Here is a 56121-nt window from a genome sequence, read left to right as displayed (position 1 = left end):
TCCGGGCCGCGGCACCTCCTTCAGGGGGAGGTGCATCGCCGTGTTGGCGACCGGGGGAGAAGGTCAGGTCGCGGGCCCGGGACCTCATGATCATGTCGAAGCCCCAGAACGTGAAGAACAGGTGCGTCTCCACGCCCTCGCCCAGGGCGGCGTTGCCGAGGATCAGGCCCGGGTAGGCCATGTCCAGGTTGCCCTTGGAGCAGATGATGGCGAGCTTGCGGCCGGTGTCCTCGTCGTCGAAGGTCGGGACGATCAGCGGTCGGGTCTCGGTGGTCATGGCGGTCCCTCTCAGACGCAGCCGTGCGGCTTGGGGAGGCCGGCGATGTAGGACATCTTCCGGCCGGGCTTCTTGGGGAAGAGATCGAACTGCTCCTTGACGGGGATGCCGCCGACGGTGTTCACCCGGCGGGTCGTCGGGGTCTCGCCCTGGGCGCGGAAGTCCTCGCGCAGGAACCGGATGACCTTCCAGTGGGCGTCGGTCATCTCGATGCCGATCTGCTCGGCGAGGACGCGGGCGACGTCCTCGTCCCACTCGTCGTACTCGGTGAGGAATCCCTCGTCGTTGACGTGGACCGGCTTGGTGCCGATCTCGATGACGGGCATGGTGGTCACCTTCCGCTCGTGCCGGCGGTCTCCTTGCCGGCCATGGACATGTGGGACGGGACAGGCATCGGCAGGCCGCGCAGGAGCACGTTCCAGTACACGTGGCGGAAGCCGAGCTTCCCCCAGTGGTTGGCGCGGGTCTCCTTGAGCAGGCTCAGCGGCCCGACCTTGGGGTAGGGATAGACGCCGGGCAGCGGCTCGGTGTCGTAGTTGAAGTCGATGAGCAGGCCCTTGCCGTGCCCCGACTCGATGAAGCAGTTGGCGTGTCCGTCGAACAGGTCCGTCATGGGCCGGCCGTGGACGTGGTCCACGAAGTTCCGCACGAAGCCGTCCGCCTCGAAGTGCGCCACGGATCCGGCCTTGGAGGCGGGGATGTCGTTGGCGTCACCGACCGCGAAGATGTTGTCGTGGGCGCGCGAGAGCAGCGTGCCGCGGTCGACCGGCACATAGCCCAGCTCGTCGCCCAGGCCGGAGCGGGCCACGTAGTCGGCGCCCATGTTGAGCGGGACGGTCACGAGCAGGTCGAACGGCACCTCGCGCTCGTCCATCGACACGAGCGTCCTCGTGCCCGGGTCGATGTGCTCGACGTAGAAGTCGGGCTCGACGGCGATGTCACGGTCGGCGAGCATCGAGCCGAGGTGGGCGGAGGCGACGGGTTTGGTGAAGGCCCCCTCGAGCGGGGTGACGTAGACGATCTCGACCCTCTCACGCATCTTCCTCTCCTCGAAGAAGGCGTCGGCGAGGAACGTGAACTCCAGGGGCGCGACCGGGCACTTGATGGGCATCTCGGTGACGTGGACGACGAGCCGGCCACCCTCCCAGGAGGCGAGCCTGTCGCGGAGGGCGACGGCGCCGTCGAGGGTGAAGAAGTCGAAGATGCTGCGCCGCCACTCCCCGTCCGCCATGCCCGGGGTCTCCTCCGGCCGCGGCGAGGTACCGGTGGCGACGACGAGCTGGTCGTAGTCGAGGACGCGGCCGTCGGCGAGCAGCACGCGGTTCTCGCCGGGCTCCACCCTGTCGATCTCCGCCAGCACAAGGTCGACGCCGCCGGCGAGGTACCGGTCACGGGGCCTGATGAGGTCCTTGGGCTCGTAGACGCCGAAGGGCAGCAGGAGCAGACCCGGCTGGTAGAGGTGCACGTCGTCACGGTCGACCACCGTGATCCGCCACTCCTGGCGTGGCAGCCGACGGCGCAGCTTGTTCGCCACCATCGTGCCGGCCGTGCCCGCCCCGAGAATCACCAGACGCTTCATCGCTCTCTCCGCTCCGTCGCAGCTACCCCGATCGTGTCGCCGGGAACGGCAAGGATCGAGGGTCCTACGTCCTACCCCGGGGGGGTATTCAGCGCGCGAGCGCGTGCGCGCGGCCCTACGCTGCCGGAGACCGCTGTCCAGGTGAGGAGGGCACCATGGAGGAGCTCGACCGGGTCCGGGCACACACCGCACCCGAGATCAACCACCAGCTGGACGCCAGGCGGCTGGAGGACGTCACTTCTCTCGTGGGCGCCACGCCGGCCGAGTTCGCGCGACGCCTGCGCAGGCTCGACAAGGAGTGGGACGTCGAACGGACGCTCGAGGTGAACGCGGCGGCGCTGACGCTGCTGAGCCTGCTGCTCGGCTCCACGCGCTCGCGAGCGTGGTTCGCACTCAGCGCGGCCGTGCCGGCGTTCCTGCTCCAGCACGGCCTGCAGGGCTGGTGCCCGCCGCTCGCGCTGCTGCGCCGGGTGAACGTGCGCACCCGGCGGGAGATCGACGCCGAGCGCACCGCCCTCAAGGCGCTGCGCGGCGACTTCGGGGGGGCTCGCCGCGACGGCGGACGACTCTGTCGGATCGGCGGAGCGGGCGCTCGAGGCCGCGGGCCGCCGCGCCGGCTAAGGACCGGCCGAGGCAGGCACGCGGAGCGTGAACGCCGCCCCGCGACCGGGACCGCCCGAGGCCGCGCCGAGCGTGCCGCCGTGCGCCTCCGCGATCTTCCGGGAGATGGTCAGGCCGATGCCCGACCCGGCGCGGGGTCCCACCCGGTAGAAGCGCTCGAACACGCGCTCGAGGTCGGCCTCGGCGAGCCCGACCCCGGTGTCGGTGACCTCGACCTCCGCCGAGCCGTCGTGCAGTGCCGCCCGGACCACGATCCGCCCGCCCGCGGGCGTCGCCGCCAGCGCGTTGCCCACCAGGTTGGTGACCACCTGGGCGAGCCGGTCGGGATCGCCCCGGAGCGGGAGGGGCGACGCCGTCTCCACGGCCAGCTCGACGCCCGCGTCCTCGATCTGCGGCCGCAGCCGTTCGGCCGCGCCCGCCGCGACCTGCGCAAGGTCGGTGCTGACCGGCCGGAGGTCGAGGCGTCCCTCCTCCGCACGGGACAGAGCGCTGAGGTCCTCGGCGAGCCTGCGGAGGCGGCGCACCTCGCCCGCCATCTCGTCGAGCACCTCGGGGCCGGCGGTGAAGACCCCGTCCACCAGGCCCTCCACGTAGCCGTCGAGCACGGTCAGGGGCGTGCGCATCTCGTGCGCGACCTCACCGATCAGCCGCACCCGCCGGGTCTCGGTCTCGGCCAGCCGCGCAGCCAGGGTGTTGACGTCCTCGGCAACCGTCGCCAGCTCGCGCTCGCGCGGCAGCGCCACCCGCTGCTCGTAGCGCCCGGCCGCCAGCTGGTGGGTCGCATGACTGACGGCCTCCAGCGGCCGCATGATGCGGCGCGAGCCGTACGCGCCGGCGACGAGCGCGGCGACGACACCGGCGAGCACACCGACCAGGAGCGCGTTGTTCATGGCAGCGACGGCGACGGCGCGCATGCCCTGGCCCGCGCCCATCCCATGGCCGGGCATCATCCGGGCCTCGTGGTCGTAGACCTGCGGGGCCACCGCGCGCACCACCAGGTAGGCGGTCAGCCCGGCGACCACCGCGACCACGGCGTGGCTGAGCAGCAGCCGCACCCAGAGGCGGTTCACCGGGGCTCCAGCAGGCACTTGTAGCCGACCCCGCGCACGGTGCCGACGATGCGCGGCGCCGCCGCGTCGTCCCCGAGCTGCTTGCGCAGGCTGCGGACGTGGACGTCGACCACCCGCTCGTCGCCGTAGAAGTCGTACCCCCAGACCTGCTCGAGCAGCTGGCGCCGGGAGAAGACCCGGCCCGGGGACCGGGCGAGTGCCGTGAGCAGGTCGAACTCGAGGGCGGAGAGCGTGACGGCCCGGCCGGCGACGTCGACCTCCCGCCCGGCCAGGTCGACCGTCAGCCCGTCCAGCACGATGCGGTCCGACGGCGTGCCCGGGGTGCGCCCCCGCCGCAGCACCGCCTTGACCCGGGCGACGACCTCCCGGGGGCTGAACGGCTTGGTCACGTAGTCGTCGGCGCCGACGGCGAGTCCGACGAGCTTGTCCGTCTCCTCGGCCCGCGCGGTGACGAGAACGACGTAGACGTCCGAGAGCGTCCGGATGCGGCGCAGCACCTCGATGCCGTCGAGGTCGGGCAGCATGACGTCGAGCAGGACGAGGTCCGGGGTCGCGGTGCGCACCTGCGCCACGGCGCTCTCCCCGGTCGCCGCCTCGAACACCTCGAGGCCGTCGGCCTCGAGGTAGCCGCGGAGCACCCGTCGGATGCCCGCCTCGTCGTCGACGACGAGGACCCGCCGTGCCATCCCAGCCCCCTCATGCCGGGGCCGGGCCGCCCGCAGGGGCGACCCGGCCGGACCTCCCACCAGACTCAGGCACCATCCCACATGTGACCTGCTCGCGGGCCGTCACCTGCACCGTGACGGTGCATACCGCCGGCGCCCTGCTGCTCGTGGTGCTCCTGCATCTCCGCGCGGTGCTCCTCACGCCACGCCTGCATCTCCGGGGAGTCCCACATCTCCTGGCACTCCTCGGGGGCCCAGGACGGGGGTCCCGGGTCCTCCACCGACGGCTGCGGGTCCGCAGCGACCTCGGTGGTGCCTGCGAACGCCACCCCGGGAACCCCGACGACAGCCACGAGGGCGGCCGCACCGAGGGCCCGCCTCACCGGCTTCCTCATCCTGATCACCTCACTCGACCCCGGGTTCCTCCCGGCTGACTCCAGCGTCGCGCCGGGATGTGGCGCCCGTACGCGGGGGTCCGTGAAGATCGTGTGAAGATACCGCCGGCCTGAAGTCAGGTGCGCCGGGCCACGACCACGGCGTCGAGCGCAGCGGCGCCGTCGTCGCCGACGGGTCGGGAGACTCGCTCCGCCCGCACGATCCGCAGTCCCGGCACGGCCAGGTCCCGGGCGACGTCGTCCGCGGTGAAGAGGACGGCGGGGTCCTGCGGACCGCCCACACCCTCGCTCAGGTTGGCGGTGTCGTGCCCCACCACGAGGAGGGTCCCTCCCGGCGCGAGCGCGGCCGCAGCCCCATGGAGCGCCCAACGGCGCTGCGCGGCCGGGAGGTGCAGGTACATCACCGCGACCGCGTCGTACGCGTCCTGTCTCGGCGGCTCGGCGACGACGTCCGCATGCACCCACTCGATGCGGCCGGCCGTTCCCGGTGCGTGGGCCGCCTGCAGCTCACGAGCCTTGCGGATCGCCTCGGCGGAGAAGTCGACCGCCGTCACCTTCCATCCCCGCGAGGCGAACCACGTGGCGTGCCTCCCCTCCCCGGTCCCGACGTCCAGCGCGGTGCCCGCCCGGAGGCCGGAGAAGGTCTCGACGACCACAGGGTTGGGCTCGACGGACCAGACCCGTCCTCGCTCGGCGTACCGGGCGTCCCAGGATGCGGCGTCCACGTCAGGCCAGGGAGAGGAACAGCTTCTCGAGCCTCTTGACGTCGAGGGTCTCCTCGCCGTCGGAGTCCACCAGGCACTGACGCATGCCGGAGGCGATGATGGCGAAGCCGGCGCGGTCGAGCGCCTTGCTGACGGCGGAGAGCTGAGTGACGACGTCGGCGCAGTCCTTGCCCTCCTCCAGCATGCGCAGCACGCCGGAGAGCTGACCCTGCGCGCGCTTGAGACGGTTGACGACCTTGCCCATGTCGGCCGGTTCGAGCTCCATGCCACCTCCTTCGTCGTTCTTCGCACCACGATACCCGGCCGGGTACCGCGGCAGCTGGCCGTGAGACTCGGCGGTCACGACGTCAGGGCCGCCAGCGCGGCCCGCAGGCGCCCGGCCGCGTCGTCGGCGACGTCGCGGAGCGCGGCGTTGCCCGTCACCCCCCACCATGAACGGCGGGTCGAGGGCCTCGACGACGACACCTCCGTCGGCGGCCCGCACGACGACGTTGCAGGGCAGCAGCAGGCCGATCGACTCCTCGGCCTGGGGGCTCGGTGGGCGACCCGGGGGGGTTGCACGCACCGAGGATCAGCTGGGGCGGGATGTCGACGTCGAGCTTCTTCCTCAGGGTGGCGGCCATGTCGATCTCGGTGAGGACGCCGAAGCCCTGCGCGGCGAGCGCCTCGCGGACAGCGGTGGCGGCGGGCTCGAACTGCTGGTCGAGGGTGACGGAGATCCCGTAGGTCATGAGCTTCTCTCGTGGGGGCGCGGCGGTCGCCGGGGCCGGGGTCGGGCGGTCGGGCGGACCGGTCGGGCTGATCGGTCACGCGCCGGTGGACGCCGTCTGGTGGGCGGCGAGCTTTGAGCGCACCTCGTCCATGTCGAGCCCGCGGACGGCGGTGATGACCTGCTCCAGCGCGGGTGCGGGCAGGGCGCCGTGCTGCGAGAACACGAGGACGCCGTCCCGGAAGGCCATCCAGGGTCGGGATGGAGGTGATGCCGGCCGCCGCGGCGAGGCCCTGCTCGGCCTCGGTGTCGACCTTGGCGAAGAGACGTCAGCGTGCTTCTCCGACGCCTCTCACAGCCAGGCTATTCCACCCGGCGGCCCCACCCAGGACCTACGGCGATCGGGCGAGGGACGGCGGTCCCGGTCCGACGGGTGCGCCTGGGGCATACTGATACCCCCACGGGTATTGAGACGACGACGAAAGGAACCACTGTGACCTCATCACCCACCCCCTCCCCCTCGCTCCTGGGCCGGCTGCGCGCCCTCTTCGGCGGCGCGCCCGACGGACGGCTCGGCCCCGCCGTGAGTGCGGACCGAGCGTCGAGCTCGTCCGCGAGGGCGCAAGCCTCGTCGACGTGCGGGAACGTGCCGAGTGGCGGTCCGGGCACGCCCCGCAGGCCGTGCACGTCCCGCTCGCCGACCTCGAGAATGGCGCTCGCCGCCTGCCGCGGGACCGGCCCGTGGTGGTCATGTGCGCGTCCGGCATGCGCTCACGCTCGGGCGCGAAGCACCTGCGCTCCCTCGGGTTCGACGCCACGAGCCTCTCGGGCGGCATCGGAGCGTGGCAGCGCGCCGGCGGGGCGGTCCGCCGGTGAGCAGCCCCACGCGCATCGTCGTCGTGGGCGGGGTGGCCGGGGGCATGAGCGCCGCGGCCCGCGCCCGGCGGCTCGACGAGCACGCCGAGATCGTGGTGCTCGAGCAGGGCGAGTTCGTCTCGTTCGCCAACTGCGGCCTGCCGTACCACCTCTCCGGCGAGATCGAGCGCCGCGACTCCCTCCTGCTGCACACGCCGGCCACGCTGGCCGCCACGCTGAAGCTCGACGTGCGGACGGGGCACCGCGCCACCTCGATCGACCGGGCAGCGCGGGAGGTCGCGGTCCAGACGGCCGACCGCACCTACCGCCTGCCCTACGACGCCCTGCTCCTCGCCCCAGGGGCCATCGCTGTGCGCCCACCGGTCGAGGGTCTCGACAACCCCGCGGTGCACTCCCTGCGCGTGGTGCCCGACGTCGACGCCCTGCGCGCCTCGGTGGAGGGCCTCCTCGCCGGCCGTGACGGCGCCGAGGCTCCCACCGCCGTCGTGGTCGGGGCCGGGTTCATCGGGCTGGAGGCGGTCGAGGCGCTCGCGGAGCGCGGCCTGCGCGTCCACGTCGTCGAGCTCGCCGACCACGTCCTGCCACCCCTGGACGCCGAGCTGGCCCCGCTGCTGGCGGAGGAGCTGACGTCGCACGGGGTGCGCCTGCACCTCGGGGTCGGCGCGCAGCGGATCTCCCCTGCCACGGAGGCCGAGGACTACGGGGAGGAGACGGTCAGCCCCACCCGCCCCGTCGTCGTCACCCTCTCCGACGGCACCGAGGTGACCGCGGACCTCGTGGTGGTCAACGTCGGGGTGCGGCCCGCCTCCGCACTGGCCCGTGAGGCCGGGCTGGAGCTGGGCGCCTCCGGCGCCATCCGGGTCGACGGCGAGCAGCGCACCTCCGACCCGCACATCTGGGCCGTGGGCGACGCCGTCGAGGTGGTGCAGGCGGTCACCGGCTCCACGGCGCCCGTGCCGCTCGCCGGGCCGGCGAACCGCCAGGGCCGCCGGGCGGCGGACTCCATCTGCGGGCGGCGCCCCACCCCGCAGGCCCCGGTGCTCGGCACGGCGATCGTCCGCGTGTTCGGCCTCACGGCGGCGGTCACCGGCGCCAACCAGGCCACCCTCCGGCAGGCGGGCGTCGAGCACGAGGTGGTGCACGTCCACCCCGGCCACCACGCCGGCTACTACCCCGGGGCGGAGCAGGTCCACATCGCCGCGAGCTTCGCGGCGGACGGCACGCTGCTCGGTGCTCAGGCCGTGGGCCGTGCCGGCGTGGACAAGCGCATCGACGTCCTGGCGACGGCCCTGCGCGCCGGGATGGGTGCCGACGACCTCGCCGAGCTGGAGCTCGCCTACTCGCCTCCCTTCGGCTCCGCCAAGGATCCGGTGAACATGCTCGGGTTCGTGGCGCAGAACGTCCTCGACGGCGTCATGCCGCAGTGGCAGGCGTGGGACCTGGACGAGGTGCGGGAGAACAGCCTCGTCCTCGACGTGCGCTCACGTGCCGAGTTTGCCGGCGGGCACCTCGACGGCGCGCTCAACATTCCGCACACCGAGCTCCGCGGACGCCTTGACGAGGTGCGCGAGGCGGCCGACGGCATGCCGGTCAGCGTGCACTGCGCCTCGGGCGTCCGGTCCTACCTCGCCACCCGGATCCTGCGCGGGGAAGGGATCGACGCGCGCAACCTCTCCGGCGGCTGGCTCACGCTCACGGCGGTGCACCCGGGCCTCTGACCGGGTCCCGGGGATCTGGTGGGCCGGCCGCCCGCGAGCCGCGCACGACGACGCCGCCGGGACTTAGCATTGACCGCGAGGGACTGACCGACATGAGCGCCCGCCGCGACGACGCGAGCCGGCCACTGGCCGCGCTGCTGGGCCTGCTCGCGGCCCTGGCCGGGCTGCTCCTGGGCACGGGTGCCGCCGTCGGGACGACGCCCGGCGGTGCCCCGTCGGACGGGCCCGCGGCGGCCGCTCCCCGGGTCCTGGTGACCACCCTCGCCAGCCCGATCACCCCCGTGATCGCGGACCACGTCGCCGAGGGGCTCCGGCACGCGCAGGACGGCGGGCACGCGGCGTACGTCGTCGAGCTCGACACCCCGGGCGGGCTCGTGACCGCGATGCGCGACATCGTCGGCGACGTCCTGGCCAGCGACGTGCCGGTGATCGTCTACGTCTCGCCGGCCGGCGCCCGCGCCGGCTCGGCCGGGGCGATCATCTCCCTGGCGGCGCACGTGCTGGTCATGGCACCCGGCACCACCATCGGCGCCGCGACGCCGGTGGGGCTCGAGGGCGAGCGCGTGCCCGGGAAGATCGTCAACGACGCCGCCGCCGAGGCCGTGGCCCTGGCGAACCTGCGCGGGCGCGACGCCGGGTTCGCCGAGCAGGCGGTGCGGGACGGGCGCAGCATCACGGTCGGTGAGGCGGTCGACCTCGGTGTGGCCGACGGGCGCGCCACCGACCTGGCCGCGGCCCTGCGGGTCGCCGACGGTGTCGAGGTCACCGTCGTCGGGGACCGGGAGGTGACGGTCTCGACCGCGGGTGCCGCCGTCGAGCGGCAGGACCTGAGCCTGTTCCGCCGGGTCCTGCAGGTGCTCGCGGACCCGAATCTCACGTTCCTCCTGCTCACCCTGGGCGCGCTCGGGCTGATCTACGAGCTCGCGACCCCCGGGGTCGGGATCGCCGGGACCACGGGGGCGGTGGCGCTGGTCCTCGCCCTCTTCTCCCTGTCCGTGCTGCCGGTGAACGCCGTCGGCGTGCTGCTGCTCCTGCTCGCGGTCGGGCTCTTCGCCGCCGAGGCGTTCGCGCCCGGGATCGCGGGCTTCGCGTTCGGAGGTGCCGTCGTGCTCCTGCTCTCCTCCTTCTTCCTCTTCGACTCCTCCGAGGGCATCTCGGTCGAGCCTGCGGCCGCCGTGCCCCTGGCGCTCGTGCTGCTGGTCGGCGCGGTCCTCGCCGGCCGGGTGGTCGTGCGCACGCGCCACCGGCCCTCGACCGCCACCGGGGCCGACCTCCTCACCGGCCGGTGCGTCCGGCTCACCGAGGCCGACGGCGTCACCGGCCGGACGTTCACCGAGGGCACGTGGTGGTCCGTGCGCAGCACCGGCGCCACCCTCGTTCCGGGCGGACTCGCCACCGTGGTCGGGCTGGACGGGCTCACGCTGGTCGTCGAGCCCGCCGTCGCGCCGGCGGCCCTCGCGCCCTCCGTCCCCGTGGGCGGGCCGCCGGCCCAACCGCTCCCGGGGGCCGCGACGCCACCGGCGCCGGGAGGCGTCCCCTCCCCCCGGGGCCTTGACCGATGACGACGACGCGGCCGCCGCCGTCGTCGACCCGCGCGTCGCTCCGGACCCCGTCGTCACCGCCGAGGACCGGGTGGTGCCCGGCCCCGCCGTCGTCGACCGGCCCGTCGGGACGGGACCTGTCACCACCGCGACCGCAGGCCGGGGAACCCGAAGGAAGGAACCCTCATGAGCACGGCAGTTCTCGTCGGCCTCGGCGTGGCCGTCCTCGTCGTCCTGCTGCTCGCCGCCGCGGCCGTGCACGTGCTCCCCGAGTACGAGCGCGGCGTGATCTTCCGGCTCGGACGCATCCAGCCGCTCAAGGGGCCGGGGCTGATCGTCATCATCCCGGTCGTCGACCGGCTCACGCGGGTGACCCTGCGCACGCAGACCTACGACATCCCGCCGCAGGACATCATCACGCGGGACAACGTGACCGTCCGGGTGAACGCGGTGACGTACTTCAACGTCGTCGACGCGATCCGTTCGGTGCTCTCGATCGACGACTACCGCTTCGGCACCCAGCAGATCGCGCAGACGACGCTGCGCTCCATCCTGGGCCAGACGAGCCTCGACGACCTGCTCACCAAGCGCGACGAGGTGAACCAGCGCCTGCAGCAGGTCATCGACTCGGTGACGGACCCGTGGGGCGTGAAGGTCACCATCGTCGAGGTCAAGGACGTCATCCTGCCCGAGGGCATGCGGCGCGCGATGGCCCGGCAGGCCGAGTCGGAGCGTGACCGGCGCGCGAAGGTCATCCACGCGCTCGGCGAGAAGGAGGCCGCCACGAACCTCGGTGAGGCCGCGGTGGTGCTCGAGGCACACCCTGCCGCGCTGCAGCTGAGGGTCCTGAGCACCCTCCTCGAGGTGGGGTCCGAGCACAACTCCACCATTGCGTTCCCCATCCCGATGGAGTTCCTGCGCACGCTCGACACCGGCCGTGCTGCGACCGTCGCCGGCAACGGCCACCCGGCCCCCTCGCCGTCGGCGGCCGCTCCCCCGGTGACGACCGTTCCGCCGGCGACGGCCGCGCACGACCCCCAGGCGCGTAAGCAGCCGACCCCGCCGGGCGTCCGACGCCGCCACCGACCCACCCCTGACAGGAAGAACCGATGTCCTCCAGCTCGTCCTCCAACCAGACCAAGGCCCAGCGCCGCGACGCCGCGCGCGAGCAGGCCCGCAAGCTCCGTGAGGCCCAGGCGAAGCGCGAGAAGCGCAACCGCAACCTCATCATCGCCGGCGTGCTGGCCCTCGTGGTCGTCGTCGGCGTCGTCCTGTACGTGATCATCAGCCAGGGCAACAAGTCCGTCATCGCCTCGGTCTCCGACGTGCCCGCGAACACATCCGTCGAGGACGGCGGCATCTCGCTCGGGTCCGAGATGGTCGCCGGCACGGAGAACCCCGACGCCCCCCGTGCTCGACGTCTACCTCGACTTCGCGTGCCCCCCACTGCGCCGACTTCGAGGAGGTCAACGCCGACGACATCGACTCTCTGGTCACCGCCGGAGAGGCCACCGTCGTCTACCACCCCCGTCGCGATCCTCGACCGCAGCGGCGGCGAGTACACCGGCTTCTCCGGCCGCGCCGTGAACGCCGTGGGCATCGTCGCCGACCAGGCGCCCGAGGCGTACAACGCGTTCCAGACGGCCCTGTTCACGCTGTTCGCCGAGGCGACGGCGGAGCCGACCGACCAGGACATCGCCGCGACGGCGGTCGAGGCGGGTGTGCCGCAGGAGGTCGCCGACACCATCGCCGCGGGCGAGTACCCGTACAAGGACTGGGTCGCGGCCACCACGAAGGAGTTCAGCCGTGACGGGTACACGGGTACCCCGACCGTGCTGATCGACGGCGAGCCGTTCGAGGACTGGAGCCAGCCCGGCGCGCTCGCCGACGCGCTCAGGAACTAGTCACGACGCCGGCCGGCCGCGGGGTACCCACCCTGCGGCCGGCCGACGCCCGGACCGGTGCGTACCTGCCCCGCTCGTCGTGGCAGACTCTTCCCCGGTTCACGCCGCCTTAGCTCAGCTGGTAGAGCACCCGCCTTGTAAGCGGACGGTCGTCGGTTCGAGTCCGACAGGCGGCTCCACGAGACGTCGCGCCGACGCCCGCGCGGCAGGGGCTCACTCGATGACGCCGTCGTCCTGACCCGAGTCGCCGTGCACGAAGTCCTCCTCCACGTCCGGTCCGGCACCCACCAGCTCGGCGTCCGGCCCGGAACGCTCGGCGTCGGTGCGGGGCGCGCCCTCGGCGCGGCCGCCGCCGAGGACGTCGCGGGAGCGGTAGCGGTCGACGTCCTGGTCGGGGCGGACGAGACCGCGGTGGACGAGGGCCTCGGTGACCAGGTCGGGCCGCCGGACGGACTCGCGGGGGGTCATGCTCACCACTCCTCGGTCGGTGCGGGCTCCCGGACCCGGGTGCCCTCCTGCGGCGAATGCTACGTGAGGGACCAGTCCACCGGCGCGGCGGCGAGCTCGGCGAGCAGCGCGTTGGCGCGCGAGAACGGGCGCGAGCCGAAGAACCCGCGGGACGCCGACAGCGGGCTCGGGTGGGCGGAGGTGATCACCGGCGTCGGGCCGAGCATCGGCCGCAGCGTGGCGGCGTCGCGGCCCCACAGGATCGCCACCAGCGGGGTGCCGCGGGCCACGAGGGCGCGGATGGCGTGCTCGGTGATCTCCTCCCACCCCTTGCCGCGGTGCGACGCCGGCTCGCCCGGGCGGACCGTGAGCACCCGGTTGAGCAGCATGACGCCGTGGCGCGACCAGGGCGTGAGGTCGCCCGTCGCCGGGACCGGCAGGCCCAGGTCGTCGTGGAGCTCGCGGTAGATGTTCTGCAGCGACCGCGGCACCGGCCGCACGTCCGGCTGCACGGAGAACGACAGCCCCATCGGGTGCCCGGGTGTCGGATACGGGTCCTGACCCACGATCAGCACCCGGACGTCCGCGAGGGGGTACGTGAAGGCCCGCAGCACGTCCGTGCCCGCGGGCAGGTAGCCGCGCCCCGCGGCGACCTCGGCCCGCAGGAAGTCGCCCATCGCGCGGATCCGGTCCTCGACGGGGCCGAGCGCCCGCGCCCAGCCGGGGTCCAGCAGGTTCTCCAGAGCGGTGGCGGTCACGCAAGGGAGGGTAACCACCGCCCGGGGGCGCCGCGCCGCGCGGTGCGTGGGCGTGCCGGGGTGATCCCGCGTGGCGCCACGCCGGGGAATGACACGGCTGTCGTTCCGCCATAGCATGGATCCCGGCCCGCACGGGCGACCCCCGCACGAGACCTACGGAGGAGAGCATGGCCGCAACGCACGCGGAGGCCGGCCCCGCCACGGGGGCGGGCGGCTCCGGACTGACCGGGACCGAGGCCGCGATCCTCGCCTTCGAGCGTCAGTGGTGGAAGTACGCCGGGGCCAAGGAGACGGCGATCCGTGACCTCTTCGACATGAGCGCCACCCGCTACTACCAGGTGCTCAACCAGCTCCTCGACTCGGAGGCCGCGCTGGCGGCGGACCCCATGCTCGTCAAGCGCCTGCGGCGCATGCGCTCGTCGCGCCAGCGGGAGCGGTCCTCCCGCCGCCTCGGCACCTCGCTCTAGGGGCGCCTCAGCGCCCGCCCGGCCGGAACGGATAACCTCAGCCCGTGAGCACGCCACACGAGGACTTCCCCGAGGACGAGTTCGACGTCGCCGGCCGCGACCGCACCCCCCAGGGTGTGCACCGCGGGCCGCGTTCGGTCCTGCGCACCCTGCTGCCGATCCTCGCCGTCGTCGTCCTCGCCCCGCTCCTCGCCTGGGGCGCCATCAGCCTCCTCGGCGACAGCGGGGAGCCGGTCCCCGCGGCGAGCTCGCCGTCGGGGCAGGAGACGTCCGCACCCACCGGCGGGGCGACCGAGCCGGGGGCGACGGGCGAGGCTCCGGCCGAGGGGTCGCAGGAGCCGTCCGGGGAGGCGACCAGCGAGACGCCGACCGAGGAGGAGACCACCGAGGAGCCGGCGGGCGAGGTCCAGTACGGCACGGCGATCGCGGTCCTCAACGGTGCCGGGATCAACGGTCTGGCGTCCGACGTCGTCGGCACGCTGGCGGGCGAGGGCTTCACCGGCGGCGTCGCCGACGACTACACCTCGGGCACCCCGGCCACCACCACGCTGTACTACAACAACCCGGAGCTGCAGGCCACCGCCGAGGAGGTCGCACGCCTCCTGAACATCGGGAACGTGGTCGAGAGCTCGAGCGCCACGCAGGCGATCGCCATCGTCCTCCGGTCGGACTACCAGGCTGATGCCATGACCCGCGAGGTGCGGGACGCCGTCGTCGTCGGCTCGGGGCCCAACGGCCTGGCCGCCGCGGTGACGCTCGCGCGCGCGGGCCTCGACGTCCTCCTCCTCGAGGCGCAGCCCACGCTCGGCGGCGGGGCACGCACCCTGGACCTCGGCCTCGCGCCCGGGCTCGTGCACGACGTGTGCTCCGCCGTTCATCCTCTCGCCCTGGCGAGCCCCTTCCTGCGCTCGTTCGACCTGCGGGCGCGCGGCGTGGAGGTCGTCGTCCCGGAGACGGCCTACGCCCAGCCGCTCGAGGGCCGCGACGCCGGCATCGCCTACCACTCGCTCCAGCGCACCGTCGCGGGACTGGGGGCCGACGGCCGGCCGTGGCACCGGCCTGATGGAGCCACTCGTCGAGGGGGCGGGGGCGGTGACCGCCCTCTCGCTCGGCGACCACCGCGGCGTGCCCCGCGAGGTCCTCACCCCGCGCGGCGCGCGCGGGGCCGTCGCCTTCGGCGCCGCCGTCCTCGAGCAGGGCACGGGCCTGTGGGACCTGGCGTTCTCCGGCGACGTCGCCCCCGCCCTCCTCACCGGCGTCGCCGCCCACACCATCTCCGCGCTGCCCTCGCTCGCCGGCGCCGGGACGGCGCTCCTGCTCGGCTCGATGGCCCACGCCGATGGGTGGGCGCTCCCCGTCGGCGGGAGCCAGGCCATCACCGACGCCCTCGTCGCCGACCTGCGCGCGCACGGCGGGGGACGTCCGCACGGACGCGCCGGTGACCGGCTGGCGCGAGCTTCCCCCGGGCGCGGGCCTACCTCTTCGACACCACGCCCCCGGACGCTCGTCGAGGTCTGGGGGGAGCGGATGGCGCCGTCCGTGCGCGCCGCGCTGGCCCGGTACCGCTACGGCGACGCCGCGGCCAAGGTGGACTTCGTGCTCTCCGGCCCGGTCCCGTGGAGCGACCCGCGGGTGGGCGGCGCCAGCACCGTCCACGTGGCGGGCACCCGGGCCGAGATGGTCGCGTCCGAGGCCACCGTCAAGGCCGGCCGGCACGCGGAACGGCCGGTGGTGCTCGTCTCCGACCCCACCGTGGCCGACCCCGGCCGCGAGGTGGGCGGCCTGCGTCCGCTCTGGACGTACGCGCACGTGCCGAAGGGCTCGACCAGGGACGTGACGGAGGAAGTCACCGCCCAGATCGAGCGGTTCGCGCCCGGCTTCCGCGACGTCGTCGTCACCTCGCGGTGCGTGCCGGCGGCCGCTATGCCCCGGCACAACGCCAGCTACGTGGACGGTGACATCGCTTCCGGCGCGGTCACGATGTACCGCATGGTGGCCCGCCCCCGGATGGCGTGGCACGTCTACGACGCCGGGGTGCCCGGGGTGTACCTCTGCTCATCCTCGACGCCGCCGGGTCCCGGCGTGCACGGCATGGCGGGCTGGCACGCCGCCCGCCGTGCGCTGAAGGTCAGGTTCGGGGTCTCCCGCCCGCCGGCCCTCGGGCCGACGGCGTAGCGCCCGCCGCCGGACCGTTCAGCGCCGGGGGATCTCCACGACCTCGGGGCTGGGGCGCTTGGGCAGGCGGCTGGGTCGCCCGCCTGCGGCCCGACCCGCTGCGCAGGCTCCATCTCGACACCGCGCGGGAGGACGGCAGCCTGACGCGCACGTCGCTGCCCGCGCCCACACCCGTGCAGGAGGCGGCCGTCCGCTCGGCCGCCCACGCCCTGGTCGCCTCCTCGACGACCCACCTTCCCGGGTCGTGGCGCGACGACGTGCTGCAGGACGTCGAGGCGCGTATCCCGGCCCTGGTGGACTCCCTCGACCAGCGCATCGCGGGCGCCGAGCTCGAGCAGACGCGACGGCCCGCCTGGTGGGGCGTGCTCGGGTTCCTGCAGTGGCTCTTCCTGGCGACGGCGATCGCCGGCGCGGGGTGGCTCGGCGTGCTGGCCGGGCTGGCCTACCTGCGCCTGCCGGAGCCCGTTACCCCGATGGCCGGGCCGGTGCCCTGGCCCACGGTGCTGCTGGTCGGCGGGCTCGCCGTCGGGCTGGTGCTGGCGGTCCTCGGTGCGGTGCTGGCGCGTCTCGGGGCACGACGGCGCGCGCGGCGGGTGGACCAGCGCCTGCGCGCGGTGGTCGGGGAGACGGTGCAGGCGCAGGTCGTCACGCCCCTCGAGGAGCAGCTCGCCGAGTTCGCGACGTTCCACCGGACGGTGACGACGCTCGCGCGCTGAGGGACCGGCCCGTCACCACGCTCGCCGCCCGGTTCCGGGTTCCGGGTCCGGGTTCCGGGTTCCGCACGACGATCGGCGTCCCCAGAGACGACGATGCCGACCTCGCCGCGTGCAGCGACGAGGTCGGCAGCCTCCTCGGTCCGTCGACCGTCGGTCCGGAAAGGCCCCGCCGGTGTCAGTGCGCCCGGCGGCCCCCGACCGGCCGGGAGGAGCGGTACGGACGCTCGTGGTGCTCACCGCGGGCGTCGTGGCGCTTGGCCTTGAGCGGCTTGCGGTCGGCCCCGCGGCCCCCGCTGCGCGGGCCCTCGTCGAGCCGGATGCGCAGGGGTCGCCCGGCCACCCGGGCCGCGCCGATCCGCCGCGTCGTCTCCGGCGTCATCTCGCCGGCGATCTCCACGAGGGAGAAGCTGGGGAAGATGTCGATCTTGCCCAGGTCCGAGCCGTTCAGACCGCCCTCGCCCGTGATCGCCCCGACGATGGCGCCCGGCTGGACGCCGTCCTTGTGGCCGACCTCGACGCGGTACCGCGTACCGGCCACGCGCGGGCGGCGACCGCCGCGCTCGGCCGCACCGCGGGTGGACGACCGGGGGGGTGAAGCCCTCGTCGAAGCGGGCGGCGACGAAGGTGCCGTCCTCGTCCACCTGCTCCTCGCGCCGGATGCGGGGGCGGCCCTCGTCGTCGTCCGTCTGGTGGCGGCGCGGACCGTCGTCGCCGACGGCGAGCGCGACGAGCGTGGCGGCCACGTCGAGGAGCTCGGCGCCGGTCGTCTCCAGGTGCGTCGTGATCGCGTCGCGGTACATGTCGAGCCGGCCGGCCGCCTGCCGCTCGGCCACCTGGGTGAAGAGCTGGCGGGCCTTGTGCGCGGAGACGTCCGCGGGCGTCGGGATCGCGACCTCCTCGAGGGAGGAGCCGGTCGCCTTCTCGATCTGGTGCAGCCGCGACCGCTCGCGCGGGGTGAGGAACGTCAGCGCGGTGCCGGTGCGCCCCGCGCGGCCCGTGCGGCCGATGCGGTGCACGTAGGCGTCGTTCTCGCGCGGCACGTCGAAGTTGACCACCAGGCCGATCCGCTCGACGTCCAGACCGCGGGCGGCGACGTCGGTGGCCACGAGGACGTCGAGGCTGCCGGCGCGCAGGCGCTCGACGAGCTTCTCGCGCTCCTTCTGCGGCACGTCCCCGGACAGGCCCGCGGCGGAGATGCCTCGCGACGCGAGCTCGAGCGAGACGTCCTCGACCGTGCCCTTGGTGCGCACGAAGACGATGGCGGCCTCGGCCTCGGTGGTGGCCAGCACGCGGGCGAGCGCTCCGGTCTTGTGCTTGAACGGCACGACGGCGTAGGTCTGCCGCACGGTCGCCGTGGTGGACGCCGGGCGGGAGACGGCGACCCGGACCGGATCGGTGAGGTGGGTGGCGGCGACGCGCTTGATGGCGGCCGGCATGGTGGCGGAGAACAGCGCGGTGCGGCGCTCGCCGGGCACGTGGGAGGCGATCTCCTCGACGTCCTCGGCGAAGCCCATGCGCAGCATCTCGTCGGCCTCGTCGAGGACGAGGAACCGGACGCCCGAGAGGTCCAGGCTGCCGCGCTCGATGAGGTCCATGACGCGGCCCGGCGTGCCGACGACGACCTGGGCGCCGTCCTTGAGGGCGCGCAGCTGCGGCACGTAGCTGGAGCCGCCGTAGACGGGCAGGACCGTCAGGTGCTTGGTCCGCTGGGCGAAGGAGGCGACGGCGTCGGCCACCTGCATGGCGAGCTCGCGGGTGGGCGTCAGCACGAGTGCCTGGACGGCGCGCTCGGCCGGGTCGACCGCCTCGAGCAGCGGCAGGCCGAAGGCCGCGGTCTTGCCGGTGCCGGTCTGGGCGATCCCGACGACGTCACGTCCGGAGAGCAGCACCGGGATGGCCTCGGCCTGGATGTCGGTCGGCGTGGTGAAGCCGAGGTCCTCGACGGCGGAGAGCAGGTCCGCGGGGAGCCCGAGGTCGGCGAAGGTGCGCGGCGCCGCGTCGGGGACGTCCGTCGTCACGGGAGCGCCGTCGTCGAAGGTGTCGGACGCGGGGCGTGCGGGGGCAAGGTCGGTCACAGGGGCGGTCACAGGAAACCCGTCTCACGAGGCGGAGTGTGGGTGTCGACGCCGGGTCGGCGAAGCACCGGTCCGCTCGTGAGGCCCGGACGAGGTGCGAAGACTTCCGCTGCGGGCCTGGGCGGTGAGTGCACTCCAGGAGTCCTCAGCCTATCGGCCCGACGGCTGAAACGGCAGGTCAGGGCCCGGTGACCTCCCGCACAGGGCCGGGCCGGCCGGTCGCCGCGAGGGAATCGGTTCCGCCGCTCAGTCCTGACCCAGGACGAACGCCGTCAGGTAGGCGAGCGAGTTGCCGTTGTCCACCTGCTCGGCAGGGAGCCGATCGAGCATCGCGGCGGCCCGCCCGGGGTCGGTCAGCGCCTGCGCCATGATCACGTAGTCGACGAGCGGCCGCCCCGCCGGTTCGCCGTCCGGGACCGCGGCGTCGACCATCGCCTGCACGGCCTCGGGCTCGCGGGCGAGGTACGCGGCATGGGTCGGGCTCATCGGGATGAGCTGGATGCCGACGACGGCGGAGGGGTCGGCGTCGAAGAACGTCGCGAAGTCCCGCTTGCCCTGCCAGCCGATGCCGACGCTGCTGTGCCCGTACTCCTCGGGGAGCTCGGGGGCGACCCAGTACTCCAGGGCGGTGGCCGTCTCGTTCGCGAGCAGCCACCGGGCCTGTTCGGCCATCACCTCGTCGCCCGCCGCGTCCGCCCAGAGGGTGAGGCCCGACCAGGCGTTGACGGCCTCGGACGAGGACTCCTGGTTGTTGCCGTCGCCGAACGGGGCCGTGCCGGACGCCCAGGAGTGGCCCCACCAGTCGTCGAACGAGCGCCGCTGGGGGAACGCCCCGGTCTGCTCCGGGGCGGCGATGTCGTGCGCGACGGCGTCCGCGACCGCGCCGAAACGCTCCACCAGGCCGGGGTCGTCGGCGGCGAGCACACCGAGCGCGTAGAGCATGTGGCCGTAGTGGAAGTGGTGGTCGTTGAACTCGTCAGACCCGTACGAGGGCTCCATCCCCACCAGTCCGTGGAGCGTGGCGTCGTAGGCGAAGCAGCGCTCCGCGCGGGTGGCGCACCCCTCCGGGTCGAACCACTGGTCGAGCTCGCCGACCATCTTCTCCTTCAGCGCCGAAGCCTCGTCGGTCAGGCCGAGGCCGGCCGCGAGCCGGTAGAGCTGGCTGGCCCGCTGGAGCTGCTTGCCGGCGTAGTAGCTGTCCCGGGCGTCGAACCTCACGGAGGCCAGGTCGGCGCGCAGCTGCTCGACGACCCGGGCCCGCTCGGCGTCGTCGAGGTTCGCCAGGTCGAGCTCCAGCACGGGCTCCTCGGCCGCGACGGCGAAGGTGGCCTCGCTCCCGGTGGTCAGCCTCAGGTCGCCGTGGACGGACGGGACCGTGACGTCGAGCGGGTCGCCGTCGGTCGTCACCGCCTGGTGCGGCAGGGACGCGAGGACGGTCGGGGTGCCGCCGGTGTCGTAGGTGAACGTGGTGCTCGCCCGCCCGTCCTCGACGGCGTAGGCGACGTCGGTGGCGCGGAGCGGGACCGCGCCGGCGAGCAGGGCGGCCTTGTCCGCGTCGGAGGCGCCGGCGGGCTCTGCGTAGACGACGAGCGAGCCGCCCTCGGTGAGGTCGAGCGTGGTCCCGGAGAGGGAGCCGTCGGTGACGAAGCGGTACGTCGTGCCGCCGATCTCGGCGGTCGCTCCGCCGTCGGCGGCGACGGCGGAGGCGGGCAGCTCGACCGACTGGGCGGTGACGGCCGCGTAGGCGACGTAGGGCCACCCCTCCGCCATGGTCACCCGGCCGGTGGTCTTCCCACCCTGGCGGTACGCGAAGGTGCCGGAGAGCTCGTCCACGCGCTCGAGCACGTAGTCGTCGGCCGGGAGGCCGAGCTGGACGTGGTCGGGGTGGGCGCCCATGAGGACGCCCGCGGCGGCCTGCGGCTGCGGCAGTCCGAGGCCGAGGCCGTCGGCCCGGAGGCGCACGCTGAGCGTCCCGGTGAACACCGGCCGGTCCGCCGGCGCGAACACCGCGGGCGCGAGCCAGGAGTTCGTCGGCGGCAGCACGCCGTCGGCGCGGCCCCGACGGCGCGCTGCACCTCGACGACGCGGCCGCCCGGACCGTGGCGTCGCTCGGGCTCGACGTGCTCGTCACCGGTGACGGCGCGCGGATCCGCGGGCCTGCCGTCGACGCACCCCGGCTAGGCACGTTCGCCGTCCAGCACGAGACCGACCGGGCCGGACCTCCCGGGTTCTGGGAGGTGCTGCACGGGCGTGCCTCCACGGGATACTCGATCCGTCGGCTCCTCGGCGACGGCGGGAGCGTGGTGGTCCGGCGCGGCTACACCTGGACGGCGCTGTTCGCGCAGCTCAACCACGCGATCGTCATGCACCGCGGGTACCACCATCTGCAGCTGCTGCTGAAGGACCTCGCCCGGGGCGAGCCGGCCGAGACGTGCGCCGAGGCGGCGCGGGACGAGATCCGCGGCGCGCCGTCGTCCGCCGACCGGGCGACGACGGCGGACTCGCTGCGGTACGCCGGCCGCGTGGCCGGCACCGTGACGCCCAAGCTCATCGACAAGGCGCTGGGCCGCCCGCGATGGAACGTGGCGTGGGTACGGGGGTCCTGGCGGGGCGTCGGCACCGCGCACGTCACCGAGCTCCCGCGCCGGCGCGGCCACTTCTACGCCGACCCCTTCGTGCTGGCCCGGGACGGCAGGCACTACCTCTTCACCGAGGACTACTCGCGCCGTGCCGGGCGCGGCCGGATCTTCGTGCACGAGATCGCCGACGGGTGCAGCCGCGAGGTGGGCGTCGCGCTCGCGGAGCCGTTCCACCTCTCGTTCCCGTACCTCTTCGAGCACGCCGGCCACCACTACATGGTCCCCGAGAGCGCGCAGGCCCGGTCGATCAGGATCTACCGGTGCGCGCGGTTCCCGCTCGGGTGGGAGCTGGTGTCCGTCGCCATGAGCGGGGTCGACGCCGTGGACACCATGATCTTCCCGTTCGGCGGGCGCTGGTGGCTGCTCACCTCCATCGCCCCGCCGGGCACCGGCGACTACTCCGCCGAGCTCTTCGCCTTCCACGCCGACTCCCCGCTGTCGGAGGCGTGGGAGCCGCACGCCGGGAACCCGCTGGTGCTGGACCCGACCCGCGCGCGCAACGGCGGCATCCTCCTCGAGGACGGCGAGGTGTACCGGGTCAGCCAGCGCCACGGCTTCGGCACGTACGGCGCCGGCGTGGCCGTCAACCGGATCGTCGAGCTCACCCCGACCTCGTTCGTGGAGGAGCCGGTCACCGGCATCTCGCCGAACGACGCGCTGCGCGTGCAGCGGACCCACCAGCTGCACACCGACGGCGAGTACACGGTGTTCGACTACGTGCGCCCGCCGCACCTGCGGGTCCCGGCCCCGCGGGGCTCCGCACGCCGGACCGGCGGTCTCGTCAACGTCGCCAACCTCCGCCGCTGACGGCCCCGCACGCGCGCCGAACGCCTGCGCGAACCGGCGCCGACGAGTAGAGTCGTGCGTCCATCGCCGGAGGGGGAACCGGCGGGCAGGGCAAGGTCGCCCTGCCCCTCACGAAGGATCGTCACATGCGCCGTCCACCTCAGCGTCACACCCGTCCCCGAGCGCGGGGACGTGCGTCGTGACCGGCACGGGCGGGCCCACGCCCGCACCGGGGACCGCCGGTCCCGTCACGGTCGTGCTCGGCTCCGCCGGGCAGCGGCCCTACCTCGTCGAGGCGTTCCGGGCCGCGATCCGCCGCCTGGGCCTGACTGGAGAGGTCGTCGCCCTCGAGCCCGAACCCGGCAGTCCCGTGCTCGCCGCGGCGGACCGCGGGATCGTGATGCCGCCCTGCGACCACGAGACCTACGCCCCGGCCATGGAGGAGTGGTTCGGCCGCGAGCGGCCCACCCTGTTCGTCCCGGTCGACGACGTGGAGCTGCAGGTCCTCTCCGAGGGGCTGGCGGCCCGGTTGCGGGCGGTGGGCTGCGCCGTCGCCGGGCCGGGCCCGGCCGGGCAGGCGCCGAGCGCGGACAAGTACCTCATGGCGCGCCACCTCACCCGCGTCGGGGTCTCCGTGCCGCGGACCGTGCTGGGCTCGAGGTGGGAGAGCCTCGCCGACGACGCCGCACCGGGGACCGCCTTCGTCGTCAAGCACCGGTTCGGCTCGGGCTCGTCGGGCCTGCACCTGGCCCGCCGCAGGGGTCTCGCCGACGCCCACGGCGACCCGATGGAGGCCGCCCTCGACGTCCTCGCCCGGCGCGCCGGGATCGACACCGAGCTGGTCCGCGCCGCTGGCGCGCAGGCCCGGTTCCCCTTCGACCCGCGCCGACGGCGGATGTCCGTCGTCGCCGCGGGGCACGTCCACGTCAAGGGGGCCCCGGACACGGTCCTGCCGCTCTGCCGCGAAGGGACGACGACCGAGGCCGCCGCGGCGCTGCACCGGCTGACCGGCCGGGGCCTGCGGGTCCTCGCCGTCGCCGGCAGGCCCGTGCGGGAGGGGCCCACGACGGCCGACGAGGCCGAGCGGGACCTGGAGCTGTACGGGTTGCTGGGGCTGGAGGACCCGCCGCGCAGCGACGTCCGGGAGGCCCTCGACGCCTGCCGGCGCGCGGGCGTCACCGTCGCCATGGTCACCGGCGACCACCCGGGCGACGGCGACGGCGATCGCCGACGAGGTCGGTCTGCGCCGCCCCGGCTCGCCGGTCCTGACGGGGGGACCGGCTGCCCGAGGCCGACGACGAGCTCGGCGCGCTGCTGGAGGTTCCGGGGGCCGTGGTGGCGCGGGTCGCCCCGGAGCAGAAGCTGCGGATCGCGCGGGTCCTGCGTGCGCGGGGGCATGTCGTGGCGATGACCGGCGACGGCGTCAACGACGGCCCGGCGCTGCACGAGGCCGACATCGGTGTGGCGATGGGCGCGTCGGGGACCGACGTCGCCCGCGAGGCCGCCGACCTCGTCATCCTCGACGACCACTTCGCCTCGATCGTCGCCGGCGTCGAGCAGGGGCGGGCCACGTACGTCAACATCCGCCGGTTCCTCACCTACCACCTCACCGACAACGTCGCCGAGCTCGCGCCGTTCGTCGCCTGGGCGCTCAGCGGGGGACAGCTGCCGCTCGCGCTCGGGGTGCTGCAGATCCTGGCCATCGACGTCGGCACGGACACGATCTCCGCCGTCGCGCTCGGCGCCGAACCGCCGTCGCGGGGCCTGCTCAGGGGGCCGCCGGTCACCGGAGCGCTGTTCAACCGTTCGGTGGCCCGGCGCGCCTTCGGCGTGCTCGGTCCGGTGGTCGCGCTCGGGTCGATGACCGCCTTCCTCATGTCCCTGCTGGTGTCGGGGTGGCGGCCCGGCGAGGCCCCGGAGCCCGCCGTCCTTGCCACCGCCTCCGGGGCGGCGTTCCTCACGGTCGTGGTCTCCCAGGGCGCCAACGCGTTCGCCTGCCGCAGCTTCACCGTCCCGCCGTCCCGCCTCGGGTGGACCACCAACCGCTGGCTGCCTCCCGCGGTCGCCGCCTCCGTGGTGCTCTCGCTGGTCCTGCTCGGCTGGCCACCGGTGGCCCGGGAGATGGGGCACACGTGGCCGCCGCTGGTCGGTGTGCTCGTCGCGCTCGCGACGGCGGGGACGACGCTGGCCGTCGATGCCGCCGACAAGGCTGCTCGCGCGCACCGCCGCCGGAGCCGCACGGCCCGGGAACAGGGTCCGCGACCGATGACCCGGTCGTCCTGACCCTCCGTCGCTCAGCGCACCAGCCGGATCCGCTCGTGCTCGATCGCCGAGAGGTCGTCCGACGTCGCCCGCAGCAGCCGGGTGGCGAGGTCGCGCAGCGCACGGGCCGCCGCGAGCTCCTCCCCGACCTCGGGCACGTCGACGTCCTCGGGGTTGCGACGCGCGCGCCCGTAGCCCTCGAGCCTGGTGCCGGCCGAGGTTCTCAGCACGGCGTGCGCGGTGGTCACGTGCTCGTCGGTGCGCACGTCCTCGGTCGAGAACAGGTCGACGGTGACCTTCCAGGTGTGGGTCATCGGAGTCCTCCTCGTCCGGGCCGACGGAGGCGTCGGTCGGCGGCGTCCTCGTCGACGTCTTCCCTCCACCGTCCCACCGCCGACCGGCAGCCGTCATGGGCCGGAGGGCCCATCACGGGCGGGCAGCCGCCGGGGCCGGAGGCCCGCCGCCTCACGCGTCGTGGTCAGACCACCCGCGAGGCGCCGGGGAGGCGCACGAGCAGCGCGCCGAGGGCGAAGGAGCCCGCTACCGCCGCCCCGCTGACCACCAGGAACGACAGCTCCGGCGGCCAGGCCACGCGCTGGGAGGCGAGCACCAGGCCGACGAGCACCGGCTGGTGCAGGAGGAACGCCGCGTACGAGGCACGCCCCGACTCGCACGCGAGCCGCCCCTGGCGGTCCGCCCGCCGTCGGAAGACGTCGATGAGCCAGACGGGCACGGTGACGACCAGGACGGCCTCGAGGACGGCCGCCACCAGCGACTGCCAGGTACCGCCTCCGGCGAAGAGGGCGAGGTCGGTGCCGGCCCGGGAGGCGACGGCGACCAGGAGCGCTGCCAGGCCCGCCGTCGCCCATGCCGCCCGACCGGCCAGCCGGGCCAGCGCCGGGTCACGGAACCAGCCCCGCTCGGCACCGACCACGCCGAGGGTGAAGCCGGCGACCCATGCTGGTGCCTGCGGGACTGGCAGCCGGAACCACTCGTCGCCGAGCGGCACGGTGAGGCGCACCAGGAAGCTGGCCCCGGCCACCACGGCGGCGACGGCCGCGAGGTGCCGGGCGCGCAGGGCGGTCGGACCCGCCGGCCGGGGCCGGGCCGTCCGCACGAGCGCATAGACCGCCGAGAGGACGAGCAGCACGGCCAGGAACCACGTCGGCCCCCACGCCGGCGGCAGCAGCCGGCCGCTCAGCGGCGGCACCCACACGACCGTGAGCGCCAGGTCCCAGATGCCCGCGTCCCAGCCGGCGTTCGAGGAGTCGACGTACTCGACGAACGGTGCGAGAAGAACGACGAAGAGCAGCAGGGGCACGCCGAGCCGGACCAGCCTGTCGCGGAAGAACGCCCGAGGCCCCTTGCGCCGCAGCGAGGGGGCGGAGTACATCCCGGCGATCCAGAAGAACAGCGCCATCCCGAAGAAGTTGGCGACCAGCGAGAACAGCAGCAGCAGCGTCAGAAGCGGGTCCCGCACGGGCGTCGTCGTGAGCACCCAGTTGCCCACGCCGGTGAAGGCGATGACGCTGTGAGCGAGCACGACCCCGGCCACCAGGACCGTCTTGAGGTTGTCCGCCCACGCGTCGCGGGATCCCCGGCGGGGTCGCTGCTCCCGCCTCTCGGGACGTGTGCCGACCGTCATCGCCCAGGCCTCCGGTCAACAGTGGAACACCCGAGGGGCCCCGGGCGGAAGAGACGAACGTCCCGCGCGCCGGCCGGGACGTGGGGTGTCCGACCCTGTCGGGTCCCCGGTCCCTTCCGGCGCGCCGGGGACGGGGGCAGCATGGACGTGCGGCCGACTGCGGGCCGCCGCGGCGAGCGTGATGGAGATGGGTGACATGGGTGCGGCGCACCCGGGCGACAGGATCATCGTCCGCTCCGGGGCGGTCGGCGGGCGCGACCGGGACGGGGAGGTCCTCGAGGCGCGGGGGCCCGGGGGCACGCCCCCGTACCTGGTGCGGTGGTCGGACACGGGCAAGGTCTCGCTCGTCTTCCCCGGACCGGACACCGTCCTCCACGACGGGACCAGTCGCGGTGCCTCCGCCCCGCTCCGGGCGGAGGGGGCCGAGCACCGTTGGGCGGCGGGGTCGGGGCGTCGGCCCGGCGGCCCGGGTGGACAGCAACCTTGAGCGGAATAGACTCAACTTTGTCGGGGTTGAGAGAGCAGCACCCCTGAACCACGCACCCGGAGGTCCCATGGACACGAAGCTCACGACCAAGTCGCAGGAGGCGATCGCCTCCGCGCTCCAGACCGCCTCGGCCGCGGGCAACCCCCAGCTCGAGCCGGTCCACGTCCTGAACGCGCTGCTCGAGCAGGACGGCGGCGTGGCCGTCGCGCTGCTCGACGCCGTCGGCGCCGACCGTGCCGCGATCGGTCAGCGCGTCCGGGCCGCGCTCACGACGCTGCCCGGTGCCTCCGGCACGTCGGTGGCGCAGCCCCAGACGTCGCGCGCGACGATGACGATGATCACCGACGCCGGGAACGAGGCCAGGACGCTCGGCGACGAGTACGTCTCCACCGAGCACCTCCTGATCGCGCTGGCGTCCTCCACCAGCCCGGCGGGCGAGATCCTGCGTGCCTCGGGCGCGGACCGGGAGGGCCTGCTCTCCGCCCTGCCCAGCGTGCGGGGCTCGGCCAATGTCACCACGCCGGACCCGGAGGGCACCTTCAAGGCGCTCGAGAAGTACGGCAACGACCTCACCGCCGCGGCCCGCGAGGGCAAGCTCGACCCCGTCATCGGGCGCGACGCCGAGATCCGGCGCGTGGTGCAGGTGCTCTCGCGCCGCACCAAGAACAACCCCGTCCTCATCGGCGAGCCCGGCGTCGGCAAGACCGCCGTCGTGGAGGGACTGGCCCAGCGCATCGTCGACGGCGACGTCCCCGAGTCCCTGCGCGGCAAGCGGCTCATCGCGCTCGACCTCGCCAGCATGGTGGCCGGCGCGAAGTACCGCGGCGAGTTCGAGGAGCGGCTCAAGGCCGTCCTGCAGGAGATCAAGGACTCCGAGGGCGAGATCGTCACCTTCATCGACGAGCTCCACACCGTCGTCGGCGCGGGCGCCGCCGAGGGCTCCATGGACGCGGGCAACATGCTCAAGCCCATGCTCGCCCGCGGCGAGCTGCGTCTCGTCGGTGCCACCACCCTCGACGAGTACCGCGAGCGCATCGAGAAGGACCCGGCGCTGGAGCGCCGGTTCCAGCAGGTCTTCGTCGGCGAGCCGTCCGTGGAGGACACCGTCACGATCCTGCGCGGCATCGCCCCGAAGTACGAGGCGCACCACCAGGTCACCATCTCCGACGGCGCCCTCGTCGCCGCCGCCACCCTCTCCGACCGGTACATCACCGGCCGGCAGCTGCCCGACAAGGCCATCGACCTCGTCGACGAGGCCGCCTCGAGGCTGCGCATGGAGCTCGACTCCTCCCCCGGAGGAGATCGACGCGCTGCGGCGCCAGGTGGACCGGCTGAAGATGGAGGAGGCCTACCTCACCGAGTCCGACGACATCGACGACGAGGCGGTGCAGGAGCGGCTGGAGCGGCTGCGCGCCGAGCTCGCCGACCGGTCGGAGGAGCTGTCCTCGCTCACCGCCCGCTGGGAGGCCGAGAAGGCCGGCCACAACCGTGTCGGCGACCTCAAGCAGCGGCTCGACGCGCTGCGCACCGAGGCCGAGAAGGCCCAGCGCGAGGCGGACCTCGAGAAGGCGTCGCGGCTGCTCTACGGCGAGATCCCCGCCGTCGAGCGGGAGATCGCGGCGGCCGAGGCGGCCGAGGCGGAGTCGAAGGCCGGGGCCGAGGAGCGCGCCCCGATGATCGCCGACCGCGTCTCCGCGGACGAGGTGGCCGAGGTCGTCGCCTCCTGGACCGGCATCCCCGTGGGACGGCTGCTCCAGGGCGAGACGGAGAAGCTCCTGCAGATGGAGGACGTCATCGGCCAGCGCCTCATCGGCCAGCGCGACGCGGTGCGCTCCGTCTCCGACGCCGTGCGCCGCACCCGCGCCGGGGTCTCCGATCCCGACCGGCCGACCGGGTCCTTCCTCTTCCTCGGTCCCACCGGCGTCGGCAAGACCGAGCTCGCGAAGTCCCTGGCGGACTTCCTCTTCGACGACGAGCGGGCGATGATCCGCATCGACATGTCGGAGTACTCCGAGAAGCACTCCGTCGCGCGGCTCGTCGGTGCCCCTCCGGGGTACGTCGGCTACGAGGAGGGCGGCCAGCTGACCGAGGCGGTGCGCCGCCGGCCCTACTCGGTGGTGCTGCTCGACGAGGTCGAGAAGGCGCACCCGGAGGTCTTCGACATCCTGCTCCAGGTGCTCGACGACGGTCGCCTCACCGACGGCCAGGGCCGCACGGTGGACTTCCGCAGCACGATCCTCGTGCTCACCTCCAACCTCGGCTCGCAGTTCCTCGTGGACCAGACGATGTCCGACGAGGCCAAGCGGGAAGCCGTCATGGGCGCGGTGCGGGCGAGCTTCAAGCCCGAGTTCCTCAACCGCCTGGACGACATCGTCGTCTTCGACGCGCTCTCGCTCGAGGAGCTCGGCGCGATCGTCGACCTGCAGGTCGACCGGCTCGCGCACCGGCTCTCGGACCGGCGCATGCGCCTGGAGGTCACCGACGCCGCCCGTGAGTGGCTCGCCCTCGAGGGGTACGACCCCGCCTACGGCGCCCGGCCGCTGCGGCGGCTCGTCCAGCGGGAGATCGGCGACCGGCTCGCGAGGATGCTCCTCGGCGGCGAGATCCACGACGGCGACACGGTCGTCGTCGACCGGGCCGACGTCGACCCGGCCTCGGCGCTCGCCGAGACCGGCACCCTGGCGAAGGGGCCCGGCCTGGTGCTGAGCGTGCGCGAGGAGGCGCCCGTCGCTGACGGCCGCACACCAGGGGCCCGCACCGTTCGTCGGTGCGGGCCCCTCGGTCGTCGTGGCCCCGCCCGGGCGTTGCCGGGCCGTGCCGTCCGCCGTGGCAGGCTGGACCGGTGGACACCTTCGGATCGCTGCAGGGCCTGGACTTTCCCGTCGGCGTGGTGGTGAGCGACGCGGACGGCGTCCTCGACAGCTACGGCGACACCTCGACGTCCTACCCGTGGGCGTCGGTGACGAAGCTGCTCTCCGCCACGGCGACCCTGGTCGCCGTCGAGCGCGGCATGGTCGCTCTCGACGACCCCGCCGGGCCCGAGGGCTCCACCGTCCGCCACCTGCTCGCGCACGCGTCCGGCGTGCCGTTCGACTCCGGTGCCGCGCTGTCGGCACCGGGCCGGCGCCGGGTGTACTCCAACCTCGGCATCGAACTCCTCGCCGAGCACGTCGCCGAGGCGGTCGGGCGGGACTTCGACGTCTGGGTCGAGGAGACCGTGATCGCCCCGCTCGGGATGTCGACCGTGCTGATGGAGGGCTCGCCCGCCGCGGGGGCCACCGGCTGCGCGGACGATCTCGGGGCTCTCGGCCGCGAGCTGCTCCGCCCCACCCTCGTCGGTCCCGAGCTGTTCGCCGAGGCGACGACCGTCGTCTTCCCCGGGCTGTCCGGCGTGCTCCCCGGCTTCGGACGGCAGCAGCACAACGACTGGGGGCTCGGCTTCGAGATCCGCGACCACAAGTCCCCGCACTGGACGGGTGCGAGCTCCTCCCCGCGCACCTTCGGGCACTTCGGCCAGCGCGGCAGCTTCCTCTGGGTGGACCCGGACGTGGGGCTCGCCACCGCCTTCCTGGGCGCGAAGCCGTTCGGGGAGTGGGCGGCGCAGGTGTGGCCGAGGCTCACCGACGACATCCTCGCCGGCCGCGCCCGTCCCTGAGCGCCGCAGTTCGCCGCGACCGCCAGCAGCCGGGGCCGTTCGGTTTCTCGCGCTGACGGCTCTGGGATGCGGTGCGCGGCATCCGCCTGGCGCGGGTCGACCGGCCCTCGGTGCGGTCCGACCGATGGTCTCTCCGCGCCCCGTTGGCCTGACGTCCGGTTCCGAGCGCGGGAGGCTGACGCCATGGGAAAATTGACCTTCGCGATGAACGTGAGCTTGGACGGCTACGTCGCCGCACCCGGCGACGACCTCGGCTGGGGCGTGCCGAGCGACGAGCAGTTCCAGTGGTGGTCCGACCGGGTGGGGGCGACGGGCCTGGCGCTGTACGGGCGCAGGCTGTGGGAGGCGATGAGCTCTCACTGGCCGACCGCGGACCAGGAGCCTGGCGCCACACCGGCGCAGATCGAGTTCGCCCGCCGCTGGCGGGACATGCCGAAGGTGGTGTTCTCCTCGACCACCAGCGCGGTCGACTGGAACGCCCGCCTGGTCACCGGCGACGCCGTCACCGAGATCGCCCGGCTCAGGACCGAGGATGGCCGTCCCATGGACGTCGGCGGCGCCGCCCTCGCCGCGGCGGCCATGCGGGCCGGGCTGATCGACGAGTACGCGATCGTCACCCACCCGGTCCTGGTGGGCGGCGGCACGCCGTTCTTCACGGCCCTGGACAGCTGGGTGAACCTCAACCTCGTGGAGACCTGCACGTTTCCCGGCGGCGTGCTCCTGACCAGGTACGAGACCAGGCGCTGACCGGCCGACCTGGGACCGGCCCGGGCTCGGACCCAAGGATCTCTCGGTCGACCTCTCGCGGAGAAGATGACGTCTCGTGCCGCGCTCCGTCGGTGGTGAACGTGGCGCGTCAGCTCAGGTCAGCGGGTCTGGAGGGTGCCCTCGACCAGGCTGCCGACCATGTTGCGGCCGCTGACGTCCACAACCACGCAGCGGGCGAAGGTGACGCCGGCGTCCCAGGCCGCCGCGTCGGGCACGACGACGGACACCGTGAGATCGGAGACGTCGAGCCCCGCCGGGACCAGCTCGTCCGCCGCGTCGAGGCACGCCGACTCCGAGGCCTGGAGGACCCCGTCCTCGCCCGGGTACGGGCCGTCGCCCAGGTCCGCCTGGCTGTAGACCTCGGCCTGGTGCCACTCGGCGCAGTCGACGAGCGTGACGACCGGATCCCCGCCCGTGACGTCGAGGGCGCACTCGCCGACCTCCATGGACCCGACCGGCACCTGGCTGCCGCTGCCGGCTCCCGCCGGGCGCTGGTCCGGGGAGACGGTGGAGAGCGCGGCCGCCGTGGCGGCGAGGATGAACAGCGTCAGGACCAGGGTCGACATCGCCCCGACGATCATCGCGGCGATGCCGTAGCCGGTCGGGCCGTTGCCCCGCCGCGCCTGGAGGTAGGAGATGATCCCGAGCACGACGCCCAGCGGGCCGAGCGGCACCCCGACCGGGATGCCGACGACGCCGACGGTGCGTCCGGCGGTCGTCGACGCCGGGCGCGGCGGCGGAGTGTTGTACGGCTGCCAGGAGCTGAAGGACTGTCCGTAGGGCCGCGGGGCCGCGGTGCCGTGCGGCGGGCCCGGCGGGCCGGCCGGCGCCGTTCCCCACGTCGACGTCATGCCGGCCAGCCTACCGACGGGCGGCGGGGGCCGCCGGGGCGCCTCCCGCGCCTGGAGGCCACGCGCCGGGCCGGGTCAGTTGACGAGGTCGGTGGTCACCGGGGTCGGCCACTCCAGCAGGCACACCACGGGGGACTCGCCGGCCGTCGGAACGAGCGTGACGACCTCGACGGTCTCGCCCCGGGCGTCCGTCGCGGCGCCCCGCTGCGGCCGGACGGGGCCGTCTGCCGGTGCGGGAACCGCGGCTGCCTCGAGACCTTCACGTCCGTCCCCGCCGTCCTGCAGATGCTCCGACCGCCCCTCGGCGAGGGCCTGACGATCGAGGCAGGTGGTCGCCGCCGCGGCCGCCGGGGACCCGCCCTGCCGCCGCGTGGTCGAGGACGTGGGGCACAGCCTGGGCCGCGGGGTGGCGCTGGTGGGCAACCTCGTGGACCCCGAGGTCGTGGTGCTCGGAGGCCCGCTGGTGGCCGCGGGCGAACCGTTCCTCGCCGCGGTGACCGCCTCGCTGCGCCGGTCGGTCATCCCGTCGGTGGCGCACCGCGTGCGGGTCGTGCCGGCGGCTCTCGGTGCACGCACGGAGGTCCTCGGCGCCCTCGCCCTGGCCCGCAGCAGCGCCCCGCCGCCCTACGCACACCTGCTGGACTGAGCGGGCCCCGCCGGACTGAGCGAGCCCCTGCCGGGCAGGCACCCCCCGGACTGAGCGAACCTGGCTGGTTCCGCGCGAAGCGGTGCGGCTCTCTGCCCACGGCACACCGGAACGGCCGGCGGTACATCACAAGACAGCGACGCTTTCCTCCAATCCTTCACGCAAAGCGAGCAAGAGGGGCACACTGGGCAATCGGATGCCCGGCCTCGTGGCCGACTCCCTGCCGGCTGCGGTGCCGGGCCCGGTCGAGACGACGACGTTTCGGAGGAGAGACACGATGCGACGCACAGCGACGGCGGCCGGGATCGCGGCCGCCAGCCTCATTCTCGCCGCGTGCGGCGGCGGTGACGGCGGGGACGAGGCGGCCACCGGCGGTGGTGGAGGGGGCGGCGGCAGCCAGGTCGAGGTGTTCACCTGGTGGGCGCAGGGTTCGGAGAAGGCCGGCCTGGACGCCCTCGTCGGGGTGTTCAACGAGCAGCACCCCGACGTCGAGTTCATCAACGGCGCGGTGGCCGGCGGTGCCGGCTCCGCCGCGAAGGACATGCTCCAGTCCCGCCTGCAGGCGGGCGACCCGCCCGACACGTTCCAGGCCCACGCAGGCCAGGAGCTCACCGACTACATCAACGCCGGGCAGCTGGAGGACGTCTCCGCCCTGTACGACGAGTTCGGCCTGACGGACGTCTTTCCCCCAGGACCTCCTCGATCTCCTCACCGTCGAGGACGCCATCTACTCCGTGCCGTCGAACATCCACCGCTCCAACGTGGTGTGGGCCAACCCGTCCGTGCTCGAGGAGGTCGGCATCGACCCGGCCGCCGTCCCGGCGGACATCGACACCTGGATCACAGACCTGCAGAAGGTGCAGGACGCGGGCAGCACACCGCTGTCCGTCGCCACGACGTGGACCCAGGTGCACCTGCTGGAGACCGTCCTCATGGCCGACCTGGGCGCCGAGGGCTACAACGGCCTCTGGACGGGCGAGACCGACTGGAACGGCCCCGAGGTCACCCAGGCGCTCGAGCACTTCGAGACGCTCATGGGCTTCACCAACACCGACCGGGACGGCCTCGACTGGCCCGAGTCGACCCAGCTCGTCATCGACGGCAGCGCCGCCTACAACGTCATGGGTGACTGGGCGGTCGCGGCCTTCGAGGAGCAGGGCATCGAGCGCGGCACCGGCTTCGTCGAGTTCCCGGTCCCCGGCACCGACGGCATGTTCGGGTTCCTCGCCGACTCGTTCACCATGCCGGTCGGGGCTCCTGACGCCGAGGGCGCGAGGGCGTGGCTCGAGACCGTCGGCTCGCTCGAGGGCCAGGTGGCCTTCAACAAGGCGAAGGGCTCCATCCCGGCCCGCACCGACGCGGACCCGGCCGAGTTCTCCGAGTACCAGCAGAGCGCGATCGAGGCCTACGCCAGCGACACGATCGTTCCCTCGCTCGCCCACGGTGCCGCTTCGCCGATCGCCGTGCTGAACGCCGTCTCGGACGCGACGAGCAAGTTCACCACCGGAGCGTCCGACCTCGAGACGTTCCAGAGCGAGCTGGCGACCGCCGCCGGCAGCTGACCCCCAGGTGGTGGGCACGGACCCCCGCGCCCACCACCCCTCTCCTCCACGAGTTCCGGTGGGAGACCGAAGTGACGACTGTCAAGCGCTGGGGCCCGCCGCTCCTGCTGCTGGCCCCCTCCCTCATCCTGATGGCCGTCTTCGTCTACGGCTTCATCGCCCTCAACTTCCAGACCTCCTTCACCGACTCGCACACCGCCCCGCAGGCCACCGGCGTGCAGCCGAGCGCGTTCGTGGGGCTGGAGAACTACTTCGCCCTGCTCGGCTCGGAGGCCTTCCAGCACTCGCTGAAGAACCTCGTGCTCTACACCGCCGTCTTCCTCGTCGGAACGATGGTCATCGGCTTTCTGTGGGCGTGGGTCCTCGAGCGGCCGGCCAGGGGCGAGGGGTTCTTCCGCTCGGTCTACCTCTTCCCCATGGCCGTCTCGTTCATCGCCTCCGGCGTCGTGTGGCGCTGGCTGCTGAACTCCAACGAGGGCGAGAGCGCGCTCGGCCTGAACCGCCTGTTCCAGATGATCGGGCTGGACTTCCTCCAGAACCCCTGGTGGAACAACGTCACGTGGGGCATCGCGGCCATCGCCATCCCGGCCATCTGGCAGCTCTCCGGCTACGTCATGGCGCTCTTCCTGGCGGGCTTCCGCGGCATCCCGGACGAGCTGCGCGAGGCGGGACGCATCGACGGCGCCTCCGAGTGGCAGCTGTACCGCCACGTGATCTTCCCGCAGCTCTCCCCCCGTCGCGCTCTCGGCGCTGATCATCATCGGACACATGTCGCTGAAGGCGTTCGACCTGATCATGTCGATCTCGAAGCCGTCGAACTACCAGACCAAGGTGCCCGCGGTCGACATGTATGTGTTCAAGTCGAGCTTCGACTACGCCAACGCCGCCGCGGTCGGCTCGATCCTGCTGATCATCGTGGCGCTGCTGATCATCCCGTACCTCGTGCACACCTCGCGGAAGGAGGGCGGACGATGACCACCGCGGTGCCGGCGCCGGCGCCCACCGACGTCGCCCCGGGCCGTCCCGTCACCGCCCCCGCCGGCCGCCCCGCGCAACGGTTCTCCGCGGGCCGGACGGTCAGGTACGCAATCCTCCTCATCTCGCTGCTCCTGGTGCTCATCCCGGTCTACGTGCTGGTCGTGACGAGCTTCAAGGGCCCCGGCGACGCCTCTCCCGCCCGCGCGTGGGCGCTGCCGCAGCTGTGGACCATGGAGAACTGGACCACCGCGTGGGAGACGCTCTCGCCGTCGATCTGGCGCTCCGTCCAGATGGTCGTCCCGGCGTCGATCATCTCCGCGTTCCTGGGGTCGATGAACGGGTTCGTGCTCTCGCGCTGGTCCTTCCGGGGCGCGAACATCGTCTTCACGCTGATCCTGTTCGGGATGTTCATCCCGTACCAGGCGGTGATGATCCCGCTGCTGCAGCTGCTGCTGGAGCTCCAGGTCCCGAGCGGCATCCCCTCCCTGATCCTCGTGCACGTCATCTACGGCATCCCGATCACCACGCTGATCTTCCGCAACTACTACGAGTCGGTGCCGCGGGAGCTCATCGAGGCCGCCCGCGTCGACGGAGCCGGGATGCTGCGCACCTACGTCTCCGTGGTGCTGCCGGTCTCCATCCCGAGCTTCGTCGTCGTCCTCATCTGGCAGTTCACCTCCGCGTGGAACGACTTCCTGTTCGCGGTGTTCTTCTCCTCCAGCCAGAACGGCCCCGTCACCCTGGCGCTGAACAACCTCGCCAACGGCGCGCTGCTGCAGAACTACGGCGTGTCGATGTCCGGCGCGCTCCTGGCCTCGTTGCCCACGCTGCTGGTCTACATCATTCTCGGCAAGTACTTCATCGGCGGGCTGATGTCCGGCTCCGTCAAGGGCTGAACCCGTCCACCGGGCGGACTGCGGACCGCCCGCACCCGTGAAAGCATGGCGGCAACCGACGTGAGGAGCGCTCCGATGTCGTCAACGCCCCCGCCCGGCCGTGAGCCGTACGAGCCGGGCCACCAGTCTTCCGACGCCGGACCGGGCTCCGGTGCCGGGCGTCCCGACACTCCGGGCGGCCCCGGCCCGGAGGACGGCGGACACCACGCCCAGCCCGCGGGCCCCGGCTACACGGGCGCGCCCGGAGCCACCGGAGCGCCGTACCAGGGCGTGCCCTACCAGGGTGGGCCGGAGGCCGGCTACGCGGACGCCGACTACCGGAGCAGCCCCGGCCAGCCCGTCGAGGGTGCCCCGTACCAGCGCGGCTCGTACGGCCAGGGACAGTACGGGCAGCCCCAGTACCAGGGCGACCAGTACCGCGGTACCCCGTACGGCGGCTACCAGGGAACCTCGTACGGCGGCGGGCAGGGCCAGCGCAACGGCATGGGACTGGCCGCGCTCATCGTCGCGGTCGTCTCTCTCGTCATCGCCTGGATCCCGTTCCTCGGGCTTCTGGGCGGCCTCGGCGGGCTGATCGCCGTCGTGCTCGGCGCCATCGCCCTCGGCCGCGCCAACCGCGGCGAGGCCAGCAACCGGGGCACCGCCATCGCGGCCATCGTCGTCGGCGTGATCGCCATCCTGCTGGCGATCGCCTCGACGATGTTCGGCTCCTTCCTGCTCTCCGAGGTCTTCGGGCCGCAGTTCCAGGCCTGCGTGGAGCAGTACGGCGACGACCCGGCGGCGCTGCAGCGCTGCCTGGAGACGGTCGGCTAGCAGCGGCCGGGACCGGCCCGCGGAAAGAAGCGGGGCGGGATGCCGCCCTACCGGAGGCGCCGCCCGTGGGCGGCGCCTCCCGTCGCTGGCTCGGCGCCCCGACCTCAGACGGCCGGCTTCCCGACCCGCGAGTGGTGCTTGCCGGGCCGGTCGGCGTCGTGCCCACGACCGGGACGGTCGGCGGGCGGCCCGACCGGGGTCTCCCCCGGCCTGCCCGGCTCGGTGGGCCGGTCGGACGGCCTGCCCGTTCCCGGGCCCGACGGCGGCTCCTCCCCCTCCGTGACCTCGACGAGGACCGCGACGGTCCTGGCGGGCACGGTGACGGTGCCGGTGGCGGCGTCGTAGGTCGTTCCCCTCACGACGTCGTCGGCGCCCTCCGCCTGGACCGGGGAGAGGACGTACTCCCGGCCGGCCAGCTCCACGACGGTCTCGGTGACCGCCTCGGGCGAGGCGTTGAACACCGTGAGCACGCCGTCGAGCGCCGGGTCGGCGTCCTGGCCGACGCGGTCGTCGACGTGCATGACGATCACGCCGGGCGTCGCCCCGGGTCCGGCGTCCGGGAAGGTGACCTTCTCCTGGATCGCCCCGGCCGAGCCGAGCCGGAAGAGGTCGGTCGAGGCGCGCAGCCGCAGCAGGTCCTGCGCCTGGGCCGCCGCGGCGTCGATGTCGGCCGGGGCCGGCCGGAGCGCCGGGTCGGCGAGGAGCGGCGCCATCTCGTCCCACTTGTCCTCGTTGTCGGCCGCAGGCGGCAGGCCGACGCCGAAGTTGTTCGTCTGCCGGGACCAGTCGAGCAGGTTGAAGTGGTCCCCGGAGTTGTAGCTGTTGCGGTCGAGCGACTTCGAGCGCAGCAGGTCCGCCCCCGGCGTGCCAGAAGCTCGGCGTCTGCGAGAGCGCCGTCGTCGCCAGGGAGAGGGTGTTCATCCGCACCCGGTCCGCCATCGGGGTGTCCACGGGCAGCTTGAGGGTGAGGTTGTCGAAGAGCGTCTCGTTGTCGTGCGCGTCGACGTAGGTGATGACCTCCTCCGGGCTGTCGGCGTACCCGGCGGGCTGGCCGTTGTAGTCGAGCTCCGCGCCGCGCTGGACGGTGCCGGCGCTGGTGAGGAACGAGTACCCGCGCAGGTTCCCGGCCAGGCCGAGCCGCACGAGGTCGGTGGCGTGGGCGAGCCGCGCCTCCTGCTCCTCCGGCGTCCCGGTGGCCACGTCGTTCGGGTCGGTGGCGAGCCCGGAGCCGAAGCCCTGGTTGACCCGCTGGTCCTCGTCGAAGGGTCCGCCGCCGCGCACCGCGTCCCGCAGCCGGTCGGAGAAGGTGCCGATCCCGGTGCCGCCGAGCTGGCCCTGCGTGGCCTGGGTGAACCGGGCGTTGTCCGCCACCTCGCCGAAGTTCCAGCCCTCGCCGTAGAGGTAGACCGCCTTCCCGTCGACACCGTCCTCCTCGAGCGTCAGCTCGTCGAGCGCGGAGCGCACGGCCTCCATGTTCTCCACGCTGTGGTGGCCCATGAGGTCGAACCGGAAACCGTCGACGTGGTAGTCGGCCGCCCAGGTCACGACGGAGTCGACCATGAGCTTCTCCGCCATCTCGTGCTCGGTGGCGACGTTCTCGCAGCAGGTCGAGGTCTCCACGGAGCCGGTGGCCGAGAGACGGTGGTAGTAGCCCGGGACCACGCGGTCCAGGACCGACCTCTCCGCCTGCCCGGACTGGGCGGTGTGGTTGAACACCTGGTCGAGGACGACCTGCAGCCCGGCGTCGTGCAGGCCGCCGACCATGGAGCGGAACTCGGCCACGCGCGCGCCGCCGTCCTGGTTGCCCGGGGAGGCGTAGGAGCCCTCGGGCACGGAGAAGTGGTACGGGTCGTAGCCCCAGTTGAAGCCGTCCTCGTCGGCGACGGCGGCCACTGCGGCCTGCTGCTCGGCCGAGCCGGGCGCGGCGTCCGCCGGGATGTCCGGGACGGCCTGGCGGGTGCGGTCCTCCTCGATCGTGGCGATGTCGAAGGTGGGCAGCAGGTGCACGGTGTTCATCCCGGCATCCGCGAGGTCGCGCAGGTGGTCCGTGCCCGCGGTGCCCTCGAGCGCGAACGCGGCGTAGGTGCCGCGCAGCTCCTCGGGGACGGTGGTGTCGGCGACGGAGAAGTCGCGCACGTGGAGCTCGTAGATCGTCCGGTCGACGGGGTTCTCGACCACCGGGGCGGGCGTCTCGCTCCACAGTCGGGGCGCCCACACGTCGTCGTCGAGGTCGAGCAGCACGCTGTGCGTGGAGTTCAGCGTCAGCCCGACCGAGTAGGGGTCGGTGACCACGTTGGTCTCCACGGCCCCGGTGGCGGGGACGAACACGTCCACCTCGTAGCGGTAGGCGCGGTCCTCCCAGGAGGCGTCGCCGGTGACGGTCCAGGCGCCGTCGTCCTCGCGGGCCATGTCGACCCGCTCGGGCTCACCGGTGCCGGCTCCGTCGGCCCACAGCAGCAGGTCGACGTCCTTGGCGGTCGGCGCCCACAGCGCGAGCGACGGGACGCCGTCGGCCCAGTCCGCACCGAGCGTGCGGTTCGCGGCGGCGCCGGCGTAGAGGTCGTCGAGCACCCCGGGCACCTGGACGCCGGTGAAGGCGGCCGCCGCCCCGTCGGCCTCGCGCTGGAGCACCGCGAGCTCGCCGGTGAGGAGGTCTGCGACGGCGGAGCTGTCGAGGCCCTCGACCGCGAGCGCCACGGAGTCGGCGAGGTGCGGGAACCTGTTGCGAAGCTCCTCGCTCAGGCCGTCCGCCGCGTGGGTCAGCGCCACCTCCTCGCCGCCGGTGACGGCGCCGTCGGCGAGCGCGAGCCCGCCGTCGGGGGCGTGGTGCAGCGACCACTGCAGCGTGGAGGGGTCCGCGCCGCCGAGCAGGTCCCGCGGCCACGCGATCGTGGCGGCGTCGAGCCAGTAGGCCCGCTGCTGCCCGACGCCGGCCAGCGGCGGGTCGGTGACCTCGATCGTCAGCACGTGGGTGTCGATGTCGTAGGCGAACGTCACCGACCTCCCGGCCGTGGCGGAAAAGGTGTAGTTCGCGCCGTCCCGGGCGCCGCCGACGCCGTAGTTCTCGGTCCAGCTGCGGTTGTGGGCCACCTTGGCCTCGTAGGAGCCGGACGGCAGGTCGTCGGTGGTGAAGGTGAACGTCCCGTCCTGGTCGGGGTCGAGCATCCAGGTGGCGAGGCAGTCGGGCTGCCAGTCGCCGGGGCAGCCGAGCTCGTCCTGGAACGAGCCGGGCAGGGTGACGATCGGGCCCTGCGAGGTGTTGGTGAAGTCGTGGGTGACCGGGTCGTAGAGGAAGGCCACCTCGCCGCCGGGGTGGGTGTAGCGGGCGTTGCCGCCGCCGGGGACGCCGCCGGCGCCGTAGTTGACGTCCCAGCTGCCGCCGACGGCGATCTTGTACTCGTAGTCCCCTGCGGGCAGCGTGAACGTGCCGACGTACTTGCCGGACGGTTCGTCGAGGGTCAGCGCGGCTGCGGCACAGTCGGGCTGCCAGTCGCCGGGGCAGCCCATGGCGGCGTGTGGGAGCCGGGCACGGTGACGAGGTCCCCGCCGACCGGCTCCTCGGCCGGGTCGCCCGAGACGTCGACGCCGACGGAGCCGAAGGTGGACGCCGCGGACCTGTTGCCGGCAGCGTCCACGGTGACGGCGCGGTACTCCACGAGCGACCCGGCCGGGAGGCCCTCCGTGTCGTGGAAGACGCGTGGGGTGTCGTCCTCGGCGGTGCCGAGCAGCGTCCAGTCCTGCTCGCCCACCGGGCGGTAGGAGAAGGTGGTCTCGGCCCAGACGTCGTCGGCGATGTCGGCGCTCACGGGCGCGACGCCCTCCACCTCGGCGCCGGGTGCCGGCGTGAGGGTGACCGGCCCGGCCTCCTCGGGCGCCCCCACGGTCCGGTCGGCCTCGAGGACGACGGCGGTCAGGGCCGGGACGGTGAGCGTCACCTGCCCGGCCGCGTCCGCCGTCGTCGGCTCGTCCGTGCCGTGCAGCGGCGCGTAGGTCGCGCCGGGGGTGAGGGTGGCGAACGTGGCCGTCTGCGCCGTCGCCGCGTTGTTGACGCCGACGAGGTGCTCCACCTTCTCCCCGCGGTCGACGCGGGCGAAGGCGTAGACGCCGGGGCCGTCCGTGGCGTGCAGCTCGATCTGCGCGCCGGAGTCCAGCGCCGGGTGGGCGTCGCGCAGGTCGGCGAGCGCCGCGATGTGCCCGTACAGCCCGGCGCCGGTGTCGAGGTGGTCGCCGGTGCCGAACGTGGTGCCGTCGAGCAGGGGCTGGTCGACGTACTCCTGCGTCTGCGAGGCGAACATGTCCTGGCGGGCGGACTTGTCGTTGCCCAGGCCCACGAAGCCCTGCTCGTCGCCGTAGTAGACGACGGGCTGGCCGCGGGTGAGGTACATGAGCGAGTGCGCCAGCTCGGAGCGCTCGAGCTCGTTGCCGGTGCCCTGGAGCAGGTTGCCGACGCGGCCCATGTCGTGGTTGCCGAGGAAGGTGGGGAGCGCGTCGGCGCTGGAGTGCGGCGTCGTGTAGTGGTCGTCCGAGGCGAACAGACCGGACAGGCCGGTCGTGGTGAAGCCCTTGGCGAAGTTGAGGGCGGCCGCCTGGTAGGCGAAGTCGAGGACCGAGGACATGTCCGTGTCGCGCACGTACGGCGAGGTCAGGCGGGCGTCGGCGTCGTAGACCTCGCCGAAGGTGAAGAAGTCGGGGTTGGTGGCGGCGGCGTGCTCGTCGATCGCCGCGGTCCACTCCTCCCAGAACTCGAAGTTGACGTGCTTGGCCGTGTCGATGCGGAACCCGTCGATCCCGAGGTCCATCCACGCGGTGTAGACGTCCGTCATCGCCTGCACGACCGCCGGGTGCTCGGTCATGAGGTCGTCGAGGCCGTCGAAGTCCCCGTGGGTGACCGACTCCCCCCGACCACGTCGAGCTGCCGCGGTTGTGGTACAGCGTGACGTCGTTCAGGGCCTCGGGGACCACCTCGCCCGTGCGCTGCGGCGTGTACGGGAACGACGTCGCCGCGTCCAGCTCGGGGAAGGTGCCCGTCCCGGCGTGGTCCGCCGGGTCGAAGGCGTTGCCGGCGGCGTCGAGGTAGGGCGCGGTGGCCTGGTCGACGTAGTCGTAGCGGCCCTCGGCGTACTCGATGAGGTCCGCGGTGTGGTTGGTGATGATGTCGAAGTAGACCTTGATGCCGCGGGCGTGGGCGTCGGCGATGAACTCCTCGAGCTCGGCGTTGGTGCCCAGGTGCGGGTCGATCTGGGTGAAGTCGGTGATCCAGTAGCCGTGGTAGCCGGCGGAGGCGTCCGCGCCCTCGCCCTGCACCGGGTTGTTCTTGAACGACGGCGTCAGCCAGATCGCGGTGGTGCCGAGGCCCTCGATGTAGTCGAGCTGCTGGCGCAGGCCGGCGATGTCACCGCCGTGGTAGAAGCCCTTGTCCGTGGGGTCGTACCCGGTGGTGAGCCGGTCGCCGTCGAGGCCGCCGGTGTCGTTGGCGGGGTCGCCGTTGGCGAAACGGTCGGTGAGGACGAAGTAGAAGTTCTCCCCCGACCCGGGCGTGCGCACGGGTTCGGCGACCAGCGCGTCGTCGGCGGCGGTGTAGCCGCCGGCCAGGCCGGGGACCTCGAGGCGGAGGCGGTCGGTGCTGTCGTCGAACACGAAGCGGAGCGTGGCCGGCGCGGTCAGGTGCAGCGGGACGTTCTCGGCCGGGTGCGACTCGTCCCAGGTGCCGTCGAGGGCGACCTTGTACTCCCACGATCCGGCGGGCACCTCGGCCTCGAGGGCGTAGACGTCCGGGACGTCGGTGGCCGTGAGCGCGGTCGCGGTGCAGGCGGTGTCCCAGTCGGCCGCGCAGCCGAGCTCGGTCTGCAGGGAGCCGGCGAGGACCACCTGCCGATCGGCGTCGGTGACCGCGGCTCGCCGGGTCGGTGGCCAGGCGGTCCAGCACGCCGCCCCAGCGTTCGAGCACCTCCGCGGTCGCCGGGTCCACCCCGGCGGGCGGGGCCGCCTCGCGGACGGCGCCGGCGATGACGTCGAGGTACTCGCGCTGGATCTCCAGGGCGCTCATCTCCCGCCCGTCGGAGAGCGTGAGCCGGTGGGTCAGCGTCGTGTCGTGGCTGACCTCCCACGTCTCCCCCACGGGGTTGGCGATCATCAGCGCGTCCAGCGCCATGGGCACGGCGTCCTGCTCGAGCAGCCACAGCACGAGCGAGGTGGTGCCCATCTTCAGGTAGGTGGAGACGTCGAAGAGGTTCGCGTCTCCGCCGATCGCGTGCAGCCGGCGGTACCGCCCGGCGTCCGCGTGCGGCTCGTCGCGGGTGTTGATGATCGGCCGGTTGAAGGTGGTCTCGAGGCCGACGTCGTTCTCCACGTAGTCGGCCCGCTGGGAGATCTGGAACCCCGGCCTCTGGCTGCGCTGCCCGATGCCGACGCGGCCCGCACCGCAGAAGATCGGCCGGGTGACGAAGAACGGGGTGAGGTAGCGGATGATGTCGCCGAAGTTCACCGACCGGCTGACCAGGTAGTTCTCGTGGGTGCCGTACGCCGCGCCCTTGCCGTCGACGTTGTTCTTGTACAGCACCACGTCCGGCAGCCCCGGCACGGCGCGCAGCGCGTCCATGGCGCCGCGCATCACCAGCTCGCCCGCCCGGTCCCACCGCACCGCGTCGAGCGGGTTGGTGACCTCGGGGCTCGAGTACTCGGGGTGCGCGTGGTCGACGTACAGCCGTGCCCCGTTGCTCAGGACGGCGTTGTTCGCCGTGGGGAGGGCGGCCTCCGCCTCGGTGGGCCGCCGCACGTGGCTGGTCCGCACGCCGGGTGCCGTCACGGCGCCGTCCTCGGCGGAGGGGGCGGGGGCGGACGGGTCGTCGGTGACGTGCGCTCCGCCCACGAGCTCGAGTACCTCCTCATCGCCTCGCCCGTCGGCCCGTACTTCACCACGGCTTCCAGCCCGTGTCGATCTGGGTGGCGCAGGACTACCACCGGGTGGGCCCGGGCGGCATGGGGCGGCGAAGACCGGCGGCAACTACGCCGCGTCGCTGCTGCCGCAGCAGGAGGCCTACGAGAAGGGCTTCGAGCAGGTCTGCTTCCTCGACGCCGCCACGGGCACGCATCTCGAGGAGCTCGGCGGGATGAACGTGTTCGTCGTCGACGCCGACGGAACGGTCCGCACCCCGTCGCTGACCGGCACGATCCTCGAGGGCGGCACCCGCGCGGCGATCCTCCAGCTGCTCCGCGACGCCGGGCGCACCGTCCGGGAGGAGACCATCGAGCTGGCCCCGCTGCTCGAGCAGATCCGCTCGGGCGACGTCGTCGAGACGTTCGCCTGCGGCACCGCCGCCGTGATCACGCCGATCGGGCGCCGCAGGTGGCGCCGGACGGGCGTGCGGCGGGTCGCGAGCGGCGGTGTCGGTGCCCGGACGTAGCGTGACCGCCATGCCCACCGCCCTCCTCGACGTCGCGCCCGGCCGACGGCTCACGCTCGACGACGCCACCCGCGCCGCAGACGGCCGCGGCACCCCGGTCCAGCTCGGCCTGGACGAGATCGGCACGCCCCTCCACGAGGTGACGTTCGTCGTCGTCGACCTCGAGACCACCGGAGGATCGCCGGAGGGCGCGGAGATCACCGAGATCGGCGCGGTGAAGGTCCGTGGCGGGGAGGTCCTCGGCGAGTTCCAGACCCTCGTGAACCCAGGGCTCCCGATCCCGCCGATGATCACCGTCCTCACGGGCATCACGAACGCCATGGTGGTGGCCGCCCCACGGATCGAGGAGGTTCTTCCCGCGTTCCTCGAGTTCGCCGGGCTGGGCACCGGCACCGTGCTGGTCGCCCACAACGCACGGTTCGACGTCGGGTTCCTGAGGCACGCGACCGAGCGGATGTCCCTCGTGTGGCCGCGTGCGCAGGTCCTCGACACGGTGGCGCTCGCCCGCCGGGCCGTGACCCGCGACGAGGCGCCGAACCACAAGCTCGCCACGCTCGCCGCCCTCTTCTCCGCAGAGGTCACCCCCGACCACCGCGCGCTGCACGACGCCCGGGCCACCGTGGACGTGCTGCACGCGCTGCTCGCGCGGATGGCGCCGCTGGGCGTCACGCACCTCGAGGACCTGCGTACGGCCGCCGACCCCGTACCCCAGCGGCGCCGGCGCAAGGCCTCGATGGCCGACGGCCTGCCGGAGTGTCCGGGCGTGTACCAGTTCCTCGGCCCGGGGAACGAGGTGCTGTACGTGGGGACGGCGGTGAACCTGCGCCGCCGCGTGCGGCAGTACTTCACCGCCGCGGAGAAGCGCGCCAGGATCGGAGAGATGCTCGACATCGCGGTCGCCGTCCGCCCGGTGCCGTGCGCCACCGCGCTGGAGGCGCAGGTGCGCGAGCTGCGCCTGATCGCCGAGCTCGACCCGCCGTACAACCGCCGCTCGCGGCGTCCCGACCGGCGCCCGTGGCTGCGGCTGACCGACGAGCCGTTCCCCAGGCTGAGCGTCGTGCGCCGCCTGCCGGCGGCCGTGCTGGGCGACGCCCTGGGGCCGTTCAGCTCGCGCAGCGCGGCGGAGGCGGCGATGGAGGCGCTCCAGGAGGTCTCGACGGTGCGCAGGTGCACGCCGCGGCTGCCGGCGACGCCGAAGCCCGGCGCGAGCTCCTGCGTGCTCGCCGAGATGTCGCGCTGCGCGGCTCCCTGCGTAGGAGGGCAGGACCGGGACGGGTACGCCGTCGCGATCTCCCCCACCCGGCGGGCGCTGCAGGCGGACGTGGACGCGGCGGTGGAGGCGCTCCACCGCAGGATCCGGGTGCTGGCCGGCCAGCAGCGCTACGAGGAGGCGGCCACCCAGCGGGACCGGCTGGCCTCGCTGCTGCAGGGTGCGCGCCGCGCCGAGCGGCTGCGGCCCATCGTCGCCACCCCCGAGATCGTGGCTGCCCGGCGCCGGGACGAGGGGGGCTGGGAGATCGTCCTGGTTCGGCACGGACGCCTGGCCGGCACCGCGGTCTGTCCCCGGGGCACGGACCCCATGGTCGTCGTCGCGTCCCTGGTCGCCGGCGGCGAGTCCGTGACGGCACCCGCCACCGCGTGCGGCGCGGCGCCGGTGGAGGAGACGGAGCTCGTCGCGGGCTGGCTGGAACGGCCGGGGGTCCGGCTGGTGAGCGTGGAGGAGGGGCCGGTGCCCCTCGCCTGCCCCGTGCGCGGCGCTGCGAGACACCAGGTTCCGGGCAGAGGATGATGGGAACCGTCCCGGTCCGTCCGCGCGCCGCCGCGCCTGCGGACGGCGCGCACCGAACCCGCTAGGAGCCCACCATGCTGACTGCCATCGTCCTCATCGACGCCGACGCCGCCCGGATCCCGGAGGTCGCCCAGGAGGTGGCCGAGCTGGACGGCATCAGCGAGGTCTACTCGGTCACCGGCGACATCGACCTCATCGCCGTGGCCCGCGTCCGCGAGCACGAGGACCTGGCCTCCGTCGTCGCCGACAAGCTGGGGAAGGTCGAGGGTGTCCTGCGCACGCAGACGTACATCGCGTTCCAGGCGTACTCGCAGCACGACCTCGAGCAGGCGTTCCACATCGGGCTGGACTGAGACGGACGCGCCCGCGCCCACGTCCGGGCGCTGGCGCGTCGGCGGCGCAGCCGGACTAGCGGGTGAGCGCCACCCAGCGTTCGAGGAGATCCGCCGCGGCTCCCGAGTCCACCGCGCGCGCGGCGTGCTCCATGCCGGCGCGCAGGCGCTCCACGAGGGTCCCGCCGCCGGCTCCCGTCCCGGGCAGCGACGCGTGGGCGACGAACGCGCCCGCCGCGTTGAGGATCACGGCCTCGCGCACCGGTCCGGGCTCCCCCGCCAGGACGCCGCGGGCGACGCCGGCGTTGTACCGCGCGTCACGGCCACGCAGGTCTGCGACGGTCGCGGTCGCCAGCCCCAGGTCCGCGACGGCGTCCACGGTGTGCTCCGTGACGGTGCCCCCGCGCACCTCCCAGACCTCGTTCAGGGCGGTCGCGCTGAGCTCGTCAAGGCCGTTCCGGCCCCGGAAGACGAGTGCGTCGGTCCCGCGTCCGGCGAGCACCCCCGCCACCAGTGGGGCGGTGCGGGCGTCGGAGACGCCGATGGCACCGGCCCGTGGGCGCGCCGGGTTGGTCAGCGGACCGAGGACGTTGAAGGCGGTTCCCACCCCGAGCTCGCGCCGGGTGGGGGCGGCGTGCCGCATGGACGGGTGGAAGAGGTTCGCGAAGCAGAACGTGATGCCCAGCTCGCGGTACACCGCCTCCACGCGAGGGATCGGCAGGTTGAGATCCACACCGAGCGCCTCGAGCACGTCGGCCGAGCCGGAGGACGAGCTCGACGCCCGGTTGCCGTGCTTGACCACACCGACCCCGGCGGACGCGATGACGAGCGAGGCCATGGTGGAGATGTTCACCGTGTGCAGGCGGTCGCCGCCGGTGCCGACGATGTCGACGGCGTCGTGGCCGTCCACGTCGATCCGCTCGGCGTGGGCGAGCATCGCGTCGGCGAGGCCGCGGAGCTCGTCGACGGTCTCCCCCTTGGTGGCCAGACCGACGAGGAAACCGGCGAGGAGGGCGGGGGTGGTCTGGGCGGTCATCACCTGGTCCATCGCCCAGGCGGTGTCCTCGGCGGAGAGGTCCTGGCGGGCGACGAGCCGGGCGATGAGGTCGGGCCAGGTGGGCCCGGACCGTCGTTCGTGGACGGAGTCGCTCACCGCTGGCGTCCGCGGCGCAGCAGGCCGGCCACCGCCTCCTGCAGCTCGATCGGGTCGTACGGGGCGCTGACGACGGCGTCCGCGTCGGCCCAGGTCGCCAACCACTGGTCCTGGGGACGGGCGGTGAGGATGAGGACCGGGGGGCACTCGAAGATCTCGTTCTTCAGCTGCCGGGAGATGGCCATCCCGCCGGCCTTGGCCGCCTCGCCGTCGAGGACGAGGATCGCGAAGCTGCCCTCCTCGACCTTCTTCACCACACCCGCGTGGGTCGCCGACTCCGTCCAGCGCACCAGCGGCAGCCCCTTGCCCGGCCGCCTGCCCACGGCCTCGATGACTGCCCGGCGGGTGTCGACGTCGTCGCTGTAGATCAGAAGGTCGACGGTCTCTGCCTCGGTCGCCACGTCCGGGTGGCCGATCTCGGTGCTGGTCATCGAAGTCCTCCAGGCAGGTGCGGGGCGGGCGCGGCCGCTCCGGTCGGTGTCGTCGGCGGGCGCACGGCTTCGCGGGCGGCCCCGCCCTCCTGACACATGCTAGTGCCGCGGACGATGCCGGGTGGGAACGGCCCGGCGGCGGCGCTTCCCGGGGCGACGTCGGCGACCGCGCGACCCGCCGTGCCGAGCGCCCTGCGCAGGATGGAGGTCATGGCGGTCAGGGTATGGGCCGGGGCGGCGTCAACGCATCAGGAGCATGACGGCGGTGACGGTCGCGCCCAGGACGGACAGCGGCACCGCCGCCAGGGTGCCGAGGAGGGCCACGATCGTCACCCGAAGGTCGTCGGCGAGGTACGGCGCCCGGACCCGGCCTCCCGCCGCGACCAGCGCGGCGCGCTGCGCCGCCTCGACGCGCGGCAGGAACCGGGCGGTGCGCACGGCGCCCTCGGCCATCGCGGCGTTGAGGGTGTCCACCTCGTCCTGCAGCGCGTAGCGGGCCGGGTCCTGCCCGCGGGAGTCCACGACCACCACCGCACCGTGACCGCCGACCACCGTGTGGCGCAGCTCGAGGTCGCGCGTCTGCGACTGCAGGCGGGCGCGTCGCACCGCGAGCACCAGGCACGGGGACCGCGAGCAGGAGCGCGAGGGCGAGCGGGACCCAGGCGGTCCAGCCGGTCCCGCCGGCACCGAGCAGGACGCCGAGCAGCGCGAAGATCCCGACCCCGACCCCCGCCGTGGTCAGCAGCAGCGCGCCGGGGCGGCGCGCCACGCGCACCAGCGTCGGCACCACCTGGTTGAGCATGTCCCCGGCCGCGGTCATGCGGAAAGCGTCGCACGACGGCGGAGCGTCCGAGCCCGGCTCATCCCTGGGCGAACACCGGGAACTCCTGCGGGACCGACCCCCGAGCCCGCCCGGGGCAGGGTGCCGCTTAGTCGATATCGGCGGCGCCGTGGGACCATGAGGTCTGGTCCAGTCCTGCGCGCCTCCGGGCGCTCCGTCCGTCTCCCGAGGTAGTTGCGTGTCACCGATCCCGTCCCCGGCGCAGGCCGCGCAGATCCGGCCGGCGGCCACCCCGCCCGAGCTGCTGCGGAACTTCTGCATCATCGCCCACATCGACCACGGCAAGTCGACGCTGGCGGACCGCATGCTCCAGCTGACCGGGGTGGTCGAGGAGCGCGCCATGCGTGCGCAGTACCTCGACCGGATGGACATCGAGCGGGAGCGGGGCATCACGATCAAGTCGCAGGCCGTGCGGATGCCGTGGGAGGTCGGCGGGCAGCCGTACGCCCTGAACATGATCGACACGCCCGGCCACGTCGACTTCTCCTACGAGGTGAACCGCTCGCTCGCCGCCTGCGAGGGCGCCATCCTCCTGGTGGACGCCGCGCAGGGCATCGAGGCGCAGACGCTGGCCAACCTGTACATGGCCATGGAGAACGACCTCACCATCATCCCGGTCCTGAACAAGATCGACCTGCCCGCCGCCCAGCCCGAGCGGTACGCGGAGGAGCTGGCCAACCTCATCGGCGGCGACCCCGAGGACTGCCTGCGCGTCTCCGGGAAGACGGGCGCCGGCGTCGTCGAGCTTCTCGACCGCATCGTGCAGGAGGTCCCGGCGCCCGTGGGGAACGCCGACGCCCCGTCGAGAGCGATGATCTTCGACTCCGTCTACGACACCTACCGCGGCGTCGTCACGTACGTGCGCGTCATGGACGGTCAGCTCAGCCCGCGCGAGCGCATCCAGATGATGTCGACGCGCGCCACCCACGAGCTGCTGGAGATCGGCGTCATCTCGCCGGAGCCGATCCCCTCGGACGGTCTCGGCGTCGGCGAGGTCGGCTACCTCATCACCGGCGTGAAGGACGTGCGTCAGTCAAAGGTCGGCGACACGGTCACCAACCAGTCCAAGCCGGCCGCCGACCCGCTGGGTGGCTACCGCGAGCCCAAGCCGATGGTCTTCTCCGGCCTGTACCCGGTGGACGGTTCCGACTACCCCCGTGCTGCGCGACGCCCTCGACAAGCTCAAGCTCAACGACGCCGCCCTCGTCTACGAGCCGGAGACCTCGGTCGCGCTCGGGTTCGGTTTCCGCTGCGGCTTCCTCGGCCTGCTGCACCTGGAGATCGTGCGCGAGCGTCTCGAGCGCGAGTTCGACCTCTCGCTGATCTCGACGGCGCCCAACGTCTCCTACGACGTCGTCACCGAGGACGGCACGACCGTCCACGTAACCAACCCGAGCGAGTTCCCCGAGGGCAAGATCTCGTCCATCAGCGAGCCCGTGGTGCGCTCGACGATCCTCGCACCGAGTGAGTTCGTCGGGGCGATCATGGAGCTGTGCCAGGGCCGGCGCGGCACGCTGCTCGGGATGGACTACCTCTCGGAGACCCGCGTCGAGCTGCGGTACACGCTGCCGCTGCAGGAGATCGTCGGCGACTTCTTCGACCAGCTGAAGTCGAGGACGCGCGGCTACGCCTCCCTCGACTACGAGCCGTCCGGGGACCAGGAGGCGGACCTCGTCAAGGTCGACATCCTCCTCAACCATGAGCACGTCGACGCGTTCTCCGCGATCGTCCACCGCGACAAGGCCTACGCCTACGGCGTCAGCATGGCGGGAAAGCTCAAGGAGCTGATCCCCCGCCAGCAGTTCGAGGTGCCGATCCAGGCCGCCATCGGGGCGCGGGTGATCGCCCGCGAGACGATCCGGGCCCTGCGCAAGGACATGCTCGCCAAGTGCTACGGCGGTGACATCTCCCGCAAGCGAAAGCTGCTCGAGAAGCAGAAGGAGGGCAAGAAGCGCATGAAGAGCATCGGGCGGGTCGACGTCCCGCAGGAGGCCTTCATCGCCGCGCTCACCTCCGACGCCCCCACCGGCAAGAAGTAGTGGGCGGGACCGTCACGCACGTCTGCCGCGTGCAGGAGCTCCGCCCGGACGCCGGCAGCGTCGGGGTCACGGCGATCGACAAGCGGCCGGCCGGCGGGCCGGTCCGCGTCGGGCGTTACGGCCTGCGGGGCGACGTGCAGGCCGACCGCAAGGACCACGGCGGCCCTGACAAGGCGGTGTACGCCTTCGACCAGGCCGAGGCCGACTGGTGGGCGGGTCAGCTCGGTGAGGAGGTGCCCGCCGGCCGGTTCGGCGAGAACCTGCGGATCTCCGGTCTGCCGGTGGACGACGCCGAGATCGGCGAGCGGTGGCGCATCGGCGAGTCGCTGGCGCTGGAGGTCACCGGCCCGCGCACACCGTGCGCGACGTTCGGGCGCTGGCTCGGGCAGGACGGCTGGGTCCGCCGGTTCAGCGCACGGGGCCGGTCGGGGGTCTACCTGCGTGTGCTCGTGCCCGGCGACGTGTGCGCGGGGGACGCCGTCACCGTGACGCACCGTCCCGGTCACGGTGTGACCGTCGCGGGCTGGTTCCCCCGGCAGGACCCTGATGACGCGCGCACCCTGCTCGCCGCGGATTCCGACGGCGCGGTCTCGCTCGCCGGATACCTGCGCGAGTACGTCGTGCGCGCCGCCTCGCGGACGGCCGTGCCGGCTCGCTGAAGGGCACTGCCGCCTTGCGGACGGCCGTGCCGGCTCGCTGAAGGGCACTGCCGCCTGGCGGACGGCCGTGCCGGCTCGCCGAAGCGGTGCCGACGCTCGCGGACCCGGGCGCGGAGGGCCGGCCGGAGGGTGGCCGAGACCACCCGGGGAGGGCCGCGCACGCGGTCGGCGGTGAGCGATGATGGAGTCCATGCCTGCCCTGCCCGACGGCGAGACGCCGCCCGACGACGGTGCACTGCCCCTCTCCAGCGCTCGCGGCGCCGACGACCGCGACCTCGGCGTCTACCTGCACGTGCCGTTCTGCCGCGTGCGCTGCGGCTACTGCGACTTCAACACCTACACGAACGCCGAGCTCGGCGGCGGCGCGAGTGCGGACAGCTACGCCACCACCGCCCTGCGCGAGATCGAGCTGGCCGGCCGTGTGCTGGCCGATCCCGAGCTGTCCCGCGCCGGGCTGTCCTCCCGCCAGGTCTCGACGGTCTTCGTCGGCGGCGGTACCCCGACCATGCTTCCGGTCGGCGACCTCGCAAGGATGCTCCACGGGGTGCGTGAGACCTGGGGGCTCGCACCAGGCGCAGAGGTGACGGCGGAGGCGAACCCCGACTCCGTCGACCCGGCCGCACTCGAGGCGCTCGCCTCGGCCGGCTTCACCCGGGTCTCCTTCGGCATGCAGTCGGCCGTGCCGTCGGTGCTCCGCACCCTCGACCGCACCCACGACCCGGAGCGGCTCCCGGACGTGGTCCGGTGGGCGCGGACGGCCGGCCTGGAGGTGTCGGTCGACCTCATCTACGGGACCCCGGGCGAGTCCCTCGAGGACTGGCGGACGAGCCTCGACGCCGCCGTCGCCCTCGAGCCGGATCACGTCTCGGCGTACGCGCTGGTGGTCGAGCCCGGCACGAAGATGGGCGCCCAGGTCCGGCGCGGAGAGCTCCCGCTCCCGGACGACGACGACGCGGCGATCAAGTACGAGCTCGCCGACCAGGTGCTCTCGGAGGCGGGGTTCGGCTGGTACGAGGTGAGCAACTTCGCCAGGAAGGACCCGTCCGACCTGCCGGGTCGCCCGCCCCGGCACGCGAGCCGGCACAACCTCTCCTACTGGCGCGACCAGGACTGGTGGGGCGTCGGTCCAGGAGCGCACAGCCACGTGGGGAACGTCCGCTGGTGGAACGTCAAGCACCCGCGGACCTACGCCTTCCGCCTGGAGCAGGGCCTCAGCCCGGCCGCCGGCAGGGAGATCCTCGACGAGGGGACCCGTGAGCTCGAGAGGATCATGCTCGGCGTCCGCCTGGCCGACGGGCTCCAGCTCGAACCGGGCACGGGCCGGGTGCCGGAGCGGCTGCGTGGTGCGGTCGCCGACCTGCTCGGGCAGGGGCTGATCGACTTCCCCGCCGCGCGGCAGGGGCGGGTGCGGCTGACGCGCCGCGGCCGCCTGCTCGCGGACGCGGTGGTGCGAGCGCTGACCGACTGAACGGCGGGCACGCCCCGCCGGTGCAGGCGCACCGCGTGCGCGTGCCCGAGCGGAAGTGCAGGCCGAAGGTCCGTTGACGTGGGGCCCGGACCGGAGTTTCGTAGGTCGTGCCGGTCCATGGCAGCGACGCCCGAGACCGGGGAGGGAGCGCTCCCATGACGCAGAGCCCACCTCCGGGGCGACCTGAAGGTCCCCGGAGTTCTGTTCCGTCCGACGAGCACCAGCAGTCCCACGGCGAGCCCTGGTCGGGCCACGGGCAGCCGCCGCCGACGCACGGGCAGCAGCCGGCCTACGGTCAGCCACCGTCAGGCTACGGACAGCCACCGCCCGCGTACGGTCAGCAACCTGGCTATGCCTCGCAGCAGCCGGCCTACGGGCAGTCCCAGCCGGGCTATGCCGGGCAGCAGCCCGCTTACGGGCAGCCCCCCGGCTACGCCTACGGCGGAGCGCCGGTGGCGCCCCCTGCCCAGCAGGCGTACACGCAGCGCAAGGCGTCGGTCGGAGAGGCGTTCCGCTACGCCTGGCAGGGCTTCAAGGCCAACGCCGGGCCCTGGATCGTGGCGGCCCTCGTGCTCCTCGTGGTGTCCGGGATCGGCTCGAGCATCGAGCAGTCGATCCGGAACCGGAACGTCGACGCCAACCGGCTCGACCCGACGATGACCTTCGCGTTCGACCCCGCGGCGACGGCGGTCAACCTGCTCTTCATGGTCATCAACTTCGCCATCACCGCGGGGCTGGTCTCCGCGGCGCTGCAGACGGTGGACGGCAGGCGGCTGGCGTTCGGCGACTTCTTCCGGGTACCGAACTTCGCCCAGGCGCTGCTCGCCGCCGTGATCATGGCGATCCTGACCGCCGTGGGTTTCATCCTGCTGGTCATCCCCGGCCTGGTCGTGCTCGTGCTCGGGATGTTCTACCTGCAGTTCGCGATCGACCGCAGACTCGCGGCGTTCGACGCGATCAGGGCGAGCTTCCGCCTGGTGATCGACAACGTCGGCACCGCCCTGCTGCTGATCCTCGCCTCGCTCGGCGTGCTGATCCTCGGGGCGATCGCGCTCGGCGTCGGCCTGCTGGTCGCGATCCCGCTGGTCACGATCGCCACGGTGTTCGTGTACCGCCGGCTCGTCGACGGCCCGGTGATGGTTCCGGGCAGCGCCTGAGCCCGCCCGCGCGCCCGCCCGCTGTTCCGGGGCCCGTGCCTGCCGGGCCCGGCTGGTGCCGCACCGCGCGGCCTCCGCGCGCTCGTGGGCCCGCACCAGGTGCGTGCCCACGACCTGGTCCGCCTCGACGTAGGCCGTGCCGCCGGCGCCCCCCGTCGACGTGGAGCACGGCGGCGGCGACGGGCTCCCCGAGCGGTCCGGCGGCGGGCACGGGGACGAGCCGCCCGCCGCGCGCCGCGGCCACGACGTCGAGGAGTCCGGCGGAGCCGTCGGACATCGGCAGCCGGGCGGTCGTGTCGTGCGGGGCGGCCTGCGCCCAGCCGTCGGCGAGGGCGCGGGCGGCCTGGACCGCCGTCAGCGTGCCGGAGAAGCGGTCGGGGGCGAGCAGGATACGCACGGCGCCATCATCCCAGCCGCCCGGAGGGGCCGGGCACCGGCCGGTATGGCAGCATCGGCGCAGCAACCAGGTAAGGAGCGGACGATGGGCAGCGGGCGAGGAGCGGCACGGTGGGCCCCTCTCGTGCTGGGCGCCCTCGTGCTCGCGGGGTGCTCCGGCGGTCGTACCGTCGAACCGGTGGCGCCGGACGCGGTGGCCGAGCAGATCGCCGACGCGCTGGAGAAGGAGGTCGGGGTCCGGCCGGTCGTCACGTGCCCGGAGGAGCTTCCCGCGGAGGTCGGCGCGGACGTCGTCTGCGACCTGACGACCGCGGGCTCGCCGGAGACGATCTACCCGGTCACCGCGACGGTGACGTCCGTGGACACCGACACCGGCCAGGTGAAGTTCGACGTCTCGGTCGCCGACGCCCCCGCGGGCAGCGAGGGTCCGACGACGTCGACCGAGCCCGGCGCGACGGGCGAGGCGACCGGCTGAGCCGGACTCAGACGCGGCCGGCGAGCCTCGCCAGGAGCAGCGCCTCGGCCAGCACGACCTTCTCGAGCTCGCCCAGGTGCACCGACTCGTCCTCGCTGTGCGCACGCGAGTCGGGGTCCTCCACGCCGGTGACGAGGATCTTGGCGCCGGGGAAGACCTCCTGCAGCTCGGCGATGAACGGGATCGACCCGCCCACGCCGATGTCGACCGGATCGGCGCCCCACGCCTGGGCGAAGGCCCACCGGGCGGCACGCATCTCCTCGGTGTCCTCCGTGGCGTCGAACGCCTGCCCACGCTCGCCGGGGGCCACGCTCACCTGGGCGCCGAACGGCGCGTGCGCCATCAGGTGGTCGTGGAGGAGCCGCTCGGCCTCGGCGGGGTCCTGGCCCGGGGCGATCCGCATCGAGAGCTTCGCCCGGCACACCGGGGCGACGGTGTTGGACGCGTGCGCCACGGACGTGGCGTCGAGGCCGATCACGGAGATCGCGGGCTTCGTCCACATCCGGGCGGCGAGCGGGCCGGTGCCGGCGAGGCGGTAGCCGTCCACCACGGAGGCGTCGGCGCGGAACGCGTCCTCCGGGTAGTCGACGTCCGCCTGCTCACGGGAGACGAGCCCCGCGACGGCCACGTCCCCGTTCTCGTCGTGGAGCGTGGCGACCAGCCGGGACATGAGGGTGACGGCGTCGAGGACCGGGCCGCCGAACATGCCGGAGTGGACCGCGTGCCCGAGCACCCGCACCTCGACCTCGCAGTCGACCAGACCACGCAGGGAGGTGGTGAGCGCGGGGACTCCCACCCTCCAGTTGCTGGAGTCCGCGACGACGATGACGTCCGCCTCGAGCCGGTCGCGGTACGCGCGCAGGAAGGGGGTGAAGGTCGGGGAGCCGATCTCCTCCTCGCCCTCGACGAACACGGTCACGCCCACGCCCAGCTCGTCGCCGAGGACCCGCAGGGCCCCCACGTGCGCCATGATGCCGGCCTTGTCGTCCGCGGCGCCGCGGCCGTAGAGCCGCTCGCCGCGCTGCGTGGGCTCGAACGGGTCGGTCGTCCAGCCCGAGGCGTCGCCCGGGGGCTGGACGTCGTGGTGGGCGTAGAGCAGGACGGTGGGCGCGCCGTCGGGGCCCGGCCGGTGGGCGACGACGGCGGGACGGCCCCGCCCGCCGTCCGCGAGCTCGACGTCGAGCACGTCGACCTGCGGCATGCCGGCGTCGCGCAGCAGGGCGGCGACCGCCTCCGCGCTGGCACGGACGTGCGCCTGGTCGAAGGCCGGCG

At 73.6% G+C, this 56121-nt stretch carries 51 protein-coding genes, 1 tRNA gene and 10 pseudogenes (2 of these 62 running past the window's edge); 31 read left to right on the top strand and 31 right to left on the bottom strand.

Going from position 1 to position 56121, the window contains the following annotated elements; translation table 11 throughout:
• From DA06_RS13285 to DA06_RS13235, 11 genes and pseudogenes are all read right to left on the bottom strand, one after another.
• A protein-coding gene (locus DA06_RS13285) for a DsrE/DsrF/DrsH-like family protein (protein WP_418605225.1) crosses the window boundary here: on the bottom strand, nucleotides 1-36 show its start. Its footprint begins 300 nt before the window's first position; 36 of the gene's 336 nt are visible here — the first part of the coding sequence; it begins with the start codon at nucleotides 34-36; its stop codon lies off the left edge, out of view.
• 82 nt (nucleotides 37-118) lie between these two features.
• A pseudogene (locus DA06_RS13280) lies at nucleotides 119-181 on the bottom strand (hypothetical protein); the annotation flags it as partial.
• A 107-nt stretch (nucleotides 182-288) separates the two neighbouring features.
• Entirely contained in the window at nucleotides 289-603 is a 315-nt protein-coding gene (locus tag DA06_RS13275) for a TusE/DsrC/DsvC family sulfur relay protein (protein ID WP_043500826.1), read from the bottom strand.
• A 5-nt stretch (nucleotides 604-608) separates the two neighbouring features.
• Nucleotides 609-1856 carry an NAD(P)/FAD-dependent oxidoreductase gene (locus tag DA06_RS13270; protein WP_043500811.1) on the bottom strand — a complete coding sequence of 416 codons (1248 nt, stop codon included), beginning with the start codon at nucleotides 1854-1856 and terminating at the stop codon, nucleotides 609-611.
• Nucleotides 1857-2473: 617 nt separating this feature from the next.
• Nucleotides 2474-3547, bottom strand: coding sequence for a sensor histidine kinase (locus DA06_RS13265; RefSeq protein ID WP_418605224.1), 1074 nt, complete (start codon nucleotides 3545-3547; stop codon nucleotides 2474-2476).
• On the bottom strand, nucleotides 3544-4233 hold the full coding sequence (locus tag DA06_RS13260) for a response regulator transcription factor (RefSeq protein ID WP_043500807.1): 690 nt from the start codon (nucleotides 4231-4233) through the stop codon (nucleotides 3544-3546). The genes DA06_RS13265 and DA06_RS13260 overlap by 4 nt, the downstream gene beginning before the upstream one ends.
• A 65-nt stretch (nucleotides 4234-4298) precedes the next feature.
• The gene (locus DA06_RS13255) at nucleotides 4299-4607 is read right to left on the bottom strand and encodes a hypothetical protein (RefSeq protein ID WP_418605222.1); all 309 of its coding nucleotides are present in this window, start codon (nucleotides 4605-4607) and stop codon (nucleotides 4299-4301) included.
• A gap of 116 nt (nucleotides 4608-4723) precedes the next feature.
• A complete protein-coding gene (locus tag DA06_RS13250; protein WP_043500804.1) occupies nucleotides 4724-5332 on the bottom strand; it encodes a class I SAM-dependent methyltransferase in 609 nt (202 codons plus the stop codon).
• A 1-nt stretch (nucleotide 5333) separates the two neighbouring features.
• A complete protein-coding gene (locus tag DA06_RS13245) occupies nucleotides 5334-5597 on the bottom strand; it encodes a metal-sensitive transcriptional regulator (RefSeq protein WP_043500801.1) in 264 nt (87 codons plus the stop codon).
• A 216-nt stretch (nucleotides 5598-5813) separates the two neighbouring features.
• Nucleotides 5814-5897: pseudogene (locus DA06_RS13240) on the bottom strand (hypothetical protein); the annotation flags it as partial.
• 241 nt (nucleotides 5898-6138) lie between these two features.
• A pseudogene (locus DA06_RS13235) lies at nucleotides 6139-6390 on the bottom strand (thioredoxin family protein); the annotation flags it as partial.
• Between the two features lie 152 nt (nucleotides 6391-6542).
• Here DA06_RS13235 and DA06_RS13230 point away from each other — a divergent pair.
• The 7 genes from DA06_RS13230 (at nucleotide 6543) to DA06_RS13200 (ending at nucleotide 12259) form a co-directional block, all read left to right on the top strand.
• Nucleotides 6543-6917 (top strand): rhodanese-like domain-containing protein, encoded by a 375-nt coding sequence (locus tag DA06_RS13230; RefSeq protein ID WP_418608002.1) that lies wholly within the window; start codon nucleotides 6543-6545, stop codon nucleotides 6915-6917.
• A gap of 44 nt (nucleotides 6918-6961) precedes the next feature.
• Nucleotides 6962-8635, top strand: a complete 1674-nt coding sequence (locus DA06_RS13225; RefSeq protein WP_052436731.1) for an FAD-dependent oxidoreductase — start codon at nucleotides 6962-6964, stop codon at nucleotides 8633-8635.
• A 92-nt stretch (nucleotides 8636-8727) separates the two neighbouring features.
• Nucleotides 8728-10197, top strand: coding sequence for an NfeD family protein (locus DA06_RS13220; protein WP_418605221.1), 1470 nt, complete (start codon nucleotides 8728-8730; stop codon nucleotides 10195-10197).
• Nucleotides 10187-10366 carry a hypothetical protein gene (locus DA06_RS13215; protein ID WP_043500797.1) on the top strand — a complete coding sequence of 60 codons (180 nt, stop codon included), beginning with the start codon at nucleotides 10187-10189 and terminating at the stop codon, nucleotides 10364-10366. Before DA06_RS13220 ends, DA06_RS13215 begins: the two co-directional genes overlap by 11 nt.
• Nucleotides 10363-11457: a slipin family protein gene (locus DA06_RS13210; protein ID WP_418605220.1), complete on the top strand. Its 1095-nt coding sequence runs from the start codon at nucleotides 10363-10365 to the stop codon at nucleotides 11455-11457. Before DA06_RS13215 ends, DA06_RS13210 begins: the two co-directional genes overlap by 4 nt.
• Nucleotides 11415-12080: a DsbA family protein gene (locus tag DA06_RS13205; protein WP_418605219.1), complete on the top strand. Its 666-nt coding sequence runs from the start codon at nucleotides 11415-11417 to the stop codon at nucleotides 12078-12080. Before DA06_RS13210 ends, DA06_RS13205 begins: the two co-directional genes overlap by 43 nt.
• A gap of 103 nt (nucleotides 12081-12183) precedes the next feature.
• Nucleotides 12184-12259, top strand: a tRNA-Thr gene (locus DA06_RS13200).
• A 34-nt stretch (nucleotides 12260-12293) separates the two neighbouring features.
• Here DA06_RS13200 and DA06_RS13195 read toward each other — a convergent pair.
• Together DA06_RS13195 and DA06_RS13190 are read right to left on the bottom strand one after the other, a co-directional pair.
• Nucleotides 12294-12548: a hypothetical protein gene (locus tag DA06_RS13195; RefSeq protein ID WP_418605218.1), complete on the bottom strand. Its 255-nt coding sequence runs from the start codon at nucleotides 12546-12548 to the stop codon at nucleotides 12294-12296.
• A 59-nt stretch (nucleotides 12549-12607) separates the two neighbouring features.
• Nucleotides 12608-13285, bottom strand: a complete 678-nt coding sequence (locus tag DA06_RS13190; RefSeq protein ID WP_043500790.1) for a uracil-DNA glycosylase — start codon at nucleotides 13283-13285, stop codon at nucleotides 12608-12610.
• 167 nt (nucleotides 13286-13452) lie between these two features.
• Between DA06_RS13190 and DA06_RS13185 the strand changes: the two genes are divergently transcribed.
• From DA06_RS13185 to DA06_RS13170, 4 genes are all read left to right on the top strand, one after another.
• Nucleotides 13453-13752, top strand: a complete 300-nt coding sequence (locus tag DA06_RS13185) for a DUF3263 domain-containing protein (RefSeq protein ID WP_043500786.1) — start codon at nucleotides 13453-13455, stop codon at nucleotides 13750-13752.
• A 44-nt stretch (nucleotides 13753-13796) separates the two neighbouring features.
• A complete protein-coding gene (locus tag DA06_RS13180; protein ID WP_418605217.1) occupies nucleotides 13797-15194 on the top strand; it encodes an FAD-dependent oxidoreductase in 1398 nt (465 codons plus the stop codon).
• Entirely contained in the window at nucleotides 15079-15927 is an 849-nt protein-coding gene (locus DA06_RS13175; RefSeq protein ID WP_418608328.1) for a phytoene desaturase family protein, read from the top strand. Before DA06_RS13180 ends, DA06_RS13175 begins: the two co-directional genes overlap by 116 nt.
• Before the next feature lie 173 nt (nucleotides 15928-16100).
• A complete protein-coding gene (locus DA06_RS13170; RefSeq protein WP_418605216.1) occupies nucleotides 16101-16643 on the top strand; it encodes a hypothetical protein in 543 nt (180 codons plus the stop codon).
• A gap of 175 nt (nucleotides 16644-16818) precedes the next feature.
• Here DA06_RS13170 and DA06_RS13165 read toward each other — a convergent pair whose 3' ends face one another.
• The 3 genes and pseudogenes from DA06_RS13165 to DA06_RS13155 all read right to left on the bottom strand — a co-directional run bounded on the left by DA06_RS13165 (nucleotide 16819) and on the right by DA06_RS13155 (nucleotide 20761).
• Complete coding sequence (locus DA06_RS13165) at nucleotides 16819-17181, bottom strand: DbpA RNA binding domain-containing protein (RefSeq protein ID WP_418605215.1); 363 nt, start codon at nucleotides 17179-17181, stop codon at nucleotides 16819-16821.
• 505 nt (nucleotides 17182-17686) lie between these two features.
• A pseudogene (locus tag DA06_RS13160) lies at nucleotides 17687-18532 on the bottom strand (DEAD/DEAH box helicase); the annotation flags it as partial.
• 432 nt (nucleotides 18533-18964) lie between these two features.
• A complete protein-coding gene (locus DA06_RS13155) occupies nucleotides 18965-20761 on the bottom strand; it encodes a glycosyl hydrolase (RefSeq protein ID WP_418605213.1) in 1797 nt (598 codons plus the stop codon).
• 56 nt (nucleotides 20762-20817) lie between these two features.
• On the opposite strand from DA06_RS13155, the gene DA06_RS13150 reads away from it, so the two are divergent.
• The 3 genes from DA06_RS13150 (at nucleotide 20818) to DA06_RS13140 (ending at nucleotide 24426) form a co-directional block, all read left to right on the top strand.
• A complete protein-coding gene (locus DA06_RS13150) occupies nucleotides 20818-22164 on the top strand; it encodes a hypothetical protein (RefSeq protein ID WP_418605212.1) in 1347 nt (448 codons plus the stop codon).
• Between the two features lie 178 nt (nucleotides 22165-22342).
• A complete protein-coding gene (locus tag DA06_RS13145) occupies nucleotides 22343-23554 on the top strand; it encodes a hypothetical protein (protein WP_418605211.1) in 1212 nt (403 codons plus the stop codon).
• A complete protein-coding gene (locus DA06_RS13140) occupies nucleotides 23476-24426 on the top strand; it encodes a cation-translocating P-type ATPase (protein WP_052436727.1) in 951 nt (316 codons plus the stop codon). Before DA06_RS13145 ends, DA06_RS13140 begins: the two co-directional genes overlap by 79 nt.
• Before the next feature lie 11 nt (nucleotides 24427-24437).
• On the opposite strand, the gene DA06_RS13135 is transcribed toward DA06_RS13140, so the two are convergent.
• Together DA06_RS13135 and DA06_RS13130 are read right to left on the bottom strand one after the other, a co-directional pair.
• A complete protein-coding gene (locus DA06_RS13135) occupies nucleotides 24438-24719 on the bottom strand; it encodes a dsRBD fold-containing protein (RefSeq protein ID WP_043500769.1) in 282 nt (93 codons plus the stop codon).
• Nucleotides 24720-24883: 164 nt separating this feature from the next.
• Nucleotides 24884-26050: an acyltransferase family protein gene (locus DA06_RS13130; protein WP_043500767.1), complete on the bottom strand. Its 1167-nt coding sequence runs from the start codon at nucleotides 26048-26050 to the stop codon at nucleotides 24884-24886.
• A gap of 181 nt (nucleotides 26051-26231) precedes the next feature.
• Here DA06_RS13130 and DA06_RS13125 point away from each other — a divergent pair, with 181 nt between their 5' ends.
• The 4 genes and pseudogenes from DA06_RS13125 (at nucleotide 26232) to DA06_RS13110 (ending at nucleotide 30939) form a co-directional block, all read left to right on the top strand.
• Nucleotides 26232-26537 (top strand): DUF1918 domain-containing protein, encoded by a 306-nt coding sequence (locus tag DA06_RS13125; RefSeq protein ID WP_418605210.1) that lies wholly within the window; start codon nucleotides 26232-26234, stop codon nucleotides 26535-26537.
• A 67-nt stretch (nucleotides 26538-26604) separates the two neighbouring features.
• Nucleotides 26605-29179: pseudogene (gene clpB / locus DA06_RS13120) on the top strand (ATP-dependent chaperone ClpB); the annotation flags it as partial.
• Between the two features lie 200 nt (nucleotides 29180-29379).
• On the top strand, nucleotides 29380-30192 hold the full coding sequence (locus DA06_RS13115; protein WP_043500766.1) for a serine hydrolase domain-containing protein: 813 nt from the start codon (nucleotides 29380-29382) through the stop codon (nucleotides 30190-30192).
• Nucleotides 30193-30375: 183 nt separating this feature from the next.
• Nucleotides 30376-30939, top strand: coding sequence for a dihydrofolate reductase family protein (locus DA06_RS13110; protein ID WP_043500764.1), 564 nt, complete (start codon nucleotides 30376-30378; stop codon nucleotides 30937-30939).
• 119 nt (nucleotides 30940-31058) lie between these two features.
• Here DA06_RS13110 and DA06_RS13105 read toward each other — a convergent pair whose 3' ends face one another.
• Nucleotides 31059-31811 (bottom strand): septum formation family protein, encoded by a 753-nt coding sequence (locus DA06_RS13105; RefSeq protein WP_043500762.1) that lies wholly within the window; start codon nucleotides 31809-31811, stop codon nucleotides 31059-31061.
• A gap of 75 nt (nucleotides 31812-31886) precedes the next feature.
• Nucleotides 31887-32234: a hypothetical protein gene (locus DA06_RS13100; protein WP_418608326.1), complete on the bottom strand. Its 348-nt coding sequence runs from the start codon at nucleotides 32232-32234 to the stop codon at nucleotides 31887-31889.
• On the opposite strand from DA06_RS13100, the gene DA06_RS13095 reads away from it, so the two are divergent.
• Nucleotides 32140-32457: an ROK family protein gene (locus DA06_RS13095; RefSeq protein ID WP_052436726.1), complete on the top strand. Its 318-nt coding sequence runs from the start codon at nucleotides 32140-32142 to the stop codon at nucleotides 32455-32457. The genes DA06_RS13100 and DA06_RS13095 overlap by 95 nt on opposite strands.
• A 157-nt stretch (nucleotides 32458-32614) precedes the next feature.
• Here DA06_RS13095 and DA06_RS13090 read toward each other — a convergent pair whose 3' ends face one another.
• Entirely contained in the window at nucleotides 32615-33052 is a 438-nt protein-coding gene (locus DA06_RS13090) for a hypothetical protein (RefSeq protein ID WP_418605209.1), read from the bottom strand.
• A gap of 139 nt (nucleotides 33053-33191) precedes the next feature.
• Between DA06_RS13090 and DA06_RS13085 the strand changes: the two genes are divergently transcribed.
• From DA06_RS13085 to DA06_RS13075, 3 genes and pseudogenes are all read left to right on the top strand, one after another.
• A complete protein-coding gene (locus tag DA06_RS13085; protein WP_418605208.1) occupies nucleotides 33192-34019 on the top strand; it encodes an ABC transporter substrate-binding protein in 828 nt (275 codons plus the stop codon).
• 131 nt (nucleotides 34020-34150) lie between these two features.
• Nucleotides 34151-34994, top strand: a pseudogene (locus DA06_RS13080) (carbohydrate ABC transporter permease).
• A complete protein-coding gene (locus DA06_RS13075) occupies nucleotides 34991-35893 on the top strand; it encodes a carbohydrate ABC transporter permease (RefSeq protein ID WP_043500759.1) in 903 nt (300 codons plus the stop codon). The pseudogene DA06_RS13080 and the gene DA06_RS13075 overlap by 4 nt, the downstream one beginning before the upstream one ends.
• Nucleotides 35894-36810: 917 nt before the next feature.
• On the opposite strand, the gene DA06_RS13070 is transcribed toward DA06_RS13075, so the two are convergent.
• From DA06_RS13070 to DA06_RS13060, 3 genes and pseudogenes are all read right to left on the bottom strand, one after another.
• Nucleotides 36811-37458: an alpha-1,6-glucosidase domain-containing protein gene (locus tag DA06_RS13070; RefSeq protein WP_418608001.1), complete on the bottom strand. Its 648-nt coding sequence runs from the start codon at nucleotides 37456-37458 to the stop codon at nucleotides 36811-36813.
• 166 nt (nucleotides 37459-37624) lie between these two features.
• Nucleotides 37625-40156, bottom strand: a pseudogene (locus DA06_RS13065) (DUF3372 domain-containing protein); the annotation flags it as partial.
• An 8-nt stretch (nucleotides 40157-40164) separates the two neighbouring features.
• Entirely contained in the window at nucleotides 40165-41559 is a 1395-nt protein-coding gene (locus DA06_RS13060) for an alpha-amylase family glycosyl hydrolase (protein ID WP_052436724.1), read from the bottom strand.
• An 80-nt stretch (nucleotides 41560-41639) separates the two neighbouring features.
• Here DA06_RS13060 and DA06_RS13055 point away from each other — a divergent pair, with 80 nt between their 5' ends.
• Nucleotides 41640-41783, top strand: a complete 144-nt coding sequence (locus tag DA06_RS13055) for a hypothetical protein (protein ID WP_418608325.1) — start codon at nucleotides 41640-41642, stop codon at nucleotides 41781-41783.
• A 62-nt stretch (nucleotides 41784-41845) separates the two neighbouring features.
• On the opposite strand, the pseudogene DA06_RS13050 reads toward DA06_RS13055, so the two are convergent.
• A pseudogene (locus DA06_RS13050) lies at nucleotides 41846-42574 on the bottom strand (alpha-amylase family glycosyl hydrolase); the annotation flags it as partial.
• Nucleotides 42575-42659: 85 nt separating this feature from the next.
• A pseudogene (locus DA06_RS13045) lies at nucleotides 42660-43481 on the bottom strand (proteasome accessory factor PafA2 family protein); the annotation flags it as partial.
• A gap of 73 nt (nucleotides 43482-43554) precedes the next feature.
• On the opposite strand from DA06_RS13045, the gene DA06_RS13040 reads away from it, so the two are divergent.
• From DA06_RS13040 to DA06_RS13030, 3 genes are all read left to right on the top strand, one after another.
• The gene (locus tag DA06_RS13040) at nucleotides 43555-44109 is read left to right on the top strand and encodes an aminotransferase class IV (RefSeq protein ID WP_418605207.1); all 555 of its coding nucleotides are present in this window, start codon (nucleotides 43555-43557) and stop codon (nucleotides 44107-44109) included.
• Nucleotides 44110-44119: 10 nt separating this feature from the next.
• On the top strand, nucleotides 44120-45898 hold the full coding sequence (locus DA06_RS13035; RefSeq protein ID WP_043500748.1) for a DEDD exonuclease domain-containing protein: 1779 nt from the start codon (nucleotides 44120-44122) through the stop codon (nucleotides 45896-45898).
• 74 nt (nucleotides 45899-45972) lie between these two features.
• Nucleotides 45973-46251: an Lrp/AsnC family transcriptional regulator gene (locus DA06_RS13030; RefSeq protein ID WP_043500744.1), complete on the top strand. Its 279-nt coding sequence runs from the start codon at nucleotides 45973-45975 to the stop codon at nucleotides 46249-46251.
• A 55-nt stretch (nucleotides 46252-46306) separates the two neighbouring features.
• Here DA06_RS13030 and trpD read toward each other — a convergent pair whose 3' ends face one another.
• The 3 genes from trpD to DA06_RS13015 form a co-directional block, all read right to left on the bottom strand.
• Nucleotides 46307-47383: an anthranilate phosphoribosyltransferase gene (gene trpD, locus DA06_RS13025; RefSeq protein ID WP_043500742.1), complete on the bottom strand. Its 1077-nt coding sequence runs from the start codon at nucleotides 47381-47383 to the stop codon at nucleotides 46307-46309.
• Entirely contained in the window at nucleotides 47380-47814 is a 435-nt protein-coding gene (locus DA06_RS13020) for a hypothetical protein (protein WP_052436723.1), read from the bottom strand. The genes trpD and DA06_RS13020 overlap by 4 nt, the downstream gene beginning before the upstream one ends.
• 240 nt (nucleotides 47815-48054) lie before the next feature.
• Nucleotides 48055-48420: a hypothetical protein gene (locus DA06_RS13015; RefSeq protein ID WP_418605206.1), complete on the bottom strand. Its 366-nt coding sequence runs from the start codon at nucleotides 48418-48420 to the stop codon at nucleotides 48055-48057.
• Between the two features lie 413 nt (nucleotides 48421-48833).
• On the opposite strand from DA06_RS13015, the pseudogene lepA reads away from it, so the two are divergent.
• From lepA to DA06_RS12995, 4 genes and pseudogenes are all read left to right on the top strand, one after another.
• A pseudogene (gene lepA / locus DA06_RS13010) lies at nucleotides 48834-50694 on the top strand (translation elongation factor 4).
• Between the two features lie 29 nt (nucleotides 50695-50723).
• Complete coding sequence (locus DA06_RS13005) at nucleotides 50724-51353, top strand: MOSC domain-containing protein (protein ID WP_418605205.1); 630 nt, start codon at nucleotides 50724-50726, stop codon at nucleotides 51351-51353.
• Between the two features lie 190 nt (nucleotides 51354-51543).
• Nucleotides 51544-52821, top strand: a complete 1278-nt coding sequence (gene hemW, locus DA06_RS13000) for a radical SAM family heme chaperone HemW (protein ID WP_043500737.1) — start codon at nucleotides 51544-51546, stop codon at nucleotides 52819-52821.
• Nucleotides 52822-52976: 155 nt separating this feature from the next.
• Complete coding sequence (locus tag DA06_RS12995) at nucleotides 52977-53978, top strand: hypothetical protein (RefSeq protein WP_418605204.1); 1002 nt, start codon at nucleotides 52977-52979, stop codon at nucleotides 53976-53978.
• Here the strand turns inward: DA06_RS12995 and DA06_RS12990 are convergent.
• Nucleotides 53908-54375: a glycerate kinase gene (locus tag DA06_RS12990; protein ID WP_418605203.1), complete on the bottom strand. Its 468-nt coding sequence runs from the start codon at nucleotides 54373-54375 to the stop codon at nucleotides 53908-53910. The genes DA06_RS12995 and DA06_RS12990 overlap by 71 nt on opposite strands.
• Before the next feature lie 84 nt (nucleotides 54376-54459).
• Here DA06_RS12990 and DA06_RS12985 point away from each other — a divergent pair, with 84 nt between their 5' ends.
• The gene (locus DA06_RS12985; protein ID WP_418605202.1) at nucleotides 54460-54849 is read left to right on the top strand and encodes a DUF4333 domain-containing protein; all 390 of its coding nucleotides are present in this window, start codon (nucleotides 54460-54462) and stop codon (nucleotides 54847-54849) included.
• A 7-nt stretch (nucleotides 54850-54856) separates the two neighbouring features.
• Here DA06_RS12985 and DA06_RS12980 read toward each other — a convergent pair whose 3' ends face one another.
• A protein-coding gene (locus DA06_RS12980) for a dipeptidase (protein WP_043500722.1) crosses the window boundary here: on the bottom strand, nucleotides 54857-56121 show its 3' portion. It continues 97 nt past the right edge of the window; 1265 of the gene's 1362 nt are visible here — the last part of the coding sequence; its start codon lies beyond the right edge, outside the window; the stop codon is at nucleotides 54857-54859.

Origin of the sequence: Georgenia sp. SUBG003 (assembly GCF_000715355.2) — a bacterium.
In the GTDB taxonomy this organism is placed as follows: Bacteria; Actinomycetota; Actinomycetes; order Actinomycetales; family Actinomycetaceae; genus Georgenia.
This window is presented reverse-complemented; position numbering and strand designations above follow the sequence as displayed.

What these genes read in the sequence shown, in the direction of transcription:
- DA06_RS13275 (WP_043500826.1), bottom strand. Translation starts at nt 603, where the DNA reads ATGCCCGTCATCGAGATCGGCACCAAGCCGGTCCACGTCAACGACGAG.
- DA06_RS13270 (WP_043500811.1), bottom strand. Translation starts at nt 1,856, where the DNA reads ATGAAGCGTCTGGTGATTCTCGGGGCGGGCACGGCCGGCACGATGGTG.
- DA06_RS13260 (WP_043500807.1), bottom strand. Translation starts at nt 4,233, where the DNA reads ATGGCACGGCGGGTCCTCGTCGTCGACGACGAGGCGGGCATCCGACGG.
- DA06_RS13255 (WP_418605222.1), bottom strand. Translation starts at nt 4,607, where the DNA reads ATGAGGAAGCCGGTGAGGCGGGCCCTCGGTGCGGCCGCCCTCGTGGCT.
- DA06_RS13245 (WP_043500801.1), bottom strand. Translation starts at nt 5,597, where the DNA reads ATGGAGCTCGAACCGGCCGACATGGGCAAGGTCGTCAACCGTCTCAAG.
- DA06_RS13225 (WP_052436731.1), top strand. Translation starts at nt 6,962, where the DNA reads ATGAGCGCCGCGGCCCGCGCCCGGCGGCTCGACGAGCACGCCGAGATC.
- DA06_RS13220 (WP_418605221.1), top strand. Translation starts at nt 8,728, where the DNA reads ATGAGCGCCCGCCGCGACGACGCGAGCCGGCCACTGGCCGCGCTGCTG.
- DA06_RS13210 (WP_418605220.1), top strand. Translation starts at nt 10,363, where the DNA reads ATGAGCACGGCAGTTCTCGTCGGCCTCGGCGTGGCCGTCCTCGTCGTC.
- DA06_RS13195 (WP_418605218.1), bottom strand. Translation starts at nt 12,548, where the DNA reads ATGACCCCCCGCGAGTCCGTCCGGCGGCCCGACCTGGTCACCGAGGCC.
- DA06_RS13185 (WP_043500786.1), top strand. Translation starts at nt 13,453, where the DNA reads ATGGCCGCAACGCACGCGGAGGCCGGCCCCGCCACGGGGGCGGGCGGC.
- DA06_RS13175 (WP_418608328.1), top strand. Translation starts at nt 15,079, where the DNA reads ATGGCCCACGCCGATGGGTGGGCGCTCCCCGTCGGCGGGAGCCAGGCC.
- DA06_RS13135 (WP_043500769.1), bottom strand. Translation starts at nt 24,719, where the DNA reads ATGACCCACACCTGGAAGGTCACCGTCGACCTGTTCTCGACCGAGGAC.
- DA06_RS13130 (WP_043500767.1), bottom strand. Translation starts at nt 26,050, where the DNA reads ATGACGGTCGGCACACGTCCCGAGAGGCGGGAGCAGCGACCCCGCCGG.
- DA06_RS13125 (WP_418605210.1), top strand. Translation starts at nt 26,232, where the DNA reads ATGGAGATGGGTGACATGGGTGCGGCGCACCCGGGCGACAGGATCATC.
- DA06_RS13110 (WP_043500764.1), top strand. Translation starts at nt 30,376, where the DNA reads ATGGGAAAATTGACCTTCGCGATGAACGTGAGCTTGGACGGCTACGTC.
- DA06_RS13105 (WP_043500762.1), bottom strand. Translation starts at nt 31,811, where the DNA reads ATGACGTCGACGTGGGGAACGGCGCCGGCCGGCCCGCCGGGCCCGCCG.
- DA06_RS13075 (WP_043500759.1), top strand. Translation starts at nt 34,991, where the DNA reads ATGACCACCGCGGTGCCGGCGCCGGCGCCCACCGACGTCGCCCCGGGC.
- DA06_RS13060 (WP_052436724.1), bottom strand. Translation starts at nt 41,559, where the DNA reads ATGACCGAGCACCCGGCGGTCGTGCAGGCGATGACGGACGTCTACACC.
- DA06_RS13035 (WP_043500748.1), top strand. Translation starts at nt 44,120, where the DNA reads ATGCCCACCGCCCTCCTCGACGTCGCGCCCGGCCGACGGCTCACGCTC.
- DA06_RS13030 (WP_043500744.1), top strand. Translation starts at nt 45,973, where the DNA reads ATGCTGACTGCCATCGTCCTCATCGACGCCGACGCCGCCCGGATCCCG.
- DA06_RS13020 (WP_052436723.1), bottom strand. Translation starts at nt 47,814, where the DNA reads ATGACCAGCACCGAGATCGGCCACCCGGACGTGGCGACCGAGGCAGAG.
- hemW (WP_043500737.1), top strand. Translation starts at nt 51,544, where the DNA reads ATGCCTGCCCTGCCCGACGGCGAGACGCCGCCCGACGACGGTGCACTG.
- DA06_RS12995 (WP_418605204.1), top strand. Translation starts at nt 52,977, where the DNA reads ATGACGCAGAGCCCACCTCCGGGGCGACCTGAAGGTCCCCGGAGTTCT.
- DA06_RS12985 (WP_418605202.1), top strand. Translation starts at nt 54,460, where the DNA reads ATGGGCAGCGGGCGAGGAGCGGCACGGTGGGCCCCTCTCGTGCTGGGC.